This window comes from Bradyrhizobium forestalis (assembly GCF_002795245.1).
GTDB classification, from domain to species: Bacteria; Pseudomonadota; Alphaproteobacteria; order Rhizobiales; family Xanthobacteraceae; genus Bradyrhizobium; species Bradyrhizobium forestalis.
Genome location: NZ_PGVG01000026.1, coordinates 1 through 53,567 on the forward strand (window position 1 = coordinate 1; position 53,567 = coordinate 53,567).

The 53,567-nt window shown below is 63.3% G+C and carries 64 protein-coding genes and 1 pseudogene (1 of these 65 running past the window's edge); 13 read left to right on the forward strand and 52 right to left on the reverse strand.

Features of this window, described 5'->3' with window-relative positions:
- Positions 1-288: 288 nt before the first annotated feature.
- Together CVM73_RS26160 and CVM73_RS26165 are read left to right on the forward strand one after the other, a co-directional pair.
- Positions 289-1,296 (forward strand): alpha/beta fold hydrolase, encoded by a 1,008-nt coding sequence (locus CVM73_RS26160; RefSeq protein WP_100234718.1) that lies wholly within the window; start codon positions 289-291, stop codon positions 1,294-1,296.
- A gap of 191 nt (positions 1,297-1,487) precedes the next feature.
- Positions 1,488-1,739, forward strand: a complete 252-nt coding sequence (locus CVM73_RS26165; protein WP_100234719.1) for a GCG_CRPN prefix-to-repeats domain-containing protein — start codon at positions 1,488-1,490, stop codon at positions 1,737-1,739.
- Positions 1,740-1,894: 155 nt separating this feature from the next.
- Here CVM73_RS26165 and CVM73_RS26170 read toward each other — a convergent pair whose 3' ends face one another.
- Together CVM73_RS26170 and CVM73_RS26175 are read right to left on the reverse strand one after the other, a co-directional pair.
- Positions 1,895-2,167, reverse strand: a complete 273-nt coding sequence (locus CVM73_RS26170) for a twin-arginine translocation signal domain-containing protein (protein ID WP_100234720.1) — start codon at positions 2,165-2,167, stop codon at positions 1,895-1,897.
- A 130-nt stretch (positions 2,168-2,297) separates the two neighbouring features.
- Positions 2,298-2,612, reverse strand: coding sequence for a hypothetical protein (locus CVM73_RS26175; RefSeq protein WP_100234721.1), 315 nt, complete (start codon positions 2,610-2,612; stop codon positions 2,298-2,300).
- 129 nt (positions 2,613-2,741) lie between these two features.
- On the opposite strand from CVM73_RS26175, the gene CVM73_RS26180 reads away from it, so the two are divergent.
- On the forward strand, positions 2,742-3,401 hold the full coding sequence (locus CVM73_RS26180; RefSeq protein WP_100234722.1) for a glutathione S-transferase family protein: 660 nt from the start codon (positions 2,742-2,744) through the stop codon (positions 3,399-3,401).
- A gap of 314 nt (positions 3,402-3,715) precedes the next feature.
- Positions 3,716-4,210, forward strand: a complete 495-nt coding sequence (locus CVM73_RS26185; protein WP_245452430.1) for a VOC family protein — start codon at positions 3,716-3,718, stop codon at positions 4,208-4,210.
- Between the two features lie 118 nt (positions 4,211-4,328).
- Here the strand turns inward: CVM73_RS26185 and CVM73_RS26190 are convergent, their stop codons facing one another.
- From CVM73_RS26190 to CVM73_RS26200, 3 genes are all read right to left on the reverse strand, one after another.
- Complete coding sequence (locus tag CVM73_RS26190; RefSeq protein WP_245452431.1) at positions 4,329-5,072, reverse strand: protein-L-isoaspartate(D-aspartate) O-methyltransferase; 744 nt, start codon at positions 5,070-5,072, stop codon at positions 4,329-4,331.
- A 78-nt stretch (positions 5,073-5,150) separates the two neighbouring features.
- Complete coding sequence (locus CVM73_RS26195; protein ID WP_100234724.1) at positions 5,151-5,636, reverse strand: adenosine-specific kinase; 486 nt, start codon at positions 5,634-5,636, stop codon at positions 5,151-5,153.
- 66 nt (positions 5,637-5,702) lie between these two features.
- Entirely contained in the window at positions 5,703-6,050 is a 348-nt protein-coding gene (locus CVM73_RS26200; protein WP_100234725.1) for a hypothetical protein, read from the reverse strand.
- A gap of 430 nt (positions 6,051-6,480) precedes the next feature.
- Here CVM73_RS26200 and CVM73_RS39360 point away from each other — a divergent pair, with 430 nt between their 5' ends.
- On the forward strand, positions 6,481-6,810 hold the full coding sequence (locus CVM73_RS39360; protein ID WP_146006660.1) for a hypothetical protein: 330 nt from the start codon (positions 6,481-6,483) through the stop codon (positions 6,808-6,810).
- A 33-nt stretch (positions 6,811-6,843) separates the two neighbouring features.
- Here CVM73_RS39360 and CVM73_RS26205 read toward each other — a convergent pair whose 3' ends face one another.
- The gene (locus CVM73_RS26205) at positions 6,844-8,376 is read right to left on the reverse strand and encodes an acyl-CoA carboxylase subunit beta (RefSeq protein ID WP_027574084.1); all 1,533 of its coding nucleotides are present in this window, start codon (positions 8,374-8,376) and stop codon (positions 6,844-6,846) included.
- Positions 8,377-8,515: 139 nt separating this feature from the next.
- On the opposite strand from CVM73_RS26205, the gene CVM73_RS26210 reads away from it, so the two are divergent.
- The 3 genes from CVM73_RS26210 (at position 8,516) to CVM73_RS26220 (ending at position 10,387) form a co-directional block, all read left to right on the forward strand.
- Positions 8,516-8,920, forward strand: coding sequence for a DUF4260 domain-containing protein (locus tag CVM73_RS26210; protein ID WP_100234726.1), 405 nt, complete (start codon positions 8,516-8,518; stop codon positions 8,918-8,920).
- A gap of 145 nt (positions 8,921-9,065) precedes the next feature.
- On the forward strand, positions 9,066-9,434 hold the full coding sequence (locus CVM73_RS26215) for a hypothetical protein (protein WP_245452432.1): 369 nt from the start codon (positions 9,066-9,068) through the stop codon (positions 9,432-9,434).
- Positions 9,392-10,387: a dienelactone hydrolase family protein gene (locus CVM73_RS26220; RefSeq protein WP_100234727.1), complete on the forward strand. Its 996-nt coding sequence runs from the start codon at positions 9,392-9,394 to the stop codon at positions 10,385-10,387. The genes CVM73_RS26215 and CVM73_RS26220 overlap by 43 nt, the downstream gene beginning before the upstream one ends.
- 18 nt (positions 10,388-10,405) lie before the next feature.
- Here the strand turns inward: CVM73_RS26220 and blaOXA are convergent, their stop codons facing one another.
- The 9 genes from blaOXA to CVM73_RS26270 all read right to left on the reverse strand — a co-directional run bounded on the left by blaOXA (position 10,406) and on the right by CVM73_RS26270 (position 18,773).
- Positions 10,406-11,224 carry a class D beta-lactamase gene (gene blaOXA / locus CVM73_RS26225; protein ID WP_100234782.1) on the reverse strand — a complete coding sequence of 273 codons (819 nt, stop codon included), beginning with the start codon at positions 11,222-11,224 and terminating at the stop codon, positions 10,406-10,408.
- A gap of 75 nt (positions 11,225-11,299) precedes the next feature.
- Positions 11,300-11,563, reverse strand: a complete 264-nt coding sequence (locus CVM73_RS26230; protein ID WP_100234728.1) for an EscU/YscU/HrcU family type III secretion system export apparatus switch protein — start codon at positions 11,561-11,563, stop codon at positions 11,300-11,302.
- Positions 11,560-13,170 (reverse strand): flagellar hook-length control protein FliK, encoded by a 1,611-nt coding sequence (fliK, locus tag CVM73_RS26235; protein WP_167407068.1) that lies wholly within the window; start codon positions 13,168-13,170, stop codon positions 11,560-11,562. Before fliK ends, CVM73_RS26230 begins: the two co-directional genes overlap by 4 nt.
- 54 nt (positions 13,171-13,224) lie before the next feature.
- A complete protein-coding gene (locus CVM73_RS26245; protein ID WP_100234784.1) occupies positions 13,225-14,016 on the reverse strand; it encodes an ATP12 family chaperone protein in 792 nt (263 codons plus the stop codon).
- Positions 14,017-14,091: 75 nt separating this feature from the next.
- Positions 14,092-14,388: a hypothetical protein gene (locus tag CVM73_RS26250; RefSeq protein ID WP_100234729.1), complete on the reverse strand. Its 297-nt coding sequence runs from the start codon at positions 14,386-14,388 to the stop codon at positions 14,092-14,094.
- 40 nt (positions 14,389-14,428) lie between these two features.
- Positions 14,429-15,643, reverse strand: a complete 1,215-nt coding sequence (locus tag CVM73_RS26255) for an RluA family pseudouridine synthase (RefSeq protein WP_100234730.1) — start codon at positions 15,641-15,643, stop codon at positions 14,429-14,431.
- Positions 15,640-15,957, reverse strand: a complete 318-nt coding sequence (locus CVM73_RS26260) for a HigA family addiction module antitoxin (protein ID WP_036041470.1) — start codon at positions 15,955-15,957, stop codon at positions 15,640-15,642. Before CVM73_RS26260 ends, CVM73_RS26255 begins: the two co-directional genes overlap by 4 nt.
- Positions 15,958-16,035: 78 nt before the next feature.
- Entirely contained in the window at positions 16,036-17,370 is a 1,335-nt protein-coding gene (locus CVM73_RS26265; protein WP_100234731.1) for a replication-associated recombination protein A, read from the reverse strand.
- Positions 17,367-18,773: a DegQ family serine endoprotease gene (locus CVM73_RS26270; RefSeq protein WP_167407069.1), complete on the reverse strand. Its 1,407-nt coding sequence runs from the start codon at positions 18,771-18,773 to the stop codon at positions 17,367-17,369. The genes CVM73_RS26265 and CVM73_RS26270 overlap by 4 nt, the downstream gene beginning before the upstream one ends.
- A 316-nt stretch (positions 18,774-19,089) precedes the next feature.
- Here CVM73_RS26270 and CVM73_RS26275 point away from each other — a divergent pair, with 316 nt between their 5' ends.
- Entirely contained in the window at positions 19,090-20,589 is a 1,500-nt protein-coding gene (locus CVM73_RS26275; RefSeq protein WP_146006661.1) for a porin, read from the forward strand.
- Between the two features lie 488 nt (positions 20,590-21,077).
- Here the strand turns inward: CVM73_RS26275 and CVM73_RS39365 are convergent, their stop codons facing one another.
- A complete protein-coding gene (locus tag CVM73_RS39365) occupies positions 21,078-21,350 on the reverse strand; it encodes a hypothetical protein (RefSeq protein ID WP_146006662.1) in 273 nt (90 codons plus the stop codon).
- 155 nt (positions 21,351-21,505) lie between these two features.
- Between CVM73_RS39365 and CVM73_RS26285 the strand changes: the two genes are divergently transcribed.
- From CVM73_RS26285 to CVM73_RS26300, 4 genes are all read left to right on the forward strand, one after another.
- Entirely contained in the window at positions 21,506-24,706 is a 3,201-nt protein-coding gene (locus CVM73_RS26285; RefSeq protein ID WP_245452440.1) for an efflux RND transporter permease subunit, read from the forward strand.
- 22 nt (positions 24,707-24,728) lie between these two features.
- Positions 24,729-25,994 (forward strand): efflux RND transporter periplasmic adaptor subunit, encoded by a 1,266-nt coding sequence (locus tag CVM73_RS26290; protein WP_100234735.1) that lies wholly within the window; start codon positions 24,729-24,731, stop codon positions 25,992-25,994.
- 83 nt (positions 25,995-26,077) lie between these two features.
- Positions 26,078-27,661, forward strand: coding sequence for an efflux transporter outer membrane subunit (locus CVM73_RS26295; RefSeq protein WP_100234736.1), 1,584 nt, complete (start codon positions 26,078-26,080; stop codon positions 27,659-27,661).
- 102 nt (positions 27,662-27,763) lie between these two features.
- The gene (locus tag CVM73_RS26300; protein ID WP_100234737.1) at positions 27,764-28,777 is read left to right on the forward strand and encodes a zinc-binding alcohol dehydrogenase family protein; all 1,014 of its coding nucleotides are present in this window, start codon (positions 27,764-27,766) and stop codon (positions 28,775-28,777) included.
- On the opposite strand, the pseudogene CVM73_RS40500 reads toward CVM73_RS26300, so the two are convergent.
- The 36 genes and pseudogenes from CVM73_RS40500 to CVM73_RS26480 all read right to left on the reverse strand — a co-directional run.
- A pseudogene (locus CVM73_RS40500) lies at positions 28,771-28,936 on the reverse strand (DUF1330 domain-containing protein); the annotation flags it as partial. The gene CVM73_RS26300 and the pseudogene CVM73_RS40500 sit on opposite strands and share 7 nt — an antisense overlap.
- 10 nt (positions 28,937-28,946) lie before the next feature.
- Complete coding sequence (locus tag CVM73_RS26310) at positions 28,947-29,735, reverse strand: SDR family NAD(P)-dependent oxidoreductase (protein ID WP_100234738.1); 789 nt, start codon at positions 29,733-29,735, stop codon at positions 28,947-28,949.
- Positions 29,736-29,988: 253 nt separating this feature from the next.
- Entirely contained in the window at positions 29,989-30,405 is a 417-nt protein-coding gene (gene rplQ / locus CVM73_RS26315; RefSeq protein ID WP_025036979.1) for a 50S ribosomal protein L17, read from the reverse strand.
- A 146-nt stretch (positions 30,406-30,551) separates the two neighbouring features.
- Positions 30,552-31,583 carry a DNA-directed RNA polymerase subunit alpha gene (locus CVM73_RS26320; protein ID WP_029674561.1) on the reverse strand — a complete coding sequence of 344 codons (1,032 nt, stop codon included), beginning with the start codon at positions 31,581-31,583 and terminating at the stop codon, positions 30,552-30,554.
- A gap of 111 nt (positions 31,584-31,694) precedes the next feature.
- A complete protein-coding gene (gene rpsK / locus CVM73_RS26325; protein WP_007603045.1) occupies positions 31,695-32,084 on the reverse strand; it encodes a 30S ribosomal protein S11 in 390 nt (129 codons plus the stop codon).
- 123 nt (positions 32,085-32,207) lie between these two features.
- Complete coding sequence (rpsM, locus tag CVM73_RS26330) at positions 32,208-32,576, reverse strand: 30S ribosomal protein S13 (RefSeq protein WP_027574068.1); 369 nt, start codon at positions 32,574-32,576, stop codon at positions 32,208-32,210.
- A 187-nt stretch (positions 32,577-32,763) separates the two neighbouring features.
- Positions 32,764-33,630 (reverse strand): adenylate kinase, encoded by an 867-nt coding sequence (locus CVM73_RS26335; protein ID WP_100234739.1) that lies wholly within the window; start codon positions 33,628-33,630, stop codon positions 32,764-32,766.
- A complete protein-coding gene (locus tag CVM73_RS26340) occupies positions 33,627-34,838 on the reverse strand; it encodes a preprotein translocase subunit SecY (protein WP_100234740.1) in 1,212 nt (403 codons plus the stop codon). Before CVM73_RS26340 ends, CVM73_RS26335 begins: the two co-directional genes overlap by 4 nt.
- A 2-nt stretch (positions 34,839-34,840) precedes the next feature.
- Positions 34,841-36,172: a preprotein translocase subunit SecY gene (gene secY / locus CVM73_RS26345; protein ID WP_100234741.1), complete on the reverse strand. Its 1,332-nt coding sequence runs from the start codon at positions 36,170-36,172 to the stop codon at positions 34,841-34,843.
- Between the two features lie 148 nt (positions 36,173-36,320).
- Positions 36,321-36,806, reverse strand: a complete 486-nt coding sequence (gene rplO, locus CVM73_RS26350; RefSeq protein WP_008549236.1) for a 50S ribosomal protein L15 — start codon at positions 36,804-36,806, stop codon at positions 36,321-36,323.
- Between the two features lie 75 nt (positions 36,807-36,881).
- Entirely contained in the window at positions 36,882-37,088 is a 207-nt protein-coding gene (rpmD, locus tag CVM73_RS26355) for a 50S ribosomal protein L30 (RefSeq protein WP_100234742.1), read from the reverse strand.
- Positions 37,089-37,113: 25 nt separating this feature from the next.
- Positions 37,114-37,710: a 30S ribosomal protein S5 gene (gene rpsE, locus CVM73_RS26360; RefSeq protein WP_014494507.1), complete on the reverse strand. Its 597-nt coding sequence runs from the start codon at positions 37,708-37,710 to the stop codon at positions 37,114-37,116.
- Between the two features lie 47 nt (positions 37,711-37,757).
- The gene (rplR, locus tag CVM73_RS26365) at positions 37,758-38,120 is read right to left on the reverse strand and encodes a 50S ribosomal protein L18 (RefSeq protein ID WP_008549238.1); all 363 of its coding nucleotides are present in this window, start codon (positions 38,118-38,120) and stop codon (positions 37,758-37,760) included.
- A gap of 11 nt (positions 38,121-38,131) precedes the next feature.
- Positions 38,132-38,665 (reverse strand): 50S ribosomal protein L6, encoded by a 534-nt coding sequence (gene rplF, locus CVM73_RS26370; RefSeq protein WP_100234743.1) that lies wholly within the window; start codon positions 38,663-38,665, stop codon positions 38,132-38,134.
- Between the two features lie 16 nt (positions 38,666-38,681).
- Positions 38,682-39,080, reverse strand: a complete 399-nt coding sequence (rpsH, locus tag CVM73_RS26375) for a 30S ribosomal protein S8 (RefSeq protein WP_027554158.1) — start codon at positions 39,078-39,080, stop codon at positions 38,682-38,684.
- A 14-nt stretch (positions 39,081-39,094) separates the two neighbouring features.
- Positions 39,095-39,400 (reverse strand): 30S ribosomal protein S14, encoded by a 306-nt coding sequence (gene rpsN, locus CVM73_RS26380; protein ID WP_100234744.1) that lies wholly within the window; start codon positions 39,398-39,400, stop codon positions 39,095-39,097.
- Positions 39,401-39,446: 46 nt separating this feature from the next.
- The gene (gene rplE / locus CVM73_RS26385) at positions 39,447-40,004 is read right to left on the reverse strand and encodes a 50S ribosomal protein L5 (RefSeq protein WP_100234745.1); all 558 of its coding nucleotides are present in this window, start codon (positions 40,002-40,004) and stop codon (positions 39,447-39,449) included.
- A complete protein-coding gene (gene rplX, locus CVM73_RS26390) occupies positions 39,997-40,311 on the reverse strand; it encodes a 50S ribosomal protein L24 (protein ID WP_024342453.1) in 315 nt (104 codons plus the stop codon). The genes rplE and rplX overlap by 8 nt, the downstream gene beginning before the upstream one ends.
- Positions 40,311-40,679, reverse strand: coding sequence for a 50S ribosomal protein L14 (rplN, locus tag CVM73_RS26395; protein ID WP_007603030.1), 369 nt, complete (start codon positions 40,677-40,679; stop codon positions 40,311-40,313). The genes rplX and rplN overlap by 1 nt, the downstream gene beginning before the upstream one ends.
- 84 nt (positions 40,680-40,763) lie before the next feature.
- Positions 40,764-41,012 carry a 30S ribosomal protein S17 gene (gene rpsQ / locus CVM73_RS26400; RefSeq protein ID WP_024342452.1) on the reverse strand — a complete coding sequence of 83 codons (249 nt, stop codon included), beginning with the start codon at positions 41,010-41,012 and terminating at the stop codon, positions 40,764-40,766.
- Between the two features lie 13 nt (positions 41,013-41,025).
- A complete protein-coding gene (gene rpmC, locus CVM73_RS26405) occupies positions 41,026-41,232 on the reverse strand; it encodes a 50S ribosomal protein L29 (protein WP_011088144.1) in 207 nt (68 codons plus the stop codon).
- Between the two features lie 5 nt (positions 41,233-41,237).
- Positions 41,238-41,651 carry a 50S ribosomal protein L16 gene (gene rplP, locus CVM73_RS26410; protein ID WP_008136349.1) on the reverse strand — a complete coding sequence of 138 codons (414 nt, stop codon included), beginning with the start codon at positions 41,649-41,651 and terminating at the stop codon, positions 41,238-41,240.
- Between the two features lie 30 nt (positions 41,652-41,681).
- Positions 41,682-42,407, reverse strand: coding sequence for a 30S ribosomal protein S3 (rpsC, locus tag CVM73_RS26415; RefSeq protein WP_100234746.1), 726 nt, complete (start codon positions 42,405-42,407; stop codon positions 41,682-41,684).
- A gap of 17 nt (positions 42,408-42,424) precedes the next feature.
- Positions 42,425-42,811, reverse strand: coding sequence for a 50S ribosomal protein L22 (rplV, locus tag CVM73_RS26420; protein WP_008549264.1), 387 nt, complete (start codon positions 42,809-42,811; stop codon positions 42,425-42,427).
- A 10-nt stretch (positions 42,812-42,821) separates the two neighbouring features.
- On the reverse strand, positions 42,822-43,100 hold the full coding sequence (gene rpsS / locus CVM73_RS26425) for a 30S ribosomal protein S19 (RefSeq protein ID WP_008136357.1): 279 nt from the start codon (positions 43,098-43,100) through the stop codon (positions 42,822-42,824).
- A 12-nt stretch (positions 43,101-43,112) separates the two neighbouring features.
- A complete protein-coding gene (gene rplB / locus CVM73_RS26430) occupies positions 43,113-43,946 on the reverse strand; it encodes a 50S ribosomal protein L2 (RefSeq protein WP_024342450.1) in 834 nt (277 codons plus the stop codon).
- 12 nt (positions 43,947-43,958) lie between these two features.
- Positions 43,959-44,261 (reverse strand): 50S ribosomal protein L23, encoded by a 303-nt coding sequence (locus tag CVM73_RS26435; protein WP_100234747.1) that lies wholly within the window; start codon positions 44,259-44,261, stop codon positions 43,959-43,961.
- Positions 44,258-44,878 (reverse strand): 50S ribosomal protein L4, encoded by a 621-nt coding sequence (gene rplD / locus CVM73_RS26440; protein WP_091894751.1) that lies wholly within the window; start codon positions 44,876-44,878, stop codon positions 44,258-44,260. Before rplD ends, CVM73_RS26435 begins: the two co-directional genes overlap by 4 nt.
- A gap of 1 nt (position 44,879) precedes the next feature.
- The gene (gene rplC / locus CVM73_RS26445) at positions 44,880-45,593 is read right to left on the reverse strand and encodes a 50S ribosomal protein L3 (RefSeq protein WP_100234748.1); all 714 of its coding nucleotides are present in this window, start codon (positions 45,591-45,593) and stop codon (positions 44,880-44,882) included.
- A gap of 52 nt (positions 45,594-45,645) precedes the next feature.
- Positions 45,646-45,954 carry a 30S ribosomal protein S10 gene (gene rpsJ, locus CVM73_RS26450; protein WP_002712302.1) on the reverse strand — a complete coding sequence of 103 codons (309 nt, stop codon included), beginning with the start codon at positions 45,952-45,954 and terminating at the stop codon, positions 45,646-45,648.
- Between the two features lie 84 nt (positions 45,955-46,038).
- A complete protein-coding gene (tuf, locus tag CVM73_RS26455; protein WP_100234749.1) occupies positions 46,039-47,229 on the reverse strand; it encodes an elongation factor Tu in 1,191 nt (396 codons plus the stop codon).
- 40 nt (positions 47,230-47,269) lie between these two features.
- Positions 47,270-49,342, reverse strand: a complete 2,073-nt coding sequence (gene fusA / locus CVM73_RS26460) for an elongation factor G (RefSeq protein ID WP_100234750.1) — start codon at positions 49,340-49,342, stop codon at positions 47,270-47,272.
- Between the two features lie 33 nt (positions 49,343-49,375).
- Positions 49,376-49,846, reverse strand: coding sequence for a 30S ribosomal protein S7 (gene rpsG, locus CVM73_RS26465; RefSeq protein ID WP_008136420.1), 471 nt, complete (start codon positions 49,844-49,846; stop codon positions 49,376-49,378).
- Positions 49,847-49,861: 15 nt separating this feature from the next.
- Positions 49,862-50,233 carry a 30S ribosomal protein S12 gene (rpsL, locus tag CVM73_RS26470; protein ID WP_007603006.1) on the reverse strand — a complete coding sequence of 124 codons (372 nt, stop codon included), beginning with the start codon at positions 50,231-50,233 and terminating at the stop codon, positions 49,862-49,864.
- Positions 50,234-51,106: 873 nt separating this feature from the next.
- Positions 51,107-53,101 (reverse strand): ABC transporter ATP-binding protein, encoded by a 1,995-nt coding sequence (locus CVM73_RS26475; RefSeq protein ID WP_100234751.1) that lies wholly within the window; start codon positions 53,099-53,101, stop codon positions 51,107-51,109.
- A gap of 131 nt (positions 53,102-53,232) precedes the next feature.
- Positions 53,233-53,567, reverse strand: partial view of an FAD-dependent oxidoreductase gene (locus CVM73_RS26480; protein ID WP_100234752.1) — the 3' end only. Its footprint extends 1,720 nt past the window's final position; only the last 335 of its 2,055 coding nucleotides appear in the window; its start codon lies beyond the right edge, outside the window; it ends in the stop codon at positions 53,233-53,235.

Below are 53,567 nucleotides of genomic sequence, written 5' to 3' on the forward strand. Positions count from 1 at the left end.
AAATACGCTATTCTGGTGCCGCATGGCGGGGACCTCCTTCCGTGTCTCGAACGTGTGCGAAGCGCTCGAAACACAGAAGAATCCACGTCATGCACCCTGTCCATAACAATCGAACCGGACAGCCGTGGGCTTGACCCGGCCATCCATCGCTTTATGCGCAACGTCGTTCCGGGGCGATGCAAAGCATCGAACTAAGGTGCGCGCAGTTGCGCACCTGAGAACCTCGAGATTCCGGGTTCGCGTCTTCGACGCGCCCCGGAATGACGGTGCCACATAACAGAGACCCCAATGAACCGCATCCTTCCGGCCGCGCTCGCCGCAGTCCTCCTCACCCTCCCCCTCTCTTTCGCCCACGCCGACACCGCGCCGCGCGAACCCTATGGCATCGCGCTCGAAGGCTTTGCCTATCCCTACCCCGTGCACTTGCTCCCCGTCGTCAACGACGGCGAGCAGCTCAGCATGGCCTATATGGACGTCGCTCCCCAGCAGCCGAACGGCCGCACCGTGGTGCTGCTGCACGGGCGCAATTTTCCGTCGAGCTATTGGGCACCCGTGATCAAGATGCTCAGCGAGGCCGGCTTTCGCGTCGTGGTGCCGGACCAGATCGGCTTCGGCAAATCCTCCAAGCCGCAGGGCGAGCTGCATTTCGACAATCTGGCACGCAACACCATTTCGCTGCTCGATCATCTCAAAATCGACAAGGCCGAGATCGTCGCGCATTCGCTCGGCGGCATGCTCGGCGTGCGCATCGCCCGCGCCTATCCGGACCGCCTTGCCCATCTTGTGCTGACCGCGCCGATCGGGCTCGAGGACTACCGCCTCTACGTGCCGCCGACACCGACCGAGAAGATGATCGAGACCGAGGACAAGCTCACCGCGGACGGCTATCGCAAGCAGCTCCAGACCAATTACGCAATCAAGCTGCCGGCCGAGGCGATCACGCCGTTCATCGATGCCCGCTTCAACATCAAGGGAAGCCCGGACTATCCGCGCTGGCTGCGCGCCTTCGTGTCTTCCGGCCAGATGATCTATCGCGAGCCGGTGGCGCACGAGATCCCGCTGATTGCGACACCGACGCTGTTCATCATGGGCGCGGACGACCACAACGCGCCGGGCCGGCCGCTCGCGCCGGAGGCGCTGCGGGCCAAGATGGGGCAGAACGCCGAACTGGCGAAGGCGCTGGCGGCAAAGATGCCGAACGCGCGGGCCGAAGTGATCCCGGATACCGGCCATCTCGTCTTCCTGGAGGCGCCGGAGAAGTACAGAGAGCTGGTGCTGAGCTTTCTCGGCCGCTAGCGACAGCTGCGTGTCGTCTGAGGCAGGATGCGGGCAACGTTCATGCCGCATTCAGGTCATGATTGGCAGGTTTGGATCGCGACGTGTCGGCACGTCCCAGATTTAACGTGTCGAATCGTGTCTCTTGATTCATTGTGCGCCGCAAGCGCCACTCCCCGAAGCCTGCCCCCAAGGACAAGAAGGAAGATTAGATGAAATACCTGTTTGCCGCCGTCATGCTCGCCAGTGCGGTCGTCGGTTTCAGCGAGGCGGCCAGCGCCGCCGAGGGTTGTGGCCGAGGATTCTATCGCGGTCCCTATGGCAATTGCCGCCCGATGCGTGGCGCGGTGGTTGTGCGCCCCGCGCCCGTGGTGGTCGCTCCGGCGCCGGTCGTCGTCGTGCCGCGCGCCCGCGTGTGCCCCTACGGCTTCCGCTGGTACGCCGGCCGCTGCCGCCCGTTCTGATCTCGTCCATTTACGTTGCAGAATGGCCGCGCGGCGAAAGCCAGCGCGGCCTTTTTGTTACCGACGATTCATCCGCCGTGGAACTGGAGCGCTTCCCGAATCGAAACGGGGACCGCCAGCGGCGATCCCCGTCCAGTCCGCGAATTGTCGCGAGCTTACCAGTAGTGGCGGCGGTGCCAGCGCCGGTGATGCCGGCGCCAACCCCAGTGGCGGCCGCGCCCACGCCAGTGAACCTGCTCAGGCGTCAGCTTGGAGGCTTCCTCGCTGGTCGTCACGGCAGGATGAGCGTCGGGATTGCCTTGCGGCGTGCGAGCGGGATCACCGAGCGGCTGCGGCGACAGCGGCGCGGCCTGCGCGGCAGTCGTGGCGAAGGCGGCGGCGCCCGCCGTCATCCCCAATGCAAGTTTCAAAAAGTTCCGGCGCTCCATGATTTTCTTCCTTCTTGGATCATCGTGCCTGTGATGCAGAGCAAGTGTCGCGGTCACGACATGAACCGAAGCTGAAGCGCGTGTTCAGATTCACGGTGAGCGAGATGAAGAATTCGTAGCCAGGACCTCGCTACGTAACGAACGCCTGCGCCAGTACCAGCGTCTCGCGCGAGCGCTTCACGTCGGGCCAGTCGCGATTGAAATCGGCGACGAGCTTTTGTAACGCGTCACCTGCCAGCATCGCATTCAGCTTGGCCTCGTCATCGAACTGATACATCGCCTGGTGCAGGGAGGGATCATCCAGGCTCCAGAACCGCCAGGCCTTGGTCACGCCGAACGCCTTCACTGCATCGGGCAGATGTTCCGTCTCGTACCATCTGTCGAAGGCGACGCGCCTGCTGGCGTCGGTGACGATGGCGCGGACGACGAAGAAGGCTGCTGGCATCGGTTTTTCTCCCATTGTTTGCAGCGAGACTAGCCGCTTCAGTCACCGGCAACAAAAAAACTTCGCCCCCGATGTCGGAACGCGCGTTCTTCGCACGTCCTTGCTTCGACAGCGACATGGAGATGCAAAATGGCCGACCTCACGCTGACCACCTTTGACTGGGTTCCCGAGATGCCCAGGGGTTTCGTGCGCGACCTTCGCGTGCGCTGGGCGCTGGAAGAAGCTGCCCTGCCCTATCGCGTCGCGAGCGTGCCGTTCGGCGATCGCGGCGCGGCGCATCTCGCCCACCAGCCGTTCGGCCAGGTGCCGTGGCTGACCGATGGCGACCTCTCGATCTTCGAGAGCGGCGCGATCCTGCTGCACCTGGGCGAACGGAGTGAGGCCTTGATGCTGGTCGATCCGCGCGGCCGCAGCGAAGCGACGAAATGGGTATTCGCCGCGCTCAATTCGGTGGAGATGGCCAGCCTGCCCTGGGCAATGTCGAAGTTCATGGGCCATGCGGACGACACGCCGGCGTGGAGATTCGTGGACGAGTTCCTCAAGCTCCGCCTGAAACGTATGGAGGCGGTGCTTGCAGGGCGCGAATGGCTGGCAGAGTCCTTCTCCGTCGCCGACATCCTGATGGCGGACGTGCTTCGCCCCGTCGATCGTTTCGACGGGCTGGCGGATAGTCCTGCCTGCCGCGCCTATCTCACGCGCGCCACGGCCCGCCCGGCGTTTGCAAAAGCCCACGCGGACCAGATGGCGCATTTCGCCGCGGCGGATGCGGCACGTAAAAGCCGACCATAGGTGGGTCAGGCACCCCGCTAACCAGTCGCGATTGGAATCTGCAATCAGCCGCGCCGATGAACCCGTCGCACGACAGAACCGTCACGCCTTTTTCGTCCCGAGCGATCCTGCTGCGTGCAGCGGATGTTCCTTCTCATACCAGCGATCAAGCGCGGCGCGTTTGCCGGCGTTGGTGACGGTGGTGCGGACGATGAAGAAAGCGGTGCTCCTCCCTGGATGCTTTTGTGACCCAACAACGCACCGGCTGTCACACTTTGTTCAAAGATCGGGCCGAACATTCCGGACACGGTATGAGGCGGGCTGGGTCGTCCTGAATGGATCAAATCCATCAACCAGAGGAGACACCCATGGCAACCAAAGTAAAACCGGTTCCCGAGGGATACCACACCGTCACGCCCTATCTCGTCGTCGATGGTGCGGAGAAGATCATCCGCTTCATGAAAGACGCTTTTGGAGCCCAACCGGTCTTCGAGCCGCTGATGCGGCCCGATGGCAAGGTTGGACATGCGGAGTTCAAGATCGGAAATTCCATCGTCATGATTTCCGATTCCTCGGAGCGCGCACAAGCAACATCCACGATGCTTTATCTCTACGTACCGAACGTGGATGCAGTCTATCAGAAGGCGCTCAAGGCCGGCGGCACATCGGTGATGGAGCCCGCCGATCAATTTTACGGCGACCGTAGCGGCGGCGTGACGGATCCGGCGGGCAACCGGTGGCACATCGGCACCCATATCGAGGATGTATCTCCGGCCGAGCTCAAAAAGCGTGCGGCGGAGGCCATGAAGCAGCAGAACAAGGCTGCGTAGACGAAGCACACGCTTCGCAGCCGCTGGGCGGATTGGCGATAGCGCAATCCGTCAATCTGTCGTCAGAGAGGCGGCGGGTTACGGCTTCGCCGAACCCGCCCTACGACCGTTGCGCCATCTAGTTCTGTGAACGTGTAAAGGGGACAAAACGCACGAGGGCAACGGCGCGCGTCGTCGTCTTGCCGGGTGCGATTTTTTCGACGACCGTGAGCTGCTGAGTGGTGTAACCAGCTCCCACCGGCATGACAAGCCGGCCCCCCACGTTGAGCTGCTCGATCAACGCCGGTGGCGCATGCCCGAGCGCGGCCGTCACGATGATGGCGTCAAACGGACCGCATTCGGGCCAGCCAACGTAGCCGTCGCCAAGCCTGACGCTGACGTTGTCATACGCGAGGTCTCTCAGTGTCTTCGTGGCGGTCTCGGCCAATTGCGGGATGATCTCGATGGTGCAGACCTTTCGCGCCAGTTGCGCAAGGATGGCGGCCTGGTAGCCCGAACCTGTGCCGACTTCGAGCACGACGTGATCGGGCGCGACCTCGGCCAACGCTGTCATCAGGGCCACGATGTAGGGCTGCGAGATGGTCTGGCCGAGGCCTATCGGTACCGGACTGTCAGCGTATGCGATCGCGCAGGATCGCTCAGGGATGAACAGATGGCGTTTGGTTTGTGCCATCGCCTCAAGCACCCTCTCCGGCAGGCCTTGCGGACCCAATCCACTTCCGGCGGACCGGGCATAGGCCCGGATGGTTTCGACCATGGCGGCGCGTTCGCGGACGCATTGGTCGTCCTGCGGGGCGCCCTGTGCGGTCGCCTCCCCCGCCGCGACAACCATGGCAAGCACGTGCAGCAAGGCCTTCATCATCGTGCGTCCTCCACGAGGTACGCAATTTGCGTCGACCGCTTGAGCGCAACGAATGGAGCGATGACCGCTATCCAGTCGCTACAGCTTGTAGCCGATCTTTCGCAGCAGCTCTTTCCGCCACGCAATGTCCGCGTCGGCCTCGACACCCAGCGGTGGGGCGCCATCCACCACGCCGAGCACGCCACGGCCGAGGTCCGTTTGCGCGACAATCACCTGTGTCGGATTGGCCGTCGCACAATAGATGCGGCAGACCTCCGGCACCGCGCGCACCGCAGCCAGCACGTTGACGGGAAAGAATCCGTTACCCAGGAAGATCAAGAACGTGTGTCCGGCGCCGATGGCCAATGCGTTGTCGCGCGCGAGCGTGAGAGCGGCTTCGTCGTTTCCCGACCAGCGCACCAGCCGCTTGCCGGAAGCTTCACAGAAGGCCAGTCCGAAGCGGATGCCCGGCACCGCGCCGACCAGCGCTTCGTGGAGGTCTTCCACGGTCTTGATGAAATGCGACTGGCCGAAGATGAAGTTGGCGGTGTCCGGCTTGACGATGGGCACCACGGTGAGTTCCATGGCTGCGCTCCTTCAAGGGTCCAACGCCAGTCATGGTAGGCCTGCGGCAGGCGATTGCAAGCGGCGTTACACCAGCTTCATGGGTGTATCGGCGACCAGACGAAGATCGATCCTGCCGATCAGCTCCAGGCGGCGCACCTCCGCCGCGCTGATCGCGGCGTCGGTCTGCCGCAAGGTACTGACGTTCGAGCCCAGCGACACGATCCCGCCCAGCACCAGGGCGATCGATCCGAGCGCGGCGGTCTGACCCGTCCCCAACAGGCCGAGGATCGTGATCAGCAGCAGCGCGGCTCCGCCGCCGATCGCGATCTTGGACGCCAGGATGTATTTCCGGCACCGCTCGGCGATCTCGGCCAAAGCCTCGATCCGCGCCTCAATGTCGGAAATCTCGTCGGTCGGATCGTCTTCGGTCATTGGGTTTCGAGTCACACGTCAGCTCATTGCCTGCCCCTTGAACTCGCCTCCCTAGTGACCAAACCTAGACATGACGGTTGGGCTCAGTAAAACTAGCGAGCTACACAACAATCGCAAGCCTGGTGAGACCTAACAGAAAATGTAAATCTGATACTGCAACTGGTGCGACAGCGGGGCGCTGAGGATTTTCGTACTAGCAGCTACTGGTTTCCTTCCAAGAAGGGGCGCGCTCGCGCTCACATTCGATCAGTCGAACACATCTGGCGACTTTCATTGAGTAAGTGCGCTTTACGTTACTATCCGCTTCGCGAATTCTCGCGCAGTTATCGCGAATTCAACAACCCGAGCTACTACATTTCATTCCTGCGGCAGTACAAACCAACCTTCGACAAAGCTATGAATGTGGCGGAATTGTCCAAGAGTGTCGCACTTGCCAGAAAATCACATTCGTCATCAATTGCTTAGCCTGCAAGCAGCGGATCTCACAAATTCCTATTCCTTGATTAGCGAAGTGCAGAAAGACAATCCTGCTGGCGGAACGGCCGTTCTTCAAACCTCCACCTCCAATCAGGATTGCGAAATGAAACACCTATCAACGGCTGAGATTGCGGTCATCAAAGCACGCATACTCAGAGGCGATCGCTACTCAGAGATCGCGTCAGACTATCGTATCAATCAGGGACGCCTAGCGGATCTTAAATTTGGCCGCATCTATGCGTCCGTCGAACCAGCAGACTTGAGCCATCGGCCGACACGATAAATGGAATGGGGGGCTTACGAGCCCCCCGCTCTGCTACAACGGCAAATTGTCGTGCTTCTTCGCTGGCATTTCCGTCTTCTTGTCCTTCAGCATCGCCAGCGCCCTTGCGATCCGCTTTCTCGTCGAGTGCGGCATGATGACGTCGTCGATGTAGCCGCGCTCTGCCGCAATGAACGGCGACAGGAAGCGGTCTTCGTATTCCTTGGTGCGGGCGGCGATCTTGTCGGGGTCGCCGATGTCAGAGCGGAAGATGATCTCGACCGCGCCCTTGGCGCCCATCACCGCGATCTGGGCGGTCGGCCAGGCGTAGTTCATGTCGGCGCCGATCTCCTTGGAGGCCATGACGTCGAAAGCACCGCCATAGGCCTTGCGGGTGATGATGGTGACCAGCGGCACGGTGCATTGCGAATAGGCGAACAAGAGCTTGGCGCCGTGCTTGATCAGGCCGCCATATTCTTGGCTCGTGCCCGGCAGAAAGCCCGGCACGTCGACGAAGGTGACGATCGGGATGTTGAAGGCGTCGCAGAAGCGGACGAAGCGCGCGGCTTTCCGCGAGGCGTCGCTGTCGAGCACGCCGGCCAGCACCATCGGCTGGTTGGCGACGAAGCCGACGGTGCGCCCCGCAATGCGGCCGAAGCCGGTGACGATGTTCTTGGCGAAGGCTTCCGCGATCTCGAAGAAGTCGCCCTCGTCCACGACCTTCAGGATCAGCTCCTTCATGTCGTAGGGCTTGTTCGGATTGTCGGGGATCAGTGTGTCCAGGGACATGTCGACCCGCTCGATGGAGTCGAAGCTCGGCCATTCCGGCACGCCGTCGGTGTTGTTCGACGGCAGGAAGTCGATCAGGCGACGCATCTGCAGGAGCGTCTCGACGTCGTTCTCGAAGGCGCCGTCGGCGATCGAGGAGCGCGTGGCGTGCACCGAGGCGCCGCCGAGCTCCTCGGCGGTGACGACCTCGTTGGTGACGGTCTTCACCACGTCGGGGCCGGTGACGAACATGTAGCTGGTGTTCTTCACCATGAAGATGAAGTCGGTCATCGCCGGCGAGTAGACGTCGCCGCCGGCGCAGGGGCCCATGATGACGGAGATCTGCGGGATCACGCCCGAGGCCAGCACGTTGCGGCGGAACACGTAGGAATAGCCGGCGAGCGCGGCGACGCCCTCCTGGATGCGGGCGCCGCCCGCGTCATAGAGGCCGATGATGGGCGCCCTCGCCTTCATCGCCATGTCCTGGAGTTTTGTAATTTTCAGCGCGTGCGTTTCCGAGAGCGACCCGCCGAACACGGTAAAATCCTTGGCGAAGACGAAGGTCTTGCGGCCGTTGACGGTGCCCCATCCCGTGACGACGCCATCGCCGGGCACCTTGGTCTTCTCCATGCCGAACTCGGTGGAGCGGTGCTCGACGAACATGTCGAACTCCTCGAACGACCCCTTGTCGAGTAAGAGCTCGATGCGCTCGCGCGCCGTCAGCTTGCCGCGGGCGTGCTGCGCCTCGATGCGCTTCTCCCCGCCGCCGAGCTTGGCGCCGGCACGACGATCTTCAAGGGCGTCCAGGATGTGTTTCATTTGCTCCCGCCAGGTCTTAAATGATGCGGGGTTCTAACACGGCATTTTGCAGGCCGGGAAGCCGCTTTCGGCGTCGCAGGGCTGCCCTGCCGCAGCGGGAAAGCGCAAGGAATTACAAAGTTTTGCCCGGGAGGCGAGCATGACGGAAGGAACGGCCGAGACGGGCGCTGCGACGGGCGGCGTCAACATCCTGCTGCGGCTGGAGGGCCTGACCCTGTTCGCAGGGATGGTGATGCTCTACGCCGCCTGGGACGGGTCCTGGCTGGTGTTTGCCTTGCTATTCTTCGTGCCCGATCTGAGCTTCCTGGCATACCTGTCCGACGCCAAGTTCGGCGCGATGGTCTACAACGCCGCCCACAGCTACATGGCGCCGGTGGCGCTGCTGACGCTGGGCTTCGGCCTCGCCTCGCCCCTCACCTTGTCCATTGCCTTGATCTGGCTTGCTCATATCGGCATCGACCGGGCGCTCGGTTACGGCCTGAAATATTCCGCCGGGTTCGGCTTCACCCATCTCGGCCGGATCGGGCGGCAAAAGGACGCCTGACCCGGCCGCAGAATTGACCGCCCGACACGGTTGACCGGGCCGGCCGATTCAGGCTTGCTCCGGGCCTTACGATCAGGCGCCGAATGTTGCGTGAGCCCACTCGGTACGGCGACGGTCATCATGCCCTGGCTCCAGCATCACCACGATGTCCGCGACAGTCGTCGCCCTGCCGCCGAACTCATCCTCCGAAACCATCGACTTCCTGCGGCGGTTGGCCAGCATGGTGTCGGGGCGGAATGGCGAGGTGCTGCTGCGGGCAGCCAGCACGATCGAGTCGCAGTTCGACTATCTGTCGAGCAGCTTTGCGAGGCGCGGCGACCTGATCTCGCAGGCCATGAGCGAGATCGGCGGCTTTGCGATCGACCGGGCGCTGACGACGAAGAAAACGAATCCTGACCGAGACGAACGCGCGCAAATTGACAGCGTGCCGGCCTGTTGTTCTACTCGACCAAAACCACACGGGGGGATCCGATGCCGACGATATTCCGCATCGCCATGGCGCTTTGCATCTTGACTCTGTTCGCCGACGTTGGCGCGAACGCACAATCCCTGCCCAAGGAAGTCGCCACGCGCGCCGAGATCTACCCGATCCCCACGCTCACCCTCTCCGACCAGCAATTCCTCAGTGGTGATGCCGCAGGCGGCAAGCCGGTGACGGTCGCAGGCGAATTTCGTGTTGCCCAGGGCAGCGGCAAGATTCCGGTCGTGGTGCTGATGCACGGCTCGAGCGGTGTTGGCGCCACCACGGAGGCGTGGGTGCATGCGTTCAACGCCATGGGCATCTCGACCTTCGTGATCGACGGCTTCACCGGCCGCGGCCTGACCGTGGTCGGCCCCAATCAGGCCCTGCTCGGCCGGCTCAACCTAATCGTCGACATCTACCGCTCGCTGGAGATCCTCGCGAAGCATCCTCGCGTCGACCCTGACCGCATCGTGCTGATGGGCTTTTCCCGCGGCGGCCAGGCGACGCTTTATGCGAGCCTCGACCGCTTCAACAAGCTCTGGAACAAGTCCGGCATCCGGTTCGCGGCCTACATCCCCTTCTATCCGGATTGTTCGACCACGTATCAAGGTGACGCCGAGGTTACGGCCCGGCCGATCCGCATCTTCCACGGCACGCCCGACGACTACAATCCCGTGAAGAGCTGCAAGGCTTTCGTCGAGCGGCTCAAGGCGGGCGGACGCGACGTGGTGCTGACCGAATACCCCGACAGCGCGCACGGGTTCGACAGTGGCCTGGTCGGCCTCAACACCGTCACCGTGTCTGCCAACGCGCAAACCGTGCGCAACTGCCGCATCAAGGAAGGCGACGGCGGCATGCTCATGAACGGCGATACCAACGCGCCCTTCACCTACAAGGATGCCTGCGTCGAGCTCAACCCGCATGTTGGTGGCAATCCGAAGACTGCCGCCGAAGCGCGAAAGGCCGTGGAGGAGTTCTTGCAGGCGCTGTTCAAGTTGGGTTAGGCGCTGGCAGGACTGAAGCTAGATCGCGCCGATCTCGGCAAGGCAGGCTTGCGTCAGCGTCATGCGCTCACTGACGAGGCGCGGTTCTCGGCAATCCATGTTGAGCGCGAACACGGTGTGCGCCTCGCCCTTCTCGGCCCAGCCGACCATCCAACCGAGCGACGGCTCGCCGCGCTCGGCACCCAGCAAACCGGACTTGGCGCGGATGACGCTGTCGCCGACCTTGGTCACCGGCAGGATGTCGGCGACGAGTTCCTGGCTGCGCTTGCTGATCGGCAGCGCACGGCGGCGCAGCCGATCGGCGAAATCGACCTGCTCGACCGGATCGATGCGCAGGGCGCCCGTGAGCCAGAACTGGTCGATGCCGCCGCCGATGTCGCGATTGCCGTAGTCGAACTCGTCGACATATTTTTGCATGCGCTCCTGGCCGATGCGGCGCGCGATCTCCTGATAGACCGGCACCGCGCTGACCGCGATCGCGCTGCGCAGCGTGTGATCCTTGTTCCAGGCCTCGATCGGACGCTTGACGCCGTCCCAGGGAAACACGTCCTTATCGGGGTCAGCGACCACGCCGGTCTCCAGCGCGATCAGCGAGTTGGGAATCTTGAAGGTCGAAGCCGGCAGCTTCCCCTCACCCGAGCGCTCCTTGTCGCTGGCGACGATCAGATAGTCCTCGACCTTGTAGCCGACGAAGGTGCCTGACGTACCGAGATCGGTGAAGCGTTTTGCAAGACTCTCACGGATTTCGTTGCGCGGCGGCGCGACGTGGGCGCGCGCGCGGGAAGGCAGGACCGCGGCTGCGGCGAGAAGACCGAGGGTGGAACGACGGGTCAGCAAGAGCGATATCCATGAGCAGTGAAAAACCGGCGCGACCATGCAACCGCTACGTGGTGAAACGATGACAGGTTGTTGCTACCGTCCCCGGCCCGACAGCCGCAGCACGAACACCAGCACCTCGGCGACGGCTTTGTAGAGATCCGGCGGGATCTCCTCACCGAGCTCGACCTTGGACAGTGCGCCGGCCAGAACATCGTTCTCCTCGATCGGGATGTCGTGGGCCTTGGCGATCTCGACGATCTTTTCGCCGATCGTGCCCCTGCCCTTGGCGACGACGACAGGCGCGCCAGAGCCCTTCTCGTAATGCAGCGCGATCGCGAGCTTGGATGGATCGCTCATGTCGCGCGATCCAGGAAGTGGCCGGCGCGGGCGGGCGCCGGTTGCGGCGGCGTGCCGTCGCGGACCACGATATCACCGGGCTTGAGCTCGGCCCTCGTCAATGCCTGGCTGAGCTCTCCGACGCCGGCGCGAAGCTGCTGCGCCGTCGCCGGCCGTTCTGCCCACATCCGTACGAAGGTCTTGTCGCCGTTCAGCGTGATCAGCGCATGCACGGGACCCGCCGGCTCGACATTGAGTGAGAAGCGAGCGCGCCAGGCGCGCTTGGCGGGATCGGCGGACTCATTGCCGCCATCGCGCGAGATCTCGAACTGCGCCATCGCGGTGCCCTGCGGGGTCGCGAACGGAATCTCGAAATTCCACTGCGGCACGGCCGGATCGATGCGGTGCCCGCTGGCGTCGGTGCGATCGGGGAGCGAGGCAACTTGCAACAGCGTCTGCCGCGCGATCGCGGCATCGGTATCGTCGAGCAGGCGATGCACGGTGGCAGCGAGCGGCGTGTCCGGCGCGAGCGATGGGGCGGCGATGGACTGCGGCGCCGGCAGCGCACCGCGGAATGGCGGGGGCGTCGCGTGTCCGGCGGCCGCGAAGGTGTGGCCATCCGGCACGGCCTTGTTGGAGCCCGGCACGTTGCCGGTCAGGCGCGGCAGGTCTTGCGTGACCTCTTGCAGCAGGCTCGCGGCAAGGCCTGCGGACATGGTCCGTGATGTCGCCGCCTGCGAAACGCCGCCAGCGATGTCGGCGAGCACGGCAGCGGCGGGATTGGCGCTGCGCGGCGTTTGCGGCTGTTGGGCTATTTCGGTTGATGGCGATGCCGCCTGCGCCGTCCCACCTGCTGCCGCCGGTGCGATGCCGACCTGCGGTGTCCCCGTGGCGCCGGTCGGAATCAAGGCGCCTTGCCTCGGTGGCACCGCGGTCTCAATCGTGGCCAGTGCCTGGCGCAGCACCAGCAGCGCCGCCTTCAAATCCGGCATTGCGCCGGACGACGGCGTCGCGCCCGCGGCGAGAGAAGCTTCGAGGAAACGCCCTGATTTCTGGAGGGCCGATTCGATATCGCCGCCGTCGAGCGCGGTGTCGAGCGGCGTCTGCTGCGCCAGCACGTCCAGCACCGCCTGCTTCAAGCCTACGGGCAGGTCACTGCCGGTGACGACGGAAGCCAGATTGGCAAACAGCGGCGCCTGACTGCCCTGCCTGGTTACGGCCGCGGCCGAAGCCACCGTGACGGCAACCTGCTCCGAAGGCGTCAGCGTGCTGCGTGCTGCGCCAGCCGATGGCGTAAGCGGCGGGCTCTCCACCAGCGAGGCCGCACGCGGCGTCAACGTGACTACGTCGGCAGTCGCCTCGCCTGCCCCGCCCACGACGGCGAGGCGGATGGCCCCGTCGTTCTGCGACACCGCCAGCTGGAGATTCTGCCCGGGCGACAGCGCGACTTCCGACATTACGTCGAGCGATAGATTTGCGATCGCGATCCGCACCAGATTTTCAGCGAGGACGCTGACGCCCCTGGCATCGACGACACTGCCGGCTTGAAGCACAAGATCGGGTGTCGCCGCATCAGCCAAGGGGCTTGCGGCGCTGACGGGAACAATGGAGGTGACCGGCGTCGGCATCTCGGGAGCCTTTGGGAGCGCCAGCGACCGTAACGCTGCGTCGTAAACCTCTCGTTAAGGAGCTGTGGGTGCGCGCGGCCTTACGGCCGCCAGCACCGCCACGGCCGCCTCGAAATCCCTGAGGCGGATGGCCCGCCGGTGAGCGGCGTCCTCGTCCACGCCCCATTGCTCGGCGTTCCAGTCCTCATCGACATGGGCGGCAGCCCAGACCTGGCCGGCGTCCCGCGCGCCATGGGCGAGTGCCAGCGCCAGCAGCGCCGAACCACTCAGGGTCGTCACCACGTGAAGGGCGGCGACCGACCAGGCATCCTGCGGCAGCGCGGCGCGCGCGGCCCTGACGGCCTCATCCGGCTGCTTCACATGCATGACACCCTCGGACAGGATGAAATGCGCGCCCAGCGTCTCCGCCGCCCAGAACAGCACGGGGTCCCAATGCCCAGCCTCGCGGGCAACCAGCCCCTCGGGGTGGCCGGCGCGATAGAACAGGAGATCGGTCTCGAAGTACTTTGCAAGGTCGTCGCTGACGAGCTCGACGCGGTCGATCACGCCCTCGACCACGCTGTTGGCGATCCGCGTCAGCGGCATGGTCACGGGATCGATCGTCTCGCCTTGCGCGGCCCATTCGGCGGCGACCGCATCGGCGAGTTCGCGTGAAGGGATCACCACCTGGCGGCCGGAGGGCGTACGGATCGGCTTGCCGTCGAGGGTGATGGCGAAGCCGCCCTCGGCCTCGGTGACGCGGGCTTCCTTGTAGAAGCGTTTGCGCAGCGGCGTGCGCACGGATGCGCGCGCCGATTCCCGCGGATCCGGGGGCTGCCCCTCAGCTTCTTCGAACAATTCGCGCATGTCGGTGTTTCGATCCTTGTCGTCAACCAAATTACCAGTGTCGTCATGGCTTCGCCAGGACGAGGATGGGTGCTGCTAGTTCGCGCAACTGCGCGCATAAGTGCCGCGATCGGCCGGCCCCAGTCCTGCGGCTGCAGCGTCGTCGAGGCACTTCGAGACGCGATCGCTGAAGGAATTGCGCGGGATCGGCTGGTAGTTGTAGCGCGGCGGCGCGTCGAATTGCGGAACCTTCGGCACCTCGATCTTCGGCGGCGGTGGCGGCGAAGGCGGCGGAACGACTTGCGAGGGGCCCGGCAGCACAAATTGTGCCTGAGCTCCCTGCCCCGTGAGCAGCGCGGTCAAAACGATGAGGCAGATCGAGAGCCGTTTCATGGGCGATATGTTGTGCTCCGATCGCCCCCGTTCAACTTAACTATTCCTCAGGCGCGTTCTCGATCGGATCAAATCTGGTTGCGTCGAGCCCGAGCAGGTTCCACGATTGCTGCATGTGTGGCGGCAACGGCGCAGTGGCGTCGATCACGCCGCCGCGCGGATGCGGAATGACGATACGACGTGCCAAGAGATGCAGCCGGTTTTGCAGGCCGCCCGGCAGCTGCCAGTTCTCGATGTTGAAATATTTGGGATCGCCGACGATGGGATGGCCGATATGGGCCATGTGGGCGCGCAGCTGGTGGGTGCGGCCGGTCACCGGCTTGAGCGACACCCAGGTCAGCTTGTTGCCGGCGGTCTCGACCACTGCGTAATAGGTCACCGCATGGCTCGCGCCCTCATCGCCATGCTGGGCGATGCGCATGATGGTGTCGTCCTCGCCCTCCTCCTTCGCGAGGAAGGTCGAGATGCGGCCCTGCTTCGGCTTCGGCAGGCCCGGGACCAGCGCCCAATAGACCTTGCGCGCCGAACGCGAGCGGAACGCGCCGGTCAGATGCGAGGCGGCAAAGCGCGTCTTGGCGATCAGAAGGCAGCCAGACGTCTCCCGGTCGATGCGGTGCACGAGGCGCGGCTTCTGGCCCTTGGCGTCGCGCATCACCTCCAGCATCTGATCGATATGGCGCGTCATGCCCGAGCCGCCCTGCACAGCAAGGCCGGCGGGCTTGTTCAGGACAAGAACGTCGTCGTCCTCCCAGATCGTCATCTCCTTCAGCGCCTTGAGCGTCTTCTGCGCAGCCTCTGAGAGCTCGCCGACAACCTTCGGCGTGTCCAGCTTGAGCGGCGGAATGCGGACGCTCTGTCCCTCCTCCAGCCGATCCTTGCTATCGACGCGCTTGCCGTCGACGCGCAGCTCGCCTTTGCGGACGACGCGCTGGATGTGGGAGAACGACAGGCCGGGAAAGCGCGCCTCGAGGAAACGATCCACCCGCATGTTGTTCTCGTCGGCGGTGACGGTGACGGTCTGCACCTTGGTCGGCAGCAGGGCCTCAAGGGGTTTTTCCGGCGCAGGTCTTTCCTGTGCCGCTTTGGGCGGCCGCCGCTCGGCACGCTCACCCGCGAAGCGTGGAGGCTTCCCGCCGGGCTTTCCGCCCGAACGCGGGCCGGCCTTCTTCGCACCGCGCGCCTGATGCGGGCGCGCCTCCTTGCGCTCGTCGCGATCGCGAGGCTTGGAATTCATTCTCTTGATGCGGCGACTCATGCGGTCTTTCCAAGCTTTCGTGTCGACTGCGCATTGACGCGGCGGGGCAGCGACGCAACCTGCGCGCCCACCTCCTTCTCCGCCAGCCGCAGCTCATATTGCTGTTGCAGGTTCATCCAGAATTGCGGGCTGGTGCCAAACCAATGACCAAGCCGCAGCGCCGTATCGGCGGTGATGCCGCGCTGTCCGTTAATGATGCCGGTGATGCGATTAACCGGTACGTCGATCTGACGCGACAGCTCCGCGGCCGTGATGCCGAGTTCGCGCAGTTCTTCGGCAAGATGCTCACCGGGATGTGTTGGTGTATGAGCCATGGGAGTTTCCCCGGCGAGTAGCAAGATTTACGCGTTACGTAAACCGTAAATGTACGCCCTGTAGCAACCTCGAAAGCCCTACTTCCCGCCCCGCTCCTTCCGCAGCTTGGCCCAGTAATCCAGCCGCTTCCTGATCTCGCGCTCGAAACCGCGTTCGGGCGGGTCGTAGAAGGTCTGCCGTCCCAGGGCTTCCGGGAAGTAGTCCTGGCCCGAAAAGGCATCCGGGGCGTCGTGGTCGTATTCGTAAGCCGCGCCGTAGCCTTCCGACTTCATCAGCTTGGTCGGCGAGTTGAGGATGTGCTTTGGCGGCAGCAGTGAGCCGGCCTGCTTTGCGACCTGCATTGCCGTGCCGAAAGCGGTGTAGACAGCGTTCGATTTCGGCGCGGTGGCGAGATAGACCACGGCCTGCGCGATCGCGAGCTCGCCCTCGGGATGGCCGAGGAAATCGAAGGCGTCCTTGGCGGCATTGGCGATGGCGAGCGCCTGCGGATCGGCAAGCCCGATGTCCTCCACCGCCATGCGCACGACGCGGCGGGCCAGGAACAGCGGGTCCTCGCCGGCGTCCAGCATGCGCGCGAGGTAATACAGCGCTGCATCGGGATCGGAGCCGCGCACCGACTTATGCAGCGCCGAGATCAGATTGTAATGCCCATCGGCCGACTTGTCGTAGATCGGCGCACGGCGTTGCAGGATCTCCTGCAACTGCGCGGCATTGAAAATCTCGTCCGCCCGCGCCGAACGCCAGACCTCCTCGGCAAGCGTCAGCGAGGCGCGGCCATCGCCGTCAGCCATGCGCACCAGCACCGCGCGCGCCTCGGCATCGAGCGGCAGCTTCTTGCCCTCGACCGCTTCAGCATGCGCGAACAGCTTTTCGATCGCAGCGGCATCGAGCGAACGAAACACCAGCACGCGCGCGCGGGATAGAAGCGCCGCGTTGAGCTCGAAGGATGGATTCTCGGTGGTGGCGCCGACCAAGACGACGGTGCCGTCTTCCATCACCGGCAAGAACGAATCCTGCTGGGCGCGGTTGAAGCGATGCACCTCGTCGACGAACAGCAGCGTGCCCTTGCCCATTTCGCGGCGGGCGCGCGCGGCATCGAACGCCTTCTTCAAATCGGCGACGCCGGAGAACACGGCTGAAATCTGCTCGAAATGCAGATCCGTTGCGTCCGCCAGCAGCCGCGCCACCGTGGTCTTGCCGGTGCCGGGCGGGCCCCAGAACACCAGCGAGCCCAGCGTGCGTGTTTCCAGCATGCGCGTCAGCGCACCGTCGGGACCGAGGATGTGGTCCTGGCCGACGACCTCCGACAATGCGCGCGGACGCAACCGATCCGGCAGCGGATGCGGAGCCTCGTGGTCGAGCCCCGCTGCGGCGAACAGCGTCGGCGTCTGCTGTGGTCGTTTCGGACTCATCCGCCCAGCGTAACGTTGATCTGCTGGCCGCCGCGCACCAGCGTGATGCGCCAGAGCCGCGGCCGTTCGCCCGCGGCCTTCTCGAGGTCGCCGGTCTTGCTGATCTTCAGGTTGTTGACGGCCAGGATGATGTCGCCCTTCTGGAATCCGACACTGGCGGCCGCACTGTCGCCGCCGAGATCGGTGATCACGACGCCTTCGGTGTCGGCATCCAGATGCAGCTCGTCAGCGACGGCCGGGGTGATGGTCGAGACCTTCGCGCCCTGGAACGGCGAGCGCGCGGTGACGACGAGCTCGTTGCGCCCGGTGTCGGGCGCCGTCTCCAGCGCCACCGTCAGCTTCACCGGCTTGCCGCCGCGCTGCACGTCGATCTGCGCGGTCCCACCGAGCGGACGGGTCGCGAAGCGGTAGTCGAAGGCGTTGGGATCATCCACGGTCTGGCCGTCGATCCCGGTGATGAGGTCGGAGGATTTCAGGCCGGCCTTCGCCGCCGGGCCATTCGACACCACGCTTGCGACCAGCGCACCGGTCGGCGAGCGCAGGCCGAGGCTTTCCGCGATCTCCGGTGTCACCGCCTGTAATTTTGCCCCGAGCCATGGCCGCTTCACTGCCTTGCCGCCGCTCTTGGCGGAGGCGACGACGACGCGCACCATGTTGGCGGGAATCGCAAAGCCGATTCCTTGCGAGCCGCCGGAGCGCGAATAGATCGCCGTGTTGATGCCGGCGAGCTTGCCGCTCATGTCGACCAGGGCGCCGCCGGAATTACCGGGATTGATCGCCGCATCGGTCTGGATGAAGAACTGGTAGTCGGTGATGCCGACCTGCGTACGCGCGAGCGCCGAGATGATGCCGTGGGTCACGGTCTGGCCGACGCCGAAAGGATTGCCGATCGCGAGCACGACGTCGCCGACGAGCAATTCGTCGGAATTGGTGAAGTCGAGGGTCGGGAATTTCTCCTTGCTGTCCTTCAGACGGAGCACGGCGAGATCGGTCCGGGAATCCTTGAGCAGGATCTCGGCCTCGAACTCGCGCTTGTCCGACAGCGACACTTTCACCTGGTCCGCGCCTTCGATGACGTGCACGTTGGTGACGACGAGGCCGGAGGCATCGACGATGACTCCGGAGCCTAGCGAACGCTGCATCTGCTCGGGCTGCTGGCCCGGCACGCCGAAGAAGCGGCGGAAGATCGGGTCGTCCAGCAGCGGATTGCGGTTCTGCACCACTTTGGCGGCATAGACGTTGACGACCGCGGGCTGCACCCGCTGCACGATCGGCGCATAGGACAGCCGCAGTTCGGCCGGCGACGACGGGACGCGGCGGTCCTGCGCGGCAGCCGGATTGAGATGGGCCGAAAAGGCTATGCACGAGGCCGTAACGACGGCAGTCCAGGTCGATCGAAACATTCCTACCTCTTGGAAAAGACGCCGGAATATAGGCGTGTTCGCCCCTCAATAGAAGGGCGCAGGGCGGCAATATTCGGCCTCCCTCCGGTGGCTCCCGAATGCAAGCCCGTCGTGCGAAATCGCAATTTTCAGGGCGCCGCGGGTTGGCATGATCCGCGTCCTCTCGCATTGTGGCGCACCGGCAGAATTCGGTTGCGACGAATTTGCATCAGTGGGAACCACGCAACCGATGACGCTCCGCCGCGGAGCAGTCATCATTCATTCCTAGGCTCTCCCGTCGCGACTTGGGAAGTTCGTCAAACGATGGAGTCGTGACGTGATCAGGACAAGAATTGCGGCAGCGGCGCTTGGTCTCGCCGGCGTGCTCGCGGCCTCACAGGCCAACGCAGAATCAGCCGGCAGCAGCAAGGCGGCGGCGGGAGCTATGGCGCCCAAGCCATGCGTCGATCCCTGGGATTTCGTCACCACGAACTGTCTGTTGACGTGGAAGGGTATCACCGTCTACGGCACGATCGACGTCGGGGTTGGCTGGCAGAGCCACGGCGCGCCGTTTGACCCACGGTCCGCCGTCGCGGCGTCGTACCTGGTGCAGAAACAGAACAGGTCCCCCCTTTGGACTCTAGCACCCAACGCGCTCACCAACTCCGCCATTGGAATCAAGGGAATCGAGCCGATCGGCGCAGACTTCTCCGTTGTATTCGCGCTGGACGCCGGATTTGACCCATACTCCCTGCGGCTATCTGATGGACCGGGATCGGTTGCCGCGAACATGGGCGTCCCCCAGAACCAGCAAACTGCATTCTCCGACTCCAGCCGGGCGGGTCAGTGGTACAACGGCCAAGGCTTCGTGGGCGTCAGCTCTCCAACCTACGGCACCTTGACCGTCTTCCGACAGAACTCGCTGACCCTCGATGCAGTCCTGGATTACGATCCATTCGGCGCCTCCTACGGCTTCTCGCCAATCGGCTTCCAGGGAATCACGTGCGGCGGCGGCAATACCGAAAATTGCAGACACTCGACGTCGCTGAAATACAGGCTCAAGGTCGGCCAGTTTCGCGCCGCCGCACTCTGGCAATTCGGCGGCTATGCCCAGAACAACGCCTCCCATGGCGCATACCAGTTCGGAGTTGGCGCCGATATTCCGACATGGGGCAAAGACGTACTCTCGGTCGACGCCATCTACAGCTATGTCAGGGATTCAGTGTCGCTTGGACTCGCGCCTGGAAGCAACGACGCCAATGGGACGCCGATTCCGCCGTTCCTCCCGCAGACTCTAACGGCGACGATTTCCGACAACAGCGCCGTGATGTTCGTAGCCAAGTACACGACCGGAGCGCTCAAGCTATACGCCGGCTACGAGCATATTCGATATATGGCGCCGAGCAATCCGCAGACCGCCTTTACCGATATCTCCGGAGACTTTGTTTGCGAAGGCTGCGCCGCATTCAACAACACGAATATCAACAATGCAGCGTTTGGTGTGAACGGTCTTGGCAACAGGACCATGCAAATCATGTGGCTCGGGACAAAGTATGCCGTCACGGAAGATCTGGATGTGATCGCCGCCTATTACCATTACATCCAGAACTCCTTCTTCGGGACAGCGGCCGGAGGACCAGCTCCCTGCTTCAGTGCCGCGCGCGCGCAATGCGCAGGGACTTTCGACGCGATCTCCGCTGCCGTTGATTGGCGGTTCGCCCCGAAATGGGATACCTACGCCGGGATCATGTTCACGCAAGTGAACGGAGGCCTGGCCTCCGGCTTTCTGCAGCACAACAACATCGCCCCCACAGTCGGGTTGCGCTTCCGCTTTTGAATTCTCCGATCTGCGAAGACGTTCGATCGTTCCAGGGCACTGTCCGAGCTCGATCACTTTGGGCCTGCGGAGCCCACTGATTAAATTTCAATTCAATGGTGCCCGCGCATTCCAGAACTACATCGCTTCCAGGCGGACCAGCCGGTCCGGTCGCTCGCCAGGTCGGGAGCAGCGCCAAACGACCGGCGTCGATGGCCAGGAATAGCGCATTGGCGAGACAGCAAATGAACACCCTAAGCAAACGCTGGCACGGCAGATCGGTACCCGTGATCGTGGCCGTATCCGTCGCAGTCGTGGGACAAGCTTTTGTTCTCATAGGCGACTTCGGACCCGGCAACGATTCGCAAGGTAACCGCAGCGCGGCGGCGATGGTCACGGCCGCGGCGGTGTCCAGGGCTGGCGCAATCGAGATTCCCTCAGAGCCCATCAAGCGGCCGACAGTCTGACAACGATCGAATTCCGACACGCTGGCGCCCGCGGCAGGCGATTCAATCAAGGGTCACCTCGTCCGTCGTGCACGTGAACGCTGACAGCCGCCGGACCGGTCCTTGGGACGGCGAATGGAATAAAACCGTGCGCGAATGAAAGACCCGTCGGCCCATCAGATAGGAGATGCTGAGGTCGCATGGTGGCGGCAGAAGCGGATCTTGAACGGTCGGGAACTTCGACAACAAGAGCGGCTGTATCGATGGCTTCCCCGACGCCGGTTCGCGACAGGCTGTCAACATGGCATCTTCATCACTGCCGGTCTGTGATTTCATGCACCTCATCCCTCCGAATGCGAAGCGCCGCGGACAACTGCAATGACCGTACAGTCCACATCGAGGGTCGGAGAGAGATCGATGTGCCCTTCCGGACATGCAAGGCCAATTCCTAGCGATCGCGGGAGACCCGTCTGATGGCGTTTGTCGCGTTCATGCTGAAGCGACCCTATACAGTCATCTCGGGATTGATCCTGATCGCGCTGCTCGGCGTCGGCGCCATATCAAGGATGTCCATCGACATCTTTCCTGAGATCGACGTTCCCGTGGTGGCGGTGGTCTGGACCTATAACGGCATGTCGGCGCAGGACATCCAGAACCGGATTCTGACGCTCCACGAACGTCAACTCGCCTCGTTGGTTGATGATATCGAACGCATCGAAGCGACAAGCTACTACGGAGTCGGCGTCGAAAAGATATTTCTGCATCAGGGCGCCGACGTGACACGGGCCATTGCCCAGCTTTCCAGCAGCGCCCTCGTCGTTCTGAAGTACATGCCGCCCAACATCACGCCGCCGCTCGTCCTGCGTTACGGAGCGACGGACGTCCCGATCATCCAGCTCAGCTTATCGAGCCCGTCGCTGCCCGATTCCACCCTCAACGACCTCGGTCAGAACATCATCCGTCCTGATCTCGCGGTCGTGCATGGCGCCGAGGTCCCCTATCCGTATGGCGGCAAGCCCCGTGTGATCATGGCCGACCTCGACCAGGATGCATTGAACGCGCGCGGCCTGACACCGAGTGACGTCGCCAAGGCGTTGCAGCGGCAAAACATCATTTTGCCCTCCGGCGACGTGAAGATCGGCAGCAAGGACTATTCGCTCTCGATGAACAATAGTCCCGACGTGATCGGCACGATCAATCGGTTTCCCATCAAGCAGATCGATGGCCGCACTGTGTTCGTCCAGGACGTCGCCCACGTCCATGACGGGTACCAGGTGCAGACCAATTCGGTGGCGGTCGACGGAACTCCGGGTGCGCTGATGTCCGTGCGAAAGACGGGAGGCGCTTCCACGCTCACCGTGATCAACGGAATCCGAGACAGCCTCTCCAACATCAGGCACTTGCTGCCCGACGGGGTCACCATCAAGCCGATCTTCGACCAGTCGGTCTTTGTCAAAGCCGCTCTGAACAGCGTGGTCATGGGTGGCCTGATGGCGGCGGGTCTAACCGCGTTGATGATTCTGCTTTTCCTCGGCAGCTGGCGACTGACGCTCATCATCCTGGCGACCATACCGATGGCCATCGTCACCGCCATATTGGTCATGTATGTGGGCGGCGAGACGCTCAACACGATGACACTTGGCGGTTTCGCGCTCGCGGTGGGCATTCTGGTGGACAACGGCACCGTGGTGATTGAGAACATCGAGCGGCATATTCGCGAGAAGGAGCCGCTGGTCCCCGCGATTGTCAACGGCGCCGGCGAAGTGAGCATCCCGACGGTGCTGTCGACGATGTGCATCTGCATCGTCTTTGTCCCGATCTTCCTGCTTCAAGGGGTGGCGAAATATCTCTTTTCCCCGCTGTCCCTCTCGGTTTGCGTTTCCCTGGTCGCCAGCCTGCTACTGTCCTTCACGCTCGTGCCGTTGCTGTTTCGCGCCCTGATGCGATCGGCTGTGGAGCAACATGGCGAACACGAGGTCAAGCCACAAAGTTCGCTCAGGGAGCGCGCGCTCAAGCCCTTCAGGGCGATCCACAGCGGCTTCGAAAAGGGCTTCTCGCGGTTCCGCGAGACCTACCGGAATGCGCTCGCGTTCTGCGTTGCGCATTCGGCCGTCACCGCCGTCTGTTTCGGTGTACTGATGGTTTGTTCTCTGGCGCTTTTTCCCCTGATCGGGCAGGACTTCTTCCCGCAGGTCGATGCCGGTCAGATGCGGCTGCATGTCCGTGCGCCGCCGGCAACTCGGATCGAGGAAACCCAGCGGCAATTCGCGCAGGTCGAACGCGCGATCCGCAAGATCGTGGGTGACGATCAGATCGACACCATGCTCGACAATATCGGATTGCCCTATAGCGGGATCAACATCGCGCTGAGCGATTCGGCGACGGTCGGGCCGATGGACGGAGAAATTCTCGTATCGCTGAAAAAGAAGCATACGCCGACCGCTGCGCATGTCGCCGACCTCAGGCGTGAATTGCCGCGGCAATTTCCTCAGATGCAGTTCTTCTTTCAGGCGGCCGACATCATCGACCAGGTCCTCAACTTCGGCCAGCCCGCGCCAATCGATGTCAGAATATCCGGACCCGACAGTGACTACAGTTTTGCGCTGGCGTCGAAGATCGCCGCGGATCTCAAGCGAGTTCCGGGAATCGTCGACTCGCACGTGTTTCAGGTCCCCGACGCACCCGCATTGACGGTCTCGGTTGATCGCGCCATTGCGCAGCAGTTCGGATTGCACCAGGAAGACATCGCCGGCAACGTCCTGGTGACCACCAACTCGAGCGCACAGATAGCTCCGAATTTCTGGGTCAGCCCCAAGAACTCCGTCAGCTATCCGTTGGTCATTCAGGCGCCGACCTATCGCCTGGACTCGACCGCCGCCCTTAACACCTTGCCCGTGCTGGCGAGGAACGACGGCGAGCAAAGTCAGATACTGATGAACGTTGCGAAGCTTGGGCGCGAGAAGGTTCCGCTCGTGGCGTCCCAGCTCAATATCCGCCCGGTGTTCGACGTCAATGCAGACGTTCAGGGAATCGATCTCGCCACGGCAGCGCGCGAGATCGACAAGGTCCAGGCGGCGAACCAGCCTCCCCCGGCCAAGGCGACCCACGTGACGCTCGCGGGCCAGGTCGCCACCATGCGCGAGAGCTTCAACGGATTGTTTTCCGGCATGGCGGTGGCCGTTATCCTCGTCTACCTCATCCTCGCGATCAATTTCCAGAGCTGGATCGATCCCCTGATCGTCCTGTCCGCTGTGCCGCTCGCGATCAGTGGAGTGCTGTGGATGCTATTCCTGACTGGGACCAACATCAGCGTGCCAGCCTTGATGGGGACACTGATGTGCATCGGCCTCACGACCGCCAACAGCATCCTCGTCGTTACCTTTGCCAATCAACGAATGGCGGCCGGCGACAGCCCGATCGCTGCCGCGGTCGCGGCCGGCTATACGCGGTTACGGCCGGTGCTGATGACGGCGGGCGCCATGATCCTGGGGATGATCCCGATGGGCCTCGGCGTCGGCGAAGGGGGCGAGCAGAATGCGCCGCTCGCGAGGGCGGTCATCGGCGGCCTGCTATTTGCAACGTTTGCAACACTGATCCTGGTACCAGCCGTCTATCGGCTGATCCGACGCCCCCTGCCGACGGACGCCCCGATGGATCTGATCGCATCCGACGAAAGTCCATCCCTTCAATAGAGAGTTTCGAGCCGAGGTGTCCATGCCAGCCGATCCCCCGCTGCCCAACGACGAACAGCCACCGAAGAAGATGCTGGACTATGATTTCCGTACCGGATCGCGAATGAGCATATTCGCCCTCGTGCTGGCGGGCGTGCTGGTCGCCGGGTTCTTCTACGTCAATGCCGAGCGGCACTACAAGACGAACAAGCTGGCTGCAACGACGAGGGAGGAAATGTCGAGGCCTCCGCCGGTCGACGTCGTCCTCGCCAAGTCGTCGCCGCTCACACATCGTCTCGTCCTGCCCGGCGAGACCGCCGCCTGGCATGACAGCAAGATATATGCCCGGGTGAATGGTTACGTCAAAAAGTGGCTCGTCGACATCGGCGATCCCGTCAGCGAAGGACAGGTGCTGGCATTGATAGAGACACCTGAGCTCGACGCTCAGCTTCAGGCTGCCCGGGCCAAATTGAGTGCCGCGGAGGCCGAAGTGAACGTCAAACAGGCCAAGGACGACTTCGCCAAGAGCACGTATGAGCGTTGGCGCAGCTCGCCGCAAGGCGTCGTATCGGATCAGGAGCGCGAGTCGAAGAAGGCCGCCGCAATAGCTGCGGAATCCGAGCTGGTTGCTGCCAAGGCTCAAGTCACGCTGGACAAGGCGGACGTGGACCGACTGACCTCCCTCACGGAGTTCAAGCAGGTGAAGGCTCCGTTCGGCGGCACCATCGTCGAGCGTGATATCGACCTCGGCGACCTCGTGACAGCCGGCAGCGGATCGGGGACGTCGGCTCTTTTTCGGGTGGTCCAGAGCAGACCGATGCGGGTCTTCGTCGACGTGCCGCAAAGTGCCGCGGACCGCCTTCTGACGGACGCCCCCGAAGCCGACATTGCAGTCGGGGGCGATGCGAGCCGGCATTACGAAGGCAAGGTATCGCGCACCTCCCGCGCCATCGATCCACGCTCCAGAACCCTGCGGGTCGAGATCGATATTGCGAATGCGGCTTCCCGGCTGGTGCCGGGACTGTATGTGGAGGCAAAGTTCAGCCTGAAGAATGCCATCGGGGTCCAGGTTCCGGCGGCTGCATTGTCGTTCCGACCGGCACCGCAAGTTGCGGTCGTCGACAACAAAAATGTGGTAGAGTTTCGAGATGTCAAAATCGGTGTAGACGACGGGAATGTCGTGCAGATCGAATCCGGCCTCAAGGAAGGTGAAAGGGTCGCGCTCAACCTTTCCAGCCAAATCGTGTCCGGGATGACAATCGAGGCGCATGACCTCGACACCAGCCCGCGGAACGACAAGGAATCATAGCTTCAGCCTCGCAAGCAGCGAAATCTTCAAAGCCTGGCAAGAGTACTGGATCTATCGAAGCCCTTAGATGATGGCGGTGGCATATGAACTCGCTCGTTCCCTCGCGGGTATTTAGAAGCTGGATTTTGTGTTGGGGAGCCGCGAGCTTGTCCGCTTGCTCCGTCGGCCCGGATTTCAGCATGCCCGAAGCGCAGCTTCCGGGAAGATACATCGCCAGACCGGACTCCAACGCAAACAATTCTGCCCATGAGCGAACAACGGCCGTCGATCTGACGCAATGGTGGCGCTCGTTTCGGGATCCTCGATTGGTTTCACTTGTCGACCGGGCGATCGCGGCCAATCCCGACATCGCAATCGCGATAGGCCGCCTGCAACAGGCCCGCACCAGACAGTTTGTTTTGACCGGCGCGACCCTCCCGAAGGGCGAGTTGTCAGCGGGCGCCGGATTTGGAACTGGTAGCGACAACACCCGAGGACGAGTCGCGGAGACTCTGCACAGCGCGAGCAATACGACCGGTTTCGATCACGTATTCGAAGCTGGAGGATTCGATTCAGCATGGGAGCTCGACGTTTTCGGGAAGCTGCGGCGCGAGATCGAGGCCTCGCATTTGGACGCGCTGGCTGCCGCCAAGGCCCGCGACGCGGTCCTGGTCTCGGTCATTGCCGACGTTGCTCGCGCGTATATCGAGTTGCGGGGTTATCAGGCCCAGCTCGCAGCAGTTCGCAGGAGCATGGAAACCGCCCAGCGGAGTCTGAAGGTCGCTCAGACGCGTTTCAGTGAAGGACTCACGAACGAGCTGGATGTGACGCTCGCGCAACGCCAGGTCGCGACGTTCGAGGCCACGGTTGGACCACTGACGGGGCAGATCCAGTCGACCCAGTATGTCATAGCTGGCTTGCTCGGACAGTTTCCCGAGACGCTTGCCAAAGAACTCGGTACGTACACGCCTCCCCCCCGTTTTCCGGCCAAGATTCCGATCGATCTGCCGGTCAGCCTACTGCAGCGACGCGCGGACATCCAGCAGGCCGAGTTCGAGGTTGGGTCCGCGACCGCACGCGTCGGCTCTGCAACCGCCGATCTCTTTCCGCGCCTCGCCGTTACAAGCGCAGTTGGCGGCCAGGGTGGCGCACGCGCTGCCACCGGAACGCCGACTACGTTCATCGGCGGGGTTGGTCCCGCGCTCTATTGGCCGGTGCTGGACTTCGGCACCCTCGATGCCCGCGTCGAGTTGGCCGATTATCAGGCGCGCGAAACGCTGCTTCGATACAAGACCCGTGTGCTGAATGCCGTGCAAGAGGTCGACCAGGCGATCGCGGGCTACAATGGCGAGCGGAGTCGCCTCGCCAGCCTGTCACGCGCCCGTAGCGCCTCCCTTGTTGCCGTCAAGCTTGCGTCGGAGCGCTACGAGCGAGGGCTGACGGATTTCCTCAACGTTCTCGATGCCGAGCGACAACAATTCGAACTCGAGGCCCAATACGTCACCTCTCAGCGCAGAGCGGGAGTTCAGCTGGTGGCTCTTTACAAAGCCCTGGGTGGCGGCTGGGAGCCCTATCAGGCCGTTCCGCCCATACGGATCCCGGAGCCCGCGATCGCTGCCGCAGTGCGGGAATCCGCCAGGCTGCGTCCGGCCTCTGCAGATCCCGGTTCATTGCAATTCCAGCCCTGAAGCGATTGCTGTCTTTTGGCTCCCCGCAGGCGAGCGGCTTGCAATTGAGACACCAGAGGACAACTAGTCTGCGAGGACACCGTTACTCATGGAGATACAGGTATGAAGGCCGTCGGCTACAAGAAATCGCTCCCGATCGAGGACGCGGATTCACTGATCGACTTCGAGACCGCAAAGCCCGAGCCGAAGGGACGCGACATCCGCGTCGCCGTGAAGGCGATCTCGGCCAATCCGGTCGACTACAAGGTGCGCAAGCGTGCCGCCCCGCCCGAGGGCGAGACGAAGATTTTGGGCTATGACGCGGCCGGCGTGGTCGATGCGGTCGGACCTGAGGTCACGCTGTTCAAGCCGGGCGACGAGGTGTTCTACGCCGGCTCGATCCTGCGCCAGGGCACCAACGCCGAGTTCCACCTGGTCGACGAACGCATCGTCGGCAACAAGCCGAAGAGCCTGTCGTTCGCGCAAGGAGCCGCCCTTCCCCTCACCTCCATCACCGCCTGGGAGCTGCTGTTCGACCGGCTCGGCGCGGTACCCGGCAAGAGCGTCGATCCTCGCACGCTGCTGATCACGGGCGGCGCCGGCGGCGTCGGCTCGATCCTGGTCCAGCTTGCCCGTCGCCTCACCGGGCTGACGGTGCTCGCAACCGCGACGCGGCCGGAGTCGCAGAAATGGTGCCTCGATCTCGGCGCGCATGCGGTGATCGACCACGGCAAGCCGATGAAGGAGCAGATCGAGAAGCTCAAGCTACCGCCGGTCGCGCTGGTGGCAAGCCTCACTTTCACCGACCAGCACTACAAGGCGATCGCCGATTTCATGGCTCCGCAGGGCCGGTTCGGCCTGATCGACGATCCCCCGGAATTTGCCATGAGCACGTTCAAGGGCAAGGCGATCTCGGTGCACTGGGAATCGATGTTCACACGCTCCTCGTTCCAGACGCCTGACATGATCGCGCAACATCATCTGCTGAACGACGTCGCCGACCTCATCGACAAGGGCGTCTTGCGCACGACGCTCGATCAGACTTTTGGCACGATCAACGCCGCCAACCTCAAGCGCGCGCATGCGCTGCTGGAAAGCGGCAAGTCGCGCGGCAAGATCGTGCTGGAGGGGTGGTAGCGTCTTCGCCGGGGGACCGCCCTCCACCACTTCGGAGGCGCCGCCGCGCGCGAGGTAGCGGCCGCCATATTGGGCGATGGTCTGCGCCGCGAGCGTGCGGTAGGCCTCCATCGCGGCTCTGTCGCGCACCTCGACCTCGGAGATCACATAGGCCGCCATGCACATCGCCTCAGGCGATCGTGTTGACGATGCCGCCCTCGGCGCGCAGCGCTGCGCCGTTTGTCGCGGACGCTTCCTTGGATGCGACATAGACCACCATGTTGGCGATCTCGTCGACGCTGGCGAAGCGTTGCAGCAGCGAGCTCGGGCGATGCTGCTTGACGAAATTGGCGGCGGCCTCGTCCACGGACTGGCCGTTCTGCTTGGCGAGATCCTTGACGAACGTCTCGACGCCCTCCGACATGGTCGGGCCCGGCAGCACGGAGTTGACGGTGACGCCGGTGCCGCTGGTGAGCTGCGCCAGGCCGCGCGCGACAGAAAGCTGGGCCGTCTTGCTCATGCCGTAGTGGATCATCTCGACGGGAATGTTGAGCCCGGACTCCGAGGAGATGAAGACGATGCGGCCCCAGTTGCGCTTCAGCATGCCCTTCATATAGGCCCGCGACAGCCGCACGCCGCTCATGACATTGACCTCAAAGAAGCGGCTCCAGTCCTCGTCCGGGATATCGAAGAAGTCCTTGGGCTCGAAGATGCCGGCATTGTTGATGAGGATGTCGATGTCGGGCAGCGCCGCCACGAGCGCCTTGCAGCCCGCAGCGGTCGAGACGTCGGCAGCGATGCCGCGGACCTTCCTGCCCGCCCCTTCCAGCTTGCGCACGGCCGCATCGACCTTGTCCTGACCGCGGCCGTTGATCACGACGCTGGCGCCCGAGCCGGCGAGGCCCTTGGCAATGGCGTGGCCGATGCCGGCGGTCGAGCCGGTCACGAGGGCGGTCTTTCCGGAAAGGTCGATGTTCATGCGATATCTCCATGATGGTGATGGAGATATCGGGCGCGCTCGATGGAGTGCAATCGGCGCTCACTCACGCGTGAGTGGCGAGGCGCTCGTGGGTCCGCCGAAGGCGTAGCCCACCACTCTATTCCGCGATCGCAAAAGCGTGGTGGGTTACGCCGAGCGATTGCGCTTCGCGCAATCCGCTGCGCTAACCGACCCTACGCAAAAAAAGCGGCGCCCAAGGGCGCCGCTTTCCAAAAATCTCCTGCCGAGCAGCTTACGCAGCCTCGGCTTCCTTCTCCTGCACCGGACCTGAGTCCTGCCCCTTGGCATCGACGTCGCGATCGACGAACTCGATCACGGCCATCGCGGCGTTGTCGCCGTAGCGGAAGCCGGCCTTGATGATGCGGGTGTAGCCGCCCTGGCGGTCCTTGTAGCGGGTCGCGAGCGTGTCGAAGAGCTTCTTGACCATGTCGACGTCGCGCAGTTCCGAGATCGCCTGGCGGCGCAGCGACAGGCCGCCCTTCTTGCCGAGGGTGACGAGCTTCTCGACGATCGGGCGAAGCTCCTTGGCCTTGGGCAGCGTGGTGACGATCTGCTCGTGCTTGATCAGCGCGGCCGCCATGTTGGCGAACATCGCCTTGCGGTGCTCGGCCGTGCGGTTGAGCTTCCGATGAACCTTGCCGTGACGCATGTGAGTAGTCCTTCTTCGATTGTGTCGCGGTGGTTCAGCGACTGGTTTTCAGGTGGGCTTCCTGCGTTCGCCCTAGGTCGCGAATAGCGAATGGCGAGTAGCGAATGGAGCTCTTCCCTATTCGCTATTCGCCACTCCCAACTCGCTCAGTAGTGATCCTCGAAGCGCTTGGCGAGCTCGTCGATGTTCTCCGGCGGCCAGCCCGGCACTTCCATGCCGAGATGCAGACCCATCTGGGCCAGCACTTCCTTGATCTCGTTCAGCGACTTGCGGCCGAAGTTCGGGGTGCGGAGCATTTCCGCTTCGCTCTTCTGCACGAGGTCGCCGATGTAGACGATGTTGTCGTTCTTCAGGCAGTTGGCCGAACGCACCGACAGCTCGAGCTCGTCCACCTTCTTGAGGAAGGCCGGGTTGAAGGCGAGGTCCGGGATGATCTCCTGGGCGACTTCCTTGCGCGGCTCTTCGAAGTTGACGAACACGTTGAGCTGATCTTGCAGGATGCGCGCAGCGTAGGCCACGGAGTCATCCGGCGTGATCGCGCCGTTGGTCTCGATCGTCATGGTCAGCTTGTCGTAGTCGAGGATCTGGCCCTCGCGGGTGTTCTCGACCTTGTAGGAGACCTTGCGGACCGGCGAGTACAGGCTGTCGACCGGGATCAGGCCGATCGGTGCGTCCTCGGGACGGTTGCGTTCGGCGGGCACGTAGCCCTTGCCGGTCGAGACCGTAAACTCCATGCGGATCTCAGCGCCCTCGTCGAGCGTGCAGATCTGCAGATCGGGGTTCAGCACGACCACATCGCCGACGGTCTGGATGTCGCCGGCGGTGACGACGCCCGGACCCTGCTTCTTCACGACCATGCGCTTGGGGCCTTCGCCCTGCATCTTGATCGAGATGTCCTTGATGTTCAGCACGATGTCGGTGACGTCCTCACGGACGCCCGCGATCGAGGAGAACTCGTGCAGCACGCCGTCGATATGCACCGACTGCACCGCCGCGCCCTGGAGCGAGGAGAGCAGGATGCGGCGCAGCGCATTGCCGAGGGTTTGGCCGAAACCACGCTCAAGCGGCTCGGCGACGATGGTCGCGAAACGCGAGGGATCACTGCCGGGCGTGACCTGGAGCTTGTTCGGCCGAATCAGTTCTTGCCAATTTTTCTGGATCGTCACTGTTTCACCCATACAGGCCAGTCAATTTGACAGTTCAAATACTGGCGTTGGAGAAAGGCCGCAGATCATTCCCGCGGCTTCTTAGAAAGTCATTGCGGGCGCCGATGCACCCGCAACTTGGTATCAAACGCGCCGACGCTTTCGGGGACGGCAACCGTTGTGCGGGATCGTGGTCACGTCGCGGATCGAGGTGACGGTGAAGCCTGCGGCCTGGAGCGCACGGAGCGCCGATTCACGGCCCGAACCGGGGCCGGCGACCTCGACTTCCAGCGTGCGCATGCCGTGCTCCTGCGCCTTCTTGGACACGTCCTCGGCGGCGACCTGCGCGGCGTACGGGGTCGACTTACGCGAACCCTTGAAGCCCATCGTGCCGGCCGACGACCAGGCAATCGTGTTGCCCTGCGCGTCGGTGATGGTGATGGTCGTGTTGTTGAACGACGAGTTCACATGCGCGACGCCGGAGGCGATGTTCTTGCGCTCACGACGACGAACGCGGGTGGCTTCCTTGCCCATTGAGTCCCTTTCCTGAAGATCTCAAACGCCGCCGTAATGCCAGCGGCTACACCTGTGGAACGAAAAGCGCGTGGCGAACGGGTCATCCCCGGCTCGCCACACGCCGCGACTGGATTCGAAAACTTACTTCTTCTTGCCGGCGATGGCCTTGGCCGGGCCCTTGCGCGTACGCGCATTGGTGTGGGTACGCTGGCCGCGCACCGGCAGACCGCGACGATGACGCAGGCCACGATAGCAGCCGAGGTCCATCAGACGCTTGATGTTGATGCCGACCTCACGACGCAGGTCGCCCTCGACGAGATAGTCGCGGTCGATGACTTCGCGGATCTGGAGCACTTCGGCGTCGCTGAGCTGATTGACGCGACGGTCCTCGGGGATCTTCACCTTCTCCATGATGTCACCGGCGATCTTCGGGCCGATGCCATGGATGTACTGGAGCGCGATCAGCACGCGCTTGTTGGTGGGAATGTTCACGCCGGCAATACGGGCCACGGCCTTCTCTCCTGTTGCCGATCCCTCGTCAGGAATCGGGCTTTAAGTGCTTGCTTTCTCGGGCAGGTGTTCACAAACGCGAACACGACGCCCACCCCCGGTCTTCCTGGGGCCCGGCATCGTCTGAAACTATCCGACTTGGATGCGGGGCTTATTAGGGGATTCCGGGGGCTTTCGTCAACCGCTGCTAGCGCTTGGCTCGCTTTTTCGTGACCTTTTTTGCAGCCTTTTTGGCACCCTTTTTGACGGCCTTCTTGCCCGTCTTTTTGGCCGCCTTCTTTGCCGTTTTCCTGGTCGCCTTCTTGGCGCCCTTCACGGGTTTCTTGGCCGCCTTCTCGGCGGTTTTGGCCGATTTTGCGGCCTTTTTGGCTGCCTTCGCCGGCTTTTGGGTCGATTTCTTCGCCGCCTTGGTCTTTTTGGCCGGTGCCGCCTTGGCGGCGCTTCGGGCATGCGTCTTGGGCTCGACCGCCCCCAGCGCCAGGAGCTGGCGGTGGATGGCGCGGGTAACCTCCTCGATGGCCATCATGCCGTCGATGGTCGAGAGTTTCCGACGCTCCGAATAGTAGTGAATCAGCGGTTCCGTCTGGCTGCGGTAGCTGGCAAGCCGCTTGGTCAGGACCTCCGGGGTGTCGTCGAGCCGGACCTCCTCGCCCCGCTCCCGCATCTGGGCAACGCGGGTCTCGACGCGGCTCAGCAGTGCGCTCTCGTTGACGCGGAGCTCGATCACGGCGTCGAGCTTGAGATGCTTGCGCTTGAGCAGCTCGTCCAGCGCCTCGGCCTGCGGCACGGTGCGCGGGAAACCATCGAGGATGAAACCGTTCTTGGCGTCGGGCTGGTCGATGCGGTCGGAGATGATTCCCACCACGACGTCATCAGGCACGAGGCCGCCGCCGGCCATGATCTCCTTGGCCTTCAGCCCGACCGGCGTTCCGGCTGCAACGGCAGCGCGGAGCATCTCGCCGGTCGAGAGCTGGACAATGCCATAGCGCTGCACCAGCAGCTGCGCCTGGGTCCCCTTGCCCGACCCCGGCGGTCCCAGAAGTATAATTCTCATCGGCGTACGCCCCCCGGATTGGTGAGCGATACGTCGCGCACCTGTGCTTTGATATCAAGAGCGGTGCAAACCACAACCAGCGCCCCACCGCCATTGACGACCATACTATAAGGCAGACCGATCCCGTAAAGGTCGAACACCTCCGGAATCAACTGCAATGCCGTCAGGTAGACGGCTCCGACGACCGTCGTCAATGACACGACGCGATCGAGATAGTCGGCAGTGGCCTCGCCCGGAGCGACACCAGAGATCGTGCCGTTATGCTGAGCCAGGGATTTGGCGGTGTGCTCGGGATCGACGACATAGGCCGTGTAGATGAAGGCCAGCACGAACACGGCGAGCGACACGAGGATGACGTGCACCGGCTGCCGCATCTGAAGATGCCGGTAGGCCGCTGTGATCAGGGGGTGATCGCTGCCCAGAATGAGCCCCGCAAAGGCGAGCGGCAGAAAGAATATCCACGGCGCCACGGTGACCGGAATCAGGAACCCGGCGCTGTTGAGCTTGATCGGCAGCACGGCATTGCGCGCCGGCAATTGCCGCGTTCCGACGCTGCGCGCGCCAAATTCGACGTGGATATTTCGCCGGGCTCCTTCGACAAGCACGATCACGGCCACGGTCACAACCCAGAACACGGCATGGCCGAGCACGAGAACGCCCGAGATCTCCCCGCTCTGCACGAGACCAATGATGCCGGCGACGTCTCGCGGAATGGAGACGAGAAAGCCCGCACTCAGGATCAGAGCCAGGCCGTTGCCGATGCCGTGGCGGGTGATCTGCTCGCTGAGCCACACCAGCACGAAGACGCCACCGACCATGGAGGCAGTGGCCGTCATCACGAACCAGCCGTCTGGATTCCTGACCAGGCCCGGAATGGCCGTCAAAGTTGACGCGATGCCGTAGGCCTGAAAGGTCGCAAGACCGAGCGTGAGTCCGAACGTGGCATGCGCGATCCTGCGGCGGCCGCGCTCGCCCGACCGCTCGAGCGAATTCAAGCCGCGCCACACCAGGGAGAGCAGGCGGATAAGGATCGCCGCCGTCAGATAGGGAATGAGGCCGAGCGCAAAAATCGAGAGCCGGGAAATGAAGTCAAGCGTCGGCGAGAAGTCGGAAGCATTCAGTCCCGCAAGCGGGATCTGCGTGCCGAGCCTGAAAAGGAGCAGCGCGCCAATCGTGAAAGCGATTCGGCGCGCGAGCTCCCTGCTCATCTTTATCTGCGACGGCCGCGCAGCTTCGACTTGCGGATCAGGCCTTCGTACTGATGGGCCAGCAGATAGCCCTGGACCTGCGCCACCGTATCCATGGTGACACTGACGACGATCAGCAGCGAGGTGCCGCCGAAGTAGAACGGCACCGAGGCATAGGAGATCAGGATCTCCGGGATCAAGCAGACGATCGCCAGATAAATCGCGCCCAACACGGTGACGCGCGACAGCACGTAGTCGATATATTCCGCCGTGCGCTCGCCCGGGCGGATGCCCGGAATGAAGCCGCCGTGCTTCTTTAGATTGTCCGCGGTCTCGGTCGGATTGAACACGATCGCGGTGTAGAAGAAGGCGAAGAACACGATCAGCCCCAGATACATGATCAGGAACAGCGGACGGCCGTGGCCGAGCTGGGTGGTGATCCACTGGAACCACTCCGGCCCGCTGCCCGAGTTGAAGTTCGCAACCGTGGTCGGCAGCAGCAGCAGCGAGGACGCGAAGATCGGCGGGATCACGCCGGGGGGGTTGAGCTTGAGCGGCAGATGGGAGGACTGGCCCTCGAACATCTTGTTGCCAACCTGGCGCTTCGGATACTGGATCAAGAGCCGGCGCTGCGCGCGCTCCATGAACACGATGAAGGCGATCACGGCGACGGCCATGATGATGACGACCAGGATCAGCCCGGGCGACATCGCGCCCTGGCGGCCGAGTTCGAGCATGCCGGCGAGCGCCGCGGGCAGCTCGGCGACGATGCCGGCGAGAATGATCAGCGAAATGCCGTGGCCGATGCCGCGCGAGGTGATCTGCTCGCCGAGCCACATCAGGAACATGGTGCCGCCGGTCAGCGTGATCGCCGTGGACAGGCGGAAGAACATGCCGGGGTCGCTGACCACGTTGCCGGCGCCTTCGAGGCCCACCGCGATCCCATAGGACTGGAATGCGGCCAGGATGACGGTCAGATAGCGGGTGTACTGGTTGAGCGTCTTGCGGCCGGCCTCACCCTCCTTCTTCAGCGCCTCGAGCTGCGGCGAGACGGTGGTGAGGAGCTGGATGATGATCGAGGCCGAGATGTACGGCATGATGTTCAGCGCGAAGATCGCCATGCGGTGGATGCCGCCGCCGGCGAACATGTTGAACATGCCGAGGATGCCGCCCGCCTGGGAGCGGAACACCTGCTCCCAGATGTTGGGGTCGATGCCGGGCAGCGGGATGTAGGTCCCGAGCCGATAAACGAGCAGCGCACCCAGGGTGAACCAGATGCGCTTCTTCAGTTCGTCGGCCTTGGCAAACGCGCCGAAATTGAGATTGGCTGCCAGTTGTTCCGCTGCAGAGACCATCTTGGACTTTCTCCCGCCGCCTGTTGCGCCGTCATGCCCGCGGCCGGGCTAGTTTAGCGGACGCCGGACATTATCTGGGGCTCGGCTTCGATAAGTCCACGTCCCGCATGCGTAAAGGCCCGCGCGCCGCGGGCCAATGACGCAGTTGTTACGCCGCCTCGCCTTCTTCCTTGGCAGGGGCGAGGATCTTCACCGAGCCGCCAGCCTTCTCGACCGCCGCAATCGCGGTCTTGCTGGCGCCGTGCACTTCGATGTTGAGCTTGGACTTGAGCTCGCCGCGGCCGAGCAGCCGCAGGCCGGCCTTGGCGCGGCGCAGCACGCCACCCTTCACCAGGGCCTCGACGTTCACGACGCTGCCGGCGTCGATCTTCTTGGCATCGACCGCCTCCTGGAGCCGGTCGAGATTGATCTCGGCGAACTCGACGCGGAAGATGTTGTTGAAGCCGCGCTTGGGCAGACGGCGATGCATCGGCATCTGGCCGCCTTCGAAACCCTTGATGCGCACGCCCGAACGCGCGGTCTGGCCCTTGCCGCCGCGGCCGGACTGCTTGCCTTTGCCGGAACCGATGCCGCGGCCGACGCGCATACGCTTTTTGCGCGAGCCGGCGTTGTCGGCGATATCGCTGAGCTTCATCGCCCTTCTCCTTGTGTCTTGCGCACGATCTTCACCGAAAACCGCTTCCGGCTTTTCGGGATCGCGCGCCTTTGCTTACTTCTCGTCGACGATGCGGACGAGATGGTGAACCTTCTCGATCATGCCGCGGACCGCCGGGGTGTCCGGCAGTTCGCTGGTACGGCCGATCTTGTTGAGCTTGAGCCCGATCAGCGTCGAGCGCTGCGAGTGATGGCGGCGGATCGCGCTGCCGGTCTGCTCGACCTTGATCGTCTTTGCGGTCGTAACGGCACTCTTGGCCATGGGAGTCTACTCCGAAAAGCTTCCGTTAGTCGGCGGCCGCCTCGGCATCGCCGCCGATACGACGGGACTGGAGGGTGGACACCTTGATGTTGCGGCGGGCTGCGACCGAACGCGGCGAATCCTGGTGCTTCAGCGCATCGAAGGTCGCGCGCACCATGTTGTACGGGTTCGACGAGCCGATCGACTTCGCCACCACGTCCTGGACGCCGAGCGTCTCGAACACGGCGCGCATCGGGCCGCCGGCGATGATGCCGGTACCGGCCGGAGCTGCACGCAGGTAGACACGGCCCGCGCCATGACGGCCGGCAATGTCGTGATGGAGCGTGCGACCCTCGCGCAGGGACACGCGCGTCAGGTTGCGCTTGGCGGACTCGGTCGCCTTGCGGATCGCCTCGGGCACTTCGCGCGCCTTGCCGTGACCGAAGCCGGCGCGGCCCTTCTGGTCGCCGATCACGACCAGCGCTGCGAAACCGAAGCGCTTGCCGCCCTTGACGACCTTGGCCACGCGGTTGATGTGGACGAGCTTGTCGACGAACTCGCTGTCGCGCTCCTCGCGCTCCCTGCGTTCACGTCCGCCGCCGCGTTGATCGCGTCCACCACGTTGTTCGCGTTCAGCTGCCATGGTTTTTCCAATCCTTCAGAGGCTTACGCCTCAATCCTCAAATTCTGTTAGAAGCTCAGCCCGCTCTCACGCGCCGCGTCGGCCAGAGCCTTGACGCGCCCGTGGTAGAGGTAGCTGCCGCGATCGAACACGACTTCCTTGACGCCCTTCTCGGCGGCGCGCTCGGCCAGCAGCTTGCCGACCGCCTTCGCCGCATCGATGTCGGCGCCGGTCTTGCCGCCGTCGCGCATTGCCTTCTCGAGCGACGAGGCAGAGGCCAGCGTCTCGCCTTTCAGGTCGTCGATGACCTGGGCGTAGATGTGCTTGGACGAGCGGAACACCGACAGACGCGGACGACCACCACCGGAGCGGCGCAGCTTCAGCCGCACACTCCGCTTGCGCCGGGCATTCGTAACCTTGGCTTTCGACATGACCGGCTCCGTTACTTCTTCTTGCCTTCCTTGCGGAAGATGAATTCGCCAACATACTTCACGCCCTTGCCCTTGTAGGGCTCCGGCGGACGGTAGGCGCGGATCTCGGCGGCGACCTGGCCGACGCGCTGGACGTCGCTGCCCGCCACCGTGATCTCGGTCGGCTTCGGCACGGTGATCGTGATCCCCTCAGGGATCGGATAGATCACGTCATGGCTATAGCCGAGCGCGAGCTGCAGGTTCTTGCCCTGCATCGCGGCGCGGTAACCGACGCCGGTGATTTCGAGCTTCTTCTCGAAGCCCTTGGTGACGCCTTCGACCAGATTCGCGACCTGGGCGCGAGCGGTGCCGTACAGGGCGCGCGCGCGATTGGTCTCCGCCCGCGGCTTGACCTTGACCTGGCCGTTCTCGAGCTTCACCTCGACGTCGTCGTGGACGACGAACTGAAGCTGGCCCTTCGGCCCCTTCATCTTGACGGTCTGCCCATCGACGGTCGCGGTCACACCCGACGGAACCGCCACAGGCCTTTTGCCAACTCGTGACATGGATGAAAAATCCTTCTCAGAACACCGTGAAGAGGACTTCACCGCCCACATTCGCGTCGCGCGCGCTGTGGTCGGCCATGATCCCCTTCGGCGTCGACAACACCGAAATGCCGAGTCCGTTGTTCACCCGCGGCAGGTTCTTCACCGAGGCGTAGACCCTGCGCCCGGGCTTGGAAACGCGTTCAATCTCGCGGATGACGGGCTCGCCGTCGAAATACTTCAGCTCGATCTCGATCTCGCTGCGGCCCGAGGAATGCTCGAGCGTAGCGTAACCGCGAATGTAGCCCTCGGTCTTCAGAACCTCGAGCACGTTCTCGCGCATCTTCGAGCCAGGCGTGGAGACCTTGGTCTTCGAACGCATCTGCGCGTTGCGGATGCGGGTGATCAGATCGCTGATTGGATCGTGCGTAGACATCTAAACGACCCTCCTTACCAGCTGGACTTCACGAGGCCCGGGACCATGCCCTTGGAGCCAAGTTCGCGCAGCGCGATACGGGACAGCTTGTTCTTGCGGTAGTTCGAGCGCGGGCGGCCCGACAGCTCGCAACGCATGCGGATGCGGGTCGCCGACGAGTTGCGCGGCATTTCCGCCAGCTTCAGGGTCGCGGCGAACCGCTCCTCCATCGGCAGCGTCTTGTCGGCGATGATCGCCTTCAACCGCTCGCGCTTGGCGGCGGCGTTCTTCACCATCCGCTTGCGCCGGTTGTTCTTCTCGACTGAACTCTTCTTTGCCATGCTTGGCTCCTGGGTATCCGCGTTTGAGAGGCTCTAGGTCAGCGTCTCACTGCCGGAACGGGAAATTGAAAGCGGTCAACAAGGCCCTCGCCTCTTCGTCGGTCTTGGCCGTGGTGCAGACGGTGATGTCCATACCGCGGGCTTCCGCGACCTTGTCGAAGTCGATCTCGGGGAAAATGATGTGCTCCTTGATGCCGAGCGAATAGTTGCCGCGGCCGTCGAAGCTCTTCGGGTTCAGGCCGCGGAAGTCGCGGACACGCGGCAGCGCGACATTCACCAGGCGATCGATGAACTCGTACATGCGGGCCTTGCGCAGCGTGACCTTGCAGCCGATCGGCTGGTTCGCTCGCAGCTTGAAGGTCGCGATCGCGATGCGCGAATAGGTCACGATCGCCTTCTGGCCGGCGATCTGGGTCAGCTCGGCAGCGGCGGTCTCGGCCTTCTTGCGGTCGTTGACGGAATCGCCAACGCCCATGTTCAGCACGACCTTGTCCAGGCGCGGAACCTGCATGACGTTCTCATAACCGAACTTCTCGGTCAGAGCCGTGCGGATCTTCGCGTCATATTCCGCGCGCAGGCGCGGGGTGTAAGCGGCCTCAGCCATCGATCTCAGCTCCCGAGCTCTTGGCGATGCGGACCTTCTTGCCGTCCGCCAGAATCTTGAATCCGATGCGGGTCGGCTTTCCGTCCTTGCCGACATACGCGATGTTGGACAGTTGGATCGGCGCCTCTTTCGAGATGATGCCGCCCTCCTGGGCCTGCGTCTGCTTCTGGTGACGCTTGACCATGTTGATGCCGCGCACCAGCGCGGTGCCGGCGTCGGGGCGCACCTCGAACACTTCGCCGGTGCGGCCCTTGTCGCGGCCGGTCAGCACGACGACCTTGTCGCCCTTGCGGATCTTCGCAGCCATCACAGCACCTCCGGCGCGAGCGAGATGATCTTCATGTGGTTCTTGGCGCGCAGCTCGCGCGGCACGGGCCCGAAGATACGGGTGCCGACCGGCTCGGACTGGTTGTTGATCAGCACGGCGGCGTTGCGGTCGAAGCGGATGACCGAACCGTCGGCGCGGCGGATGTCCTTGCGGACGCGCACCACGACGGCCTTCATCACGTCGCCCTTCTTCACCTTGCCACGCGGGATAGCTTCCTTGATCGACACGACGATGATGTCGCCGATCGTGGCGTAGCGGCGCTTGGAGCCCCCGAGCACCTTGATACACATGACACGGCGTGCGCCAGAATTGTCGGCCACGTCGAGGTTGGTCTGCATCTGAATCATTGATGCACCTCGTCCTCTTTCTCTTTGCGCCAGCCCAGCCGGCGCTCAACATTTCCCTGAAGTCAGTCGGCTAAAGCCAACAGATCAGGCGCTTTTCTTGTGTTCGCCCCGGATCACGACCCAGCGCTTCAGCTTCGAAATCGGCTTCGTTTCCTCGATCCACACCATGTCGCCCGGCTTGAACTGGTTGCTCTCGTCGTGCGCGTGGTAGTTCTTCGAACGGCGGATCGTCTTCTTGTAGATCGGGTGCGTGAAGCGGCGGTCGACGCGCACCACAATGGTCTTGGCTTGCTTGTCGCTGACGACCACGCCCTGCAAAGTACGTTTCGGCATCTTCGTAAGCCTCTTACTTCTTCTTCGCGCGCGTCTGCGCGGCGACGGTCTTGATCCGGGCGATGTCACGGCGCGCCTCGCGCAGGCGCGAGGTGTTCTCGAGCTGCCCGGTGGCACGCTGGAAGCGCAGGTTGAAGCGCTCCTTCTTCAGGTTCAGGATTGCGTCATCCTGCTGGTCGGGGCTCATCGCGCGGATGTCTTCGATCTTCATCTGGGCCATGGCCATTACTCCGCAATGCGCTCGACGAAGCGCGTCTTGATCGGCAGCTTGGCGGCCGCCAGGGTCAGCGCCTCACGCGCCGTCTGGGTGTTGACGCCGTCGATCTCGAACAGCACCCGGCCCGGCTTGACGCGCGCGACCCACAATTCCGGCGAACCCTTGCCGGAGCCCATGCGGACTTCGGCCGGCTTCTTCGACACCGGAACGTCGGGGAACACGCGGATCCAGACGCGGCCGGCGCGCTTCATGTGGCGGGTCAGCGCGCGGCGAGCGGCTTCGATCTGGCGCGCGGTGACGCGCTCAGGCTCGGTCGCCTTCAGGCCGAACTGGCCGAACGCCAACGTCGCGCCCGAAGACGCAACGCCGTGGATGCGGCCCTTATGCGCCTTCCGGAACTTCGTTTTCTTAGGTTGCATCATGGCTTTAAGCCCTCAAATTCCTGTCTGGCTTTAGGCTGCGGCCGTCTCGCGGCGCTGACGGCCACCACGATCACCACCGCCGCCCGTCTCGCCTTCGGCCATTCTCTTGTCCTGGGCCATCGGATCGTGCTCGAGGATCTCGCCCTTGAAGATCCAGACCTTGACGCCGCAGGTGCCGAAGGTCGTGAACGCGGTCGCAACGCCGTAGTCGATGTCGGCGCGCAGCGTGTGCAGCGGCACGCGACCTTCGCGGTACCACTCCATGCGCGCGATTTCAGCACCGCCCAGACGTCCCGAGCAGTTGATGCGGATGCCTTCCGCGCCGAGGCGCATCGCCGACTGCACGGCGCGCTTCATGGCACGGCGGAACGCCACGCGGCGCTCGAGCTGCTGCGCGATCGACTCCGCCACCAGCGTCGCATCGAGCTCCGGCTTGCGGATCTCGACGATGTTGATGACGACGTCGGACGAGGTGATGTCCGCGACCTTCTTGCGCAGCTTGTCGATGTCCGCGCCCTTCTTGCCGATCACCACGCCCGGACGGGCCGAGTGGATGGTGACGCGGCACTTCTTGTGCGGACGCTCGATCACGATGCGAGCGACGGCCGCCTGCTTGAGCTCCTTGTGCAGGATGTCACGGATCTTGACGTCCTCGTGCAACAGCTTGCCGTATTCCTGCTTGCCGGCGAACCAGCGGGAATCCCAGGTCCGGTTGATGCCGAGACGCAGACCGATCGGATTGATCTTTTGACCCATCGTGTTCTCCTGCGCCCTTAAGCGGCGGCTTCAGCTTCGACCTGACGAACGATGATCGTCAGCTGCGAAAATGGTTTGTAGACACGGCCCGAGCGGCCGCGGCCGCGAGCGGCAAAGCGCTTCATCACGAGGCCGTTGCCGACGAAGGCCTGCGCCACGACGAGATCGTCGACGTCGAGGTCGTGGTTGTTCTCGGCGTTGGCGATAGCCGATTCCAGACACTTCTTCACATCGACCGCGATCCGCTTGCGCGAAAACTGCAGGTCGGCGAGCGCGGCAGACGCTTTCCGGCCGCGAATGAGCTGGGCGACCAGGTTGAGCTTCTGCGGGCTCACCCGCAGCATCCGGGCGACCGCCTTGGCCTCGTTGTCGGCGAGGCTCCGTTCGCGCTTAGGTTTGCTCATCGTTTAATCCTCAAGCCTTCTTGGCTTTCTTGTCGCCGGAGTGGCCATGGAAGGTCCGGGTCGGCGAGAACTCGCCGAACTTGTGACCGACCATTTCCTCGTTGACGGCCACCGGCACGTGCTTCTGACCGTTGTAGACGCCGAAGGTCAGGCCGACGAACTGCGGCAGGATCGTCGAGCGACGGCTCCAGATCTTGATGACGTCGTGACGGCCGGACGCGCGCGCGGCATCTGCCTTCTTGAGCAGAGAACCCTCGACGAACGGGCCTTTCCAGACTGAACGAACCATGTCCGGCGTTCCTTACTTCTTCCGCTTGTGGCGGCTTAGGAGAATGAATTTGTTGGTCGACTTGTTGGTGCGGGTCTTCTTGCCCTTGGTCGGCTTGCCCCACGGAGTGACCGGGTGGCGACCGCCCGAGGTACGACCTTCACCACCGCCGTGCGGATGGTCGATCGGGTTCATCGCGACACCGCGGTTGTGCGGGCGACGGCCCATCCAACGCTTGCGACCGGCCTTGCCGATCGAGGTGTTCATGTGATCCGGGTTCGACACCGCGCCGATCGTGCCGCGGCAGCGGCCGTGCACCAGGCGCTGCTCGCCCGAGTTCAGGCGGATGATGACGTAGTCCTGATCGCGGCCGACGAGCTGGGCATAGGTGCCGGCGGAACGCGCGAGCTGGCCGCCCTTCCCGATCTTGACCTCGATGTTGTGGATGATCGTGCCGACCGGCATGTTGCCGAGCGGCATGACGTTGCCCGGCTTCACGTCGACGTAGTTTCCAGCGATGATGGTGTCACCCACGGCCAGGCGCTGCGGCGCCAGGATATAGGCCTGCTCCCCGTCCTGATACTTGATCAGCGCGATGAAGCCGGTGCGGTTCGGATCGTACTCGAGACGCTCGACGGTCGCGGGGACGTCGATCTTCTCTCGCTTGAAATCCACGGTGCGCAGCGTCTGCTTGTGACCGCCGCCACGGAAGCGCACGGTGATGCGACCGGTGTTGTTGCGGCCGCCCGAGGACTTCTTGCCCTCGGTGAGCGCCTTGACCGGCTTGCCCTTGTACAGGGCCGAACGATCGACCATCACCAGCTGGCGCTGGCCGGGCGTCGTGGGATTGAATGTCTTCAGTGCCATCGTCGTACGACCTTACAGACCGGTGGTGACGTCGATCCGGTGGCCCTCTTCGAGGGTCACGATCGCGCGCTTGCTGTTCGACTGCGAGCCGAGATTGCCGCGGAAGGCTTTGACCTTGCCCTTGCGGACCAGCGTGTTGACGCTCTTGACCTTGACGTCGAACAGCTTCTCGATCGCTTCCTTGATCTGCGGCTTGGTGGCCTTTGCGGCCACCTTGAACAGCACCTTGTTGTGCTCCGAGGCAATCGTCGCCTTTTCGGTCACGACCGGCGACAGGATCACGTCGTAGTGGCGAGGCTCGATGTTCTTGCTCATTTGAAGCGCGCCTCCAGCGCATCGATGGCGGCCTTGGTCAGAACGAGCTTCTGACGGCGCAGGATGTCATAGACGTTGATGCCCTGGATCGGCAGCACGTCCATGTTCGGGATGTTGCGGGCCGCGGCGGCAAAACCATTGTTGAGCTCGGCGCCGTCGATGATCAGCGCGTTGGTGAGCCCGAGGCCCGAGAAGTGACCGAGCAGCGCCTTGGTCTTGGCGGTCTCGAGCGCAGCCTTCTCGATCACGACGAGATCGCCGTCCTTGGCCTTGGCCGAGAGCGCATGCTTGAGCGCCAGGGCGCGGACCTTCTTCGGCAGGTCGGTGGCGTGCGAACGCACCACGGGACCGAAGGCACGGCCGCCGCCGCGGAACTGCGGCACGCGAGCCGAGCCGTGACGAGCACCGCCGGTGCCCTTCTGCTTGTACATCTTCTTGCCAGTGCGCCAGATCTCGGCGCGGCCCTTGGCCTTGTGCGTGCCGGCCTGGCGCTTGTTGAGCTGCCACTGCACGCAGCGCGCGATGATGTCTTCGCGCGGCTCGAGGCCGAAAATGGCGTCGGAGAGCTGGACCGAGCCGGCTTCCTTACCTTCGAGGGTGGTGACCTTCAATTCCATCTCACGCCTCCTGCGCGGCCGGAGCGGCTTCCGCATCGCCAGCAACCTTGAACTTGCCGGGCTTCGGAGCTTCCTTCGGCAGCGGCTTCTTGACGGCGTCGCGCACGCGGATCCAGCCGCCCTTGGAGCCGGGAACGGCGCCTTCGACGAGGATCAGGCCGCGCTCGACATCGGTCTGGACGACGCGAAGGTTGAGCGTGGTGATGCGATCGACACCCATGTGGCCGGGCATCTTCTTGTTCTTCCAGGTCTTGCCGGGGTCCTGACGGCCACCGGTCGAACCGATCGAGCGGTGCGAGATCGACACGCCGTGCGTGGCGCGCAGACCGCCGAAATTCCAGCGCTTCATGCCGCCGGCGAAGCCCTTACCGACCGAGGTGCCGGTGACGTCGACGACCTGGCCGACGACGAAGTGATCGGCCGGGATCTCGGCGCCGACCGGGATCATGGCATCCGCGGTGACGCGGAATTCCTCGACCCGGCGCTTCGGCTCGACCTTGGCGACCGCGAACTGACCGCGCTCGGCCTTGGGCATGTAAACGGTCTTGCGGCTGCCAGAACCGAGCTGGAGCGCGACGTAACCGTTCTTCTCTTCGGTGCGGTGGCCTACGACCTGGCAATTGCCGAGCTTCAGCACGGTCACGGGGATATGTTCGCCGGCCTCCGTGAAGACCCGCGTCATCCCGACCTTTTGTGCGATCACTCCGGAGCGCATCGGCTTGCTTCCTGTTCTCTTTGTCCGCTTTTGGCGAACGGGATCCAAAATCTTAGAGCTTGATCTCGACGTCGACACCGGCGGCCAGGTCGAGCTTCATCAAAGCGTCGACGGTCTGCGGGGTCGGATCGACGATGTCGAGCAGGCGCTTGTGAGTGCGCATCTCGAACTGTTCGCGGCTCTTCTTGTCGACGTGGGGCGAACGGTTGACGGTGAACTTCTCGATGCGCGTGGGCAGCGGAATGGGTCCGCGGACCTGCGCGCCGGTGCGCTTCGCCGTGTTCACGATCTCACGGGTCGACGTATCGAGGATACGATGGTCGAACGCCTTGAGACGGATACGAATGTTTTGGCCGTTCATTGCCGTGCTTTCTTTAGTGAGTGGCGAGTAGCGAGTAGCGAATAGACTTCCCTATTCGCCACTCACCATTCCCTATTCGCTTGTTTACTCGATGATCGAGGCGACGACGCCGGCGCCGACGGTGCGACCGCCTTCGCGGATCGCGAAGCGGAGCTTCTCTTCCATCGCGATCGGCACGATCAGGTGCACTTCCATCGCGATGTTGTCGCCCGGCATCACCATCTCGGTGCCTTCCGGCAGGTGCACGACACCGGTCACGTCGGTGGTGCGGAAGTAGAACTGCGGACGGTAGTTGGTGAAGAACGGGGTGTGGCGACCGCCCTCTTCCTTGGTGAGGATGTAGGCCTCAGCCTTGAACTTGGTGTGCGGCTTGACCGAACCCGGCTTGGCCAGAACCTGGCCGCGCTCGACGTCCTCGCGCTTGGTGCCGCGGAGCAGAGCGCCGATGTTGTCGCCGGCCTGGCCCTGGTCGAGCAGCTTGCGGAACATTTCGACGCCGGTGACGGTGGTCTTCTGGGTCGCACGCAGACCGACGATCTCGATTTCCTCGCCGACCTTGACGACGCCGCGCTCGACACGGCCGGTCACGACGGTGCCGCGGCCCGAGATCGAGAACACGTCTTCAACCGGCATCAGGAACGGCTGGTCGATCGGACGCTCCGGCTGCGGGATGTACTCGTCGACGTTGCGCATCAGCTCGAGGATGGCGTCGTGGCCGAGCTTCTTGTCGGAGTCTTCGAGAGCGGCAAGCGCCGAACCCTTGATGATCGGGATCTTGTCGCCGGGGAATTCGTACTTCGAGAGCAGCTCGCGGACTTCGAGCTCGACGAGCTCGAGCAGCTCCGGATCATCGACCATGTCGCACTTATTGAGGAACACGACGAGCGCGGGCACGCCGACCTGGCGGGCGAGCAGGATGTGCTCGCGGGTCTGCGGCATCGGGCCGTCAGCAGCCGACACGACGAGGATCGCACCGTCCATCTGGGCGGCGCCGGTGATCATGTTCTTCACGTAGTCGGCGTGGCCGGGGCAGTCGACGTGCGCGTAGTGGCGGTTCTTGGTCTCGTACTCGACGTGCGCGGTCGAGATGGTGATGCCGCGGGCCTTCTCTTCCGGCGCCTTGTCGATCTGGTCGTACGCGGTGAACGTCGCACCGCCGGTCTCGGCGAGGATCTTGGTGATCGCCGCGGTCAGCGACGTCTTGCCATGGTCGACGTGACCGATGGTGCCGATGTTGCAGTGCGGCTTGGTACGTTCAAACTTTGCTTTGGCCATTTGACTCTCCGTTCAATCGTCAGCTTGAGACCGACGACAATCAGGCAAACTTCTTCTGGACTTCTGCCGACACGTTGGCCGGCGCTTCTGCGTAGTGATCGAACTGCATGGTGAAGGTCGCGCGACCCTGGCTCATCGAGCGCAGGTTATTCACGTAACCGAACATGTTCATGAGCGGCACCATCGCGTTGATGACGTTGGCGTTGCCGCGCATGTCCTGACCCTGGATCTGACCGCGCCGGGAATTCAGGTCGCCGATGACCGAGCCGGTGTAGTCTTCCGGGGTCACCACCTCGACCTTCATGATCGGCTCGAGCAGGACGGACTTGCCCATCTGCAGCGCTTCGCGGAAGCAGGCGCGCGAGGCGATTTCGAAGGCGAGCGCCGACGAGTCGACGTCGTGATACTTGCCGTCGACGAGCTGCACCTTGACGTCGACCACGGGGAAGCCCGCGACCACGCCGGACGACAGCACGCTCTCCAGGCCCTTCTCGACGCCGGGGATGTATTCCTTCGGCACCGCGCCGCCGACGATCTTCGATTCGAACTCGAAGCCCTTGCCGGCCTCGTTCGGCTCGACGATGAACGACACGGCCGCGAACTGGCCGGTACCGCCGGTCTGCTTCTTGTGGGTGTAGCTGTGCTCCACCCGCTTGGTGACGCGCTCACGGAACGCCACCTGCGGAGCGCCGATGTTGGCGTCGACCTTGTAGGTGCGCTTGAGGATGTCGACCTTGATGTCGAGATGCAGTTCGCCCATGCCCTTGAGGATGGTCTGGCCGGACTCGTGGTCGGTCGACACGCGGAAGGACGGATCCTCCGCGGCGAGCTTGGCCAGCGCCACGCCCAGCTTCTCCTGGTCGGCCTTGGACTTCGGCTCGATCGCGATCTCGATGACCGGCTCGGGGAATTCCATCTTCTCCAGGATCACCTGCTTGTCGGGATCGCACAGCGTGTCACCGGTGCGCGCTTCCTTCAGGCCGGCCAGCGCGACGATGTCGCCGGCATAGGCTTCCTTGATGTCCTCGCGGTTGTTCGCATGCATCAACAGCATGCGCCCGATGCGCTCCTTCTTCTCGCGGGTCGAATTCACGACGCCGGTGCCGCTCTGCAGGATACCGGAGTAGATGCGGCAGAAGGTGATGGTGCCGACGAACGGGTCGTCCATGATCTTGAACGCGAGCAGCGCCAGCGGCTCCTTGTCGTCCGCCTTGCGCACGACCTCGTTGCCCTTGTCGTCGGTGCCCTTGATCGCGGGCACGTCGAGCGGCGACGGCAGATAGTCGACCACGGCGTCGAGCAGCGGCTGCACGCCCTTGTTCTTGAAGGCCGAGCCGCACAGCACGGGATAGAACGCGCCGGTCAGCACCGCCTTGCGGATCAGGCGCTTCAGGGTCGCCTCGTCCGGCTCCTTGCCATCGAGATAGGCGGCCATGGCGTCGTCGTCGAGCTCGACGGCGGCTTCCACCATCTTCTCGCGGTATTCCTTGGCCTGGTCGACGAGGTCTTCCGGAATGTCGACATAGTCGAACTTCGCGCCGAGGGCCTCATCATTCCAGATGACACCCTTCATCTTCACGAGGTCGACGAGACCCTTGAAGTTGTTCTCGGCGCCGATCGGAAGCTGGATCGCGACGGGCTTGGCGCCCAGACGATCGACGATGTCGGACAGGCACTTGAAGAAGTCCGCACCGATCTTGTCCATCTTGTTGGCGAAGACGATGCGCGGAACCTTGTACTTGTCGCCCTGGCGCCAGACGGTTTCGGTCTGGGGCTCAACGCCCTGGTTCGAGTCGAGAACGCAGACGGCGCCGTCGAGCACGCGCAAGCTGCGCTCGACCTCGATGGTGAAGTCGACGTGGCCGGGGGTGTCGATGATGTTCAGGCGCTTGCCGTTCCAGAACGCAGTGGTCGCAGCCGAGGTGATCGTGATGCCACGCTCCTGCTCCTGCTCCATCCAGTCCATCGTCGCGGCACCTTCGTGCACTTCGCCGATCTTGTGGCTCTTGCCGGTGTAATAGAGGATGCGCTCGGTCGTCGTCGTCTTGCCGGCGTCGATATGCGCCATGATACCGAAGTTACGGTAGTCCTCGATGGCATGTTGGCGGGGCATGAGGTGTTCCTTGCGAGTCCGTTTGTTTCGCCGTTACCAGCGATAGTGCGAGAAGGCGCGGTTGGCTTCCGCCATCCGGTGCACGTCTTCACGCTTCTTGACGGCGTTCCCACGGTTGTTCGATGCATCCAGAAGCTCCGCGGAGAGCCGCTCGGTCATCGTCTTTTCGTTGCGCTCGCGCGCGGCCGAGATCAGCCAGCGGATGCCGAGCGCCTGCCGGCGGGTCGAGCGAACCTCGACCGGAACCTGGTAGGTGGCGCCGCCGACGCGGCGAGAGCGAACCTCGATGGTCGGCATGACGTTCTCGAGCGCCTGCTCGAACACGCCGAGCGGGTTCTGCTTGGTCTTGGATTCGATGATGCCGAACGCGCCGTAGACGATGCCTTCGGCGACCGACTTCTTGCCGGCGTACATCACCGAGTTCATGAACTTCGTGACGATGATGTTCCCGAACTTCGGATCCGGGAGAACTTCGCGCTTTTCCGCAGAGTGGCGACGAGACATAGGCTTGGTTCCCGCTTACTTCGGACGCTTGGCGCCGTACTTCGAACGACGCTGCTTACGGTTCTTGACGCCCTGGGTATCCAGAACGCCGCGGAGGATGTGGTAGCGCACGCCGGGCAAGTCCTTGACGCGACCGCCGCGGATCATGACCACCGAGTGCTCCTGGAGGTTATGGCCTTCGCCGGGGATGTAGCCGATCACCTCGAAGCCGTTGGTCAGGCGCACCTTGGCAACCTTACGAAGCGCCGAGTTCGGCTTCTTCGGGGTCGTGGTGTAGACGCGCGTGCAAACACCGCGCTTCTGCGGCGACTGCTGCAGCGCCGGCACCTTCTTGCGCGACTTCTGCACTTCCCGCGGTTGAGCGATCAGCTGGTTGATCGTCGGCATTCTGGCCTTCACCCTTTTTCTGCCGCGGCCCCTCTCGGGTCCGCAAATTCTGTTCGAGCCACCCGCTCGAGGGGCCACCTTGCGCGAAATAATCCACGCAAAGCGAAATTGCGCCAACCGCTCCATCAACGAGCGGAAAGCGCTTCGACGCCACAGAGGACCGCAGTCTTGAGGCCGCTCAGCACAACGCCGCGGCCCGCGCACTGAGGTCATGCATCCGAATTCGATCTCAAGAGAACGTGCTCAAGAGAACTAAAGTCGCACTGGCATTGCCTAGCTATGATCGACAGCGTTTGAGCGGCATTCGTCGAGGTTGGTGCCCGCCTTTGCGACCCCTTGTGGATCTAATCCTGGGGGATCAACGGGTGGCCCGTTCCGACGCTGGCGATGCTCACCGCCTGTCGTTAAGTGAGGCGCTTTCTATAAGTGAGAATCGGTCAAGTCAAGGTGAAACGACAGACACAAAGCGCTTCAGGCGCCTGCAAAAATAGGCTCTTGGCCGCCTCCCCGCGCCCGCCTGACATGGGAACGAAGCGCTTGGTCGCCAAGCCCGAAAGGCAATTATACCCGGGTTAAATATAGTTTTATTATCAGACTGAGGGTTTTTTCCTGCCCATGCACAAATCTACTGGCCGGCGGCAGGCCTTCCAGCGTTCCCGGCGCGCTGAATTGCCCGGTCTCGTGGGGATTTCGATGGCGCTCGTCGATTTGCGAGGGCCGATGCGCCCAAGCCAAGTGTCGAAAAAAGTCAGAGGCTTCGCGTCGGCCGAACGCCTTGCGTCAGGGAATCAATGAGTCGGCGCTGGACCACGAGCGCTTGGGAGACGAAACACGAATCGGCCACGGCGGCTCCTCGGAGCCGAACGCCTCCGGTCACTCCTCCTCGTCGTCTTCGTCTTCGTCTTCGTCGTCGTCGGCGTGAGCCGACGCGCCATGCGGCTGGTGGATCTGATCGTTCCACAGCTTGCGATAGGTGCCGTTCTTGGCGAGCAGCGCGGCATGGGAGCCGCGCTCGATCGCCCTGCCCCCTGAAATCACGATGATCTCGTCCATCTCGACCACCGACGCCAGACGGTGGGTCGACCAGATCATGGTGCGGCCCTTGGCGAGCTTCAGCAGCGTGCGGTTGATCGCGGCCTCCGTGGTCTGGTCGAGCGCCGAGGTAGCCTCGTCCAACAGCAGCACGGACGGGTTACGGATGATCGCGCGCGCGATCGCGATGCGCTGGCGCTGGCCGCCCGACAGCGTGTCTCCGCGCTCTCCGACCAGCGTGTCGTATCGCTGCGGCAGGCTCATGATGAAGCGGTGGATCTCGGCCCTCCTGGCCGCCTCCTCCACCTCCTCGTCGGTTGCCCCCTCCTTGCCGAGCCGGATGTTCTCGCGGATCGACATGTTGAACAGCATGTTCTCCTGGAACACCACCGCCATGCTTCGGCGCAGCGAATCCAGCGTCACCTTGCGGACATCGACGCCGTCGATGGTGACGCGGCCCTCGTCGGGCACGTAGAGCCGCAGGATCAGATTGAGCAGCGTGCTCTTGCCGGAGCCGCTCGGACCGACGATCGCGATGCGCTTGCCGGCATTGAGCTTGAGGCTGAGATTGTCCAGCACCGGCGTCTGGCTGCCCTCGTACTGGAAGGTGACGTGATCGAAAGTAATGTCGTTGGTGATGCGCGGCAGATCGGGCGCACCGGGGCGATCCGCCCCGCGGGTCGGCTCGTCGAGCAGTTCCTGGATGTGGCGGATCGCGGCCGCCGAGGAGATCGACACCGGGATGAAATGCATCACATGGGCGATGTTGTAGGAGACCTCCCAGAACGCGCTCTCGAAGGTGACGAAGGTGCCGATGGTAATCTGGCCCTTGGTCGCCAGATACGCGCCGATCGCGAGCACCACGAGGTGCAGGAGGAGCACCGAGATGGTGACCGTCCGCTCCACCATGGTCGAGAGGAAGGCGGCCGAGGCGATCTTGTTGCGGGTCTCGTCGTTGCGCAAGGTGAAGAAGCCGAACATCTTGCGCTGCAGGCTGAACGCCTTGATCACGGCCTGGGCCGCCACGTTCTCCTGCACCATGCCGAGCAGCGCACTCTCGTTGAGCTTCTGCTCGTAATTGGCCTGCACGGCTTTGGGCGTCAGGATCCGCGGGCCAATCAGTGTGATCGGGAACACCAGCAGTGCGACGACGGCGAGCTGCCAATTGAGGAACACCATCAGGATGATGCCGGCGACCAGCTCCAGGAATGGCAGCGCGGCACTATTGGCAAACGTCTTGACCGAGCCTTCGAAGGCCGAGAGGTCGACTGAGAAGCGCGACAGGATCTCGCCGCGCTTGGTGCGGCCGAAATAAGCCGCCGGCAAGTCCTGGACGTGCTCGAACAGGCGCTTGCGGACATCGGAAATGATGCAGGCGGTAAGCCGCGCGTCCCAGCGCTCGTACCAGACGGCAATGATCGAGGTGAAGATGCCGGCGGCGGCGAGCACGCCGAGGATCTTGTAGAGCGCCTGAAAATCCTCCTCGCCGAGCGCGTCGTCGATCAGGAACTTGAGGCTGAGCGGCATGATGACGTTGAACAACGTCTCGACCACAACGCCGAATGCCACGAATGACAGCATCCGCTTGTAGTTGGAGAGATAGGGTTTGACGAACCCGACGATGGTCGCGAGTGCGCCGGCGGCTTCACGCGCGGTAAAGACGACGAGGTCCTCGTCCTCATCGTCGTCGTCGAGCTCCAGCTCGTCATCCTCCTGATCTTCGGCGTCCTCGTCGTCTTCGAGGTCCGGCTTGGCGAGGGCGAGCTTGTCGTCGAGCTCGACCGCCTCTTCCGCGGCGAGCTTCTGTTTGTCGGGCGGGAGGGGCTTGGACGCCATGAAACCAACCGATGCTGACGGCCGGCCTGACCGCAGAGAGAAGCAGGAATAGCGGCAACCGCTATTGCACCGATTCTATGCGATCAGGATGAATTCGGCAAAACAATTGGCGAATCCGACCCGCCCCGCGGCTAGTCCTCGTCCTCGACCTTGTCGAAGAAGGAATAGCGCAAGGAGTCCGCGTCCGCGTACCACTGCCCCGGCCCCTTATTGGCGGCGAGCGTCGCCTCCCAGAGCGCATCGGTACAATCCTTGCGGTGCATCGACAGGTCGAAACCGTTACCGAAGAACAGTTCGGACCATTCCCACCAGGTGCCGAGCTTCTTGACCCCACGCAGGAGGTCGTAGCGGTCGACCAATGCCGGCGCCATGTCCGAGGTGATCGAGCCGAACACGAGGCCGGTCTCGACCACGCGGTTGAGCTCGCGGATCGCGCGGACCACCTGCTTCGGGGAAACGTGGCAGA

Excerpts from the sequence above, each read along its gene's own strand:
- CVM73_RS26160 (WP_100234718.1), top strand. The coding sequence starts at position 289 with ATGAACCGCATCCTTCCGGCCGCGCTCGCCGCAGTCCTCCTCACCCTC.
- CVM73_RS26165 (WP_100234719.1), top strand. The coding sequence starts at position 1,488 with ATGAAATACCTGTTTGCCGCCGTCATGCTCGCCAGTGCGGTCGTCGGT.
- CVM73_RS26170 (WP_100234720.1), bottom strand. The coding sequence starts at position 2,167 with ATGGAGCGCCGGAACTTTTTGAAACTTGCATTGGGGATGACGGCGGGC.
- CVM73_RS26175 (WP_100234721.1), bottom strand. The coding sequence starts at position 2,612 with ATGCCAGCAGCCTTCTTCGTCGTCCGCGCCATCGTCACCGACGCCAGC.
- CVM73_RS26180 (WP_100234722.1), top strand. The coding sequence starts at position 2,742 with ATGGCCGACCTCACGCTGACCACCTTTGACTGGGTTCCCGAGATGCCC.
- CVM73_RS26185 (WP_245452430.1), top strand. The coding sequence starts at position 3,716 with ATGGATCAAATCCATCAACCAGAGGAGACACCCATGGCAACCAAAGTA.
- CVM73_RS26190 (WP_245452431.1), bottom strand. The coding sequence starts at position 5,072 with ATGATGAAGGCCTTGCTGCACGTGCTTGCCATGGTTGTCGCGGCGGGG.
- CVM73_RS26195 (WP_100234724.1), bottom strand. The coding sequence starts at position 5,636 with ATGGAACTCACCGTGGTGCCCATCGTCAAGCCGGACACCGCCAACTTC.
- CVM73_RS26200 (WP_100234725.1), bottom strand. The coding sequence starts at position 6,050 with ATGACCGAAGACGATCCGACCGACGAGATTTCCGACATTGAGGCGCGG.
- CVM73_RS26205 (WP_027574084.1), bottom strand. The coding sequence starts at position 8,376 with ATGAAACACATCCTGGACGCCCTTGAAGATCGTCGTGCCGGCGCCAAG.
- CVM73_RS26210 (WP_100234726.1), top strand. The coding sequence starts at position 8,516 with ATGACGGAAGGAACGGCCGAGACGGGCGCTGCGACGGGCGGCGTCAAC.
- CVM73_RS26215 (WP_245452432.1), top strand. The coding sequence starts at position 9,066 with ATGTCCGCGACAGTCGTCGCCCTGCCGCCGAACTCATCCTCCGAAACC.
- CVM73_RS26220 (WP_100234727.1), top strand. The coding sequence starts at position 9,392 with ATGCCGACGATATTCCGCATCGCCATGGCGCTTTGCATCTTGACTCTG.
- CVM73_RS26230 (WP_100234728.1), bottom strand. The coding sequence starts at position 11,563 with ATGAGCGATCCATCCAAGCTCGCGATCGCGCTGCATTACGAGAAGGGC.
- fliK (WP_167407068.1), bottom strand. The coding sequence starts at position 13,170 with ATGCCGACGCCGGTCACCTCCATTGTTCCCGTCAGCGCCGCAAGCCCC.
- CVM73_RS26245 (WP_100234784.1), bottom strand. The coding sequence starts at position 14,016 with ATGCGCGAATTGTTCGAAGAAGCTGAGGGGCAGCCCCCGGATCCGCGG.
- CVM73_RS26250 (WP_100234729.1), bottom strand. The coding sequence starts at position 14,388 with ATGAAACGGCTCTCGATCTGCCTCATCGTTTTGACCGCGCTGCTCACG.
- CVM73_RS26255 (WP_100234730.1), bottom strand. The coding sequence starts at position 15,643 with ATGAGTCGCCGCATCAAGAGAATGAATTCCAAGCCTCGCGATCGCGAC.
- CVM73_RS26260 (WP_036041470.1), bottom strand. The coding sequence starts at position 15,957 with ATGGCTCATACACCAACACATCCCGGTGAGCATCTTGCCGAAGAACTG.
- CVM73_RS26265 (WP_100234731.1), bottom strand. The coding sequence starts at position 17,370 with ATGAGTCCGAAACGACCACAGCAGACGCCGACGCTGTTCGCCGCAGCG.
- CVM73_RS26270 (WP_167407069.1), bottom strand. The coding sequence starts at position 18,773 with ATGTTTCGATCGACCTGGACTGCCGTCGTTACGGCCTCGTGCATAGCC.
- CVM73_RS39365 (WP_146006662.1), bottom strand. The coding sequence starts at position 21,350 with ATGAAATCACAGACCGGCAGTGATGAAGATGCCATGTTGACAGCCTGT.
- CVM73_RS26285 (WP_245452440.1), top strand. The coding sequence starts at position 21,506 with ATGCTGAAGCGACCCTATACAGTCATCTCGGGATTGATCCTGATCGCG.
- CVM73_RS26290 (WP_100234735.1), top strand. The coding sequence starts at position 24,729 with ATGCCAGCCGATCCCCCGCTGCCCAACGACGAACAGCCACCGAAGAAG.
- CVM73_RS26295 (WP_100234736.1), top strand. The coding sequence starts at position 26,078 with ATGAACTCGCTCGTTCCCTCGCGGGTATTTAGAAGCTGGATTTTGTGT.
- CVM73_RS26300 (WP_100234737.1), top strand. The coding sequence starts at position 27,764 with ATGAAGGCCGTCGGCTACAAGAAATCGCTCCCGATCGAGGACGCGGAT.
- CVM73_RS26310 (WP_100234738.1), bottom strand. The coding sequence starts at position 29,735 with ATGAACATCGACCTTTCCGGAAAGACCGCCCTCGTGACCGGCTCGACC.
- rplQ (WP_025036979.1), bottom strand. The coding sequence starts at position 30,405 with ATGCGTCACGGCAAGGTTCATCGGAAGCTCAACCGCACGGCCGAGCAC.
- CVM73_RS26320 (WP_029674561.1), bottom strand. The coding sequence starts at position 31,583 with ATGGGTGAAACAGTGACGATCCAGAAAAATTGGCAAGAACTGATTCGG.
- rpsK (WP_007603045.1), bottom strand. The coding sequence starts at position 32,084 with ATGGGCAAGGAAGCCACCCGCGTTCGTCGTCGTGAGCGCAAGAACATC.
- CVM73_RS26335 (WP_100234739.1), bottom strand. The coding sequence starts at position 33,630 with ATGAGAATTATACTTCTGGGACCGCCGGGGTCGGGCAAGGGGACCCAG.
- CVM73_RS26340 (WP_100234740.1), bottom strand. The coding sequence starts at position 34,838 with ATGAGCAGGGAGCTCGCGCGCCGAATCGCTTTCACGATTGGCGCGCTG.
- secY (WP_100234741.1), bottom strand. The coding sequence starts at position 36,172 with ATGGTCTCTGCAGCGGAACAACTGGCAGCCAATCTCAATTTCGGCGCG.
- rplO (WP_008549236.1), bottom strand. The coding sequence starts at position 36,806 with ATGAAGCTCAGCGATATCGCCGACAACGCCGGCTCGCGCAAAAAGCGT.
- rpmD (WP_100234742.1), bottom strand. The coding sequence starts at position 37,088 with ATGGCCAAGAGTGCCGTTACGACCGCAAAGACGATCAAGGTCGAGCAG.
- rpsE (WP_014494507.1), bottom strand. The coding sequence starts at position 37,710 with ATGGCAGCTGAACGCGAACAACGTGGTGGACGCGATCAACGCGGCGGC.
- rplR (WP_008549238.1), bottom strand. The coding sequence starts at position 38,120 with ATGTCGAAAGCCAAGGTTACGAATGCCCGGCGCAAGCGGAGTGTGCGG.
- rplF (WP_100234743.1), bottom strand. The coding sequence starts at position 38,665 with ATGTCACGAGTTGGCAAAAGGCCTGTGGCGGTTCCGTCGGGTGTGACC.
- rpsH (WP_027554158.1), bottom strand. The coding sequence starts at position 39,080 with ATGTCTACGCACGATCCAATCAGCGATCTGATCACCCGCATCCGCAAC.
- rpsN (WP_100234744.1), bottom strand. The coding sequence starts at position 39,400 with ATGGCAAAGAAGAGTTCAGTCGAGAAGAACAACCGGCGCAAGCGGATG.
- rplE (WP_100234745.1), bottom strand. The coding sequence starts at position 40,004 with ATGGCTGAGGCCGCTTACACCCCGCGCCTGCGCGCGGAATATGACGCG.
- rplX (WP_024342453.1), bottom strand. The coding sequence starts at position 40,311 with ATGGCTGCGAAGATCCGCAAGGGCGACAAGGTCGTCGTGCTGACCGGC.
- rplN (WP_007603030.1), bottom strand. The coding sequence starts at position 40,679 with ATGATTCAGATGCAGACCAACCTCGACGTGGCCGACAATTCTGGCGCA.
- rpsQ (WP_024342452.1), bottom strand. The coding sequence starts at position 41,012 with ATGCCGAAACGTACTTTGCAGGGCGTGGTCGTCAGCGACAAGCAAGCC.
- rpmC (WP_011088144.1), bottom strand. The coding sequence starts at position 41,232 with ATGGCCCAGATGAAGATCGAAGACATCCGCGCGATGAGCCCCGACCAG.
- rplP (WP_008136349.1), bottom strand. The coding sequence starts at position 41,651 with ATGATGCAACCTAAGAAAACGAAGTTCCGGAAGGCGCATAAGGGCCGC.
- rpsC (WP_100234746.1), bottom strand. The coding sequence starts at position 42,407 with ATGGGTCAAAAGATCAATCCGATCGGTCTGCGTCTCGGCATCAACCGG.
- rplV (WP_008549264.1), bottom strand. The coding sequence starts at position 42,811 with ATGAGCAAACCTAAGCGCGAACGGAGCCTCGCCGACAACGAGGCCAAG.
- rpsS (WP_008136357.1), bottom strand. The coding sequence starts at position 43,100 with ATGGTTCGTTCAGTCTGGAAAGGCCCGTTCGTCGAGGGTTCTCTGCTC.
- rplB (WP_024342450.1), bottom strand. The coding sequence starts at position 43,946 with ATGGCACTGAAGACATTCAATCCCACGACGCCCGGCCAGCGCCAGCTG.
- CVM73_RS26435 (WP_100234747.1), bottom strand. The coding sequence starts at position 44,261 with ATGAGCAAGAACATCGAGCCTCGCCACTACGACGTGATCCTGTCGCCG.
- rplD (WP_091894751.1), bottom strand. The coding sequence starts at position 44,878 with ATGGAATTGAAGGTCACCACCCTCGAAGGTAAGGAAGCCGGCTCGGTC.
- rplC (WP_100234748.1), bottom strand. The coding sequence starts at position 45,593 with ATGCGCTCCGGAGTGATCGCACAAAAGGTCGGGATGACGCGGGTCTTC.
- rpsJ (WP_002712302.1), bottom strand. The coding sequence starts at position 45,954 with ATGAACGGCCAAAACATTCGTATCCGTCTCAAGGCGTTCGACCATCGT.
- tuf (WP_100234749.1), bottom strand. The coding sequence starts at position 47,229 with ATGGCCAAAGCAAAGTTTGAACGTACCAAGCCGCACTGCAACATCGGC.
- fusA (WP_100234750.1), bottom strand. The coding sequence starts at position 49,342 with ATGCCCCGCCAACATGCCATCGAGGACTACCGTAACTTCGGTATCATG.
- rpsG (WP_008136420.1), bottom strand. The coding sequence starts at position 49,846 with ATGTCTCGTCGCCACTCTGCGGAAAAGCGCGAAGTTCTCCCGGATCCG.
- rpsL (WP_007603006.1), bottom strand. The coding sequence starts at position 50,233 with ATGCCGACGATCAACCAGCTGATCGCTCAACCGCGGGAAGTGCAGAAG.
- CVM73_RS26475 (WP_100234751.1), bottom strand. The coding sequence starts at position 53,101 with ATGGCGTCCAAGCCCCTCCCGCCCGACAAACAGAAGCTCGCCGCGGAA.